This window comes from Burkholderia sp. 9779_493 (assembly GCF_015712215.1).
Taxonomy (GTDB): domain Bacteria; phylum Pseudomonadota; class Gammaproteobacteria; order Burkholderiales; family Burkholderiaceae; genus Burkholderia; species Burkholderia cenocepacia.
Genome location: NZ_JACCQA010000011.1, coordinates 171,675 through 225,055, shown reverse-complemented (window position 1 = coordinate 225,055; position 53,381 = coordinate 171,675). Strand labels below are relative to the sequence as shown.

Sequence of the window (53,381 nt, the reverse complement as noted above, 5' to 3'; positions counted from 1 at the left end):
CGGCCATCTACGTGAAGCTCACGCTCGTCGCGCTGTTCTGGGGCGGCACGTTCATCGCAGGCCGGATCCTCGCCGCGACGATGTCCGCGACCTCGGCGGCCACCGGACGCTTCGCGATCGCCGCGCTGCTGCTGGTCGTGCTGACCTGGCAGGTCGAAGGCGGGCTGCCGACACTCAGCGGACGCCAGATCGTGACGACGTTCGGCCTCGGCGCGACCGGCATCTTCCTGTACAACGTGTGTTTTTTCGCGGCGCTCGCGCGGATGCCGGCCGGGCGCACCGCGCTGTTCGTCGCACTGAATCCGGTCGCCACCGCCGTGCTGCTGTCGGTCGTCGTGCGCGAACGCCTGTCGCTGTCGCGCTGGGCCGGCATCGCGGTCGCGCTGTGCGGCGCGCTGGTCGTGATCAGCCGCGGCGATTGGCTGCGCGTGCTGACCGATCTCGGCAATACGTTCGGCGCCGGCGAACGCTTCATGCTGTGCGCGGTGCTGAGCTGGGCCGCCTACACCGTGATCGGCCGGCGCGCGCTCGACGGGCTGTCGCCGCTCGCGGCCACCACGTACGCGGCGCTCTGGGGCCTCGCGCTGCTGCTCGTCGCGCACCTGTTCGACGCGACGGCGACTGGCGGCACGCCGCTGACGTGGCAGGCCGTCGCATCGATGCTCTATCTCGGCGCCGTCGGCACGGTGATCGCGTTCGTCTGGTATTCGCAGGGCATCCGCCTCCTCGGGCCGGCCCGCGCGGCCGTGTTCACCAACCTGGTGCCGGTGTTCGGCGTGCTGCTGTCGGTCGTGCTGCTCGGCGAGCCGCTGTCGCCGTCGATGCTGGCCGGCGGCGCACTCGTGATCGCGGGCGTCGCACTGACCAATCGCGCGAACCGCTGATGCGTCGGCGTGCGCCGCGTTCGGGGACGGATGCCGAATACCGGATGCAGGCGCCCGCCATGCCGTTGCGTGCTGCATACGTCGGGCCGATACGCCCCCCGATCTTCTCGCAGCCCCGCCAAAAACCGCCTATCGTGAATGAAGCGCCCCCGTTTGCCGCCGTTCGACCGTGCGTCGCCCGCCGCGGCAACGGCCTTGCGTTCCGGCGCCATTCACCGCGGTCGTCGCGCACGCTCGCCCGTGCACGCGATCGCGCCCGCCCACCGACTACCAGGAGGCACACATGAAAGCTGCGCTGCTCGTCAGCTCCGTCCTGCTCGCCATGGCGTCCGCCTCGGCCTCGGCCCAAGGTTCGATCACGAAAGTCGAGAACGGCGCGCTCGTCGCCGCCAACGGCATGACCGTCTACGCATTCGACAAGGACAAGCCCAACGCCGGCACCAGCGCCTGTACAGGCCCATGCGAAACCCTGTGGCCACCCTACAAGGCCAGCGCGACCGACGTACCGGTCGGGCCCTACACGATCGTCAAGCGCGACGACGGCAGCCCGCAATGGGCGTACAAGGGCAAGCCGCTGTACTTCTTCTCGAAGGACATGAAACAGGGCGAGCGCAACGGCGACAACTTCAAGAACGTGTGGCACGTGGTCGCGCCGTAAGCCTTCTTTCGCCGCCTTCCGCGCATTTCGCGAGGACGTAAAAAAGCCCGCCCCCGATCGTCGATCGGGGCGGGCTCCGGCCGCTTCGCACGTCGCACCGGCCGCATGCAGCCGGTGCGCGCGTGGGCTCAGCGGCTCGACGGGAAGCTGAACACCGTCCCCTCGCGCACGCCGGCCGACGGCCAGCGTTGCGTGATCGTCTTGCGCTTCGTGTAGAACCGCACGGCGTCCGGACCATAGGCATGCAGGTCGCCGAACAGCGAACGCTTCCAGCCGCCGAACGAGTGGTATGCGACCGGCACCGGCAGCGGCACGTTGATGCCGACCATGCCGATCTGGATGTTGTCGCCGAAATAGCGCGCAGCCTCGCCGTCGCGCGTGAACAGGCACGTGCCGTTGCCGTACTCGTGCGCATCGATCAGCGCCATCGCCTCGTCGAGCGACTTCAGGCGGATCACGCCGAGCACCGGCCCGAAGATCTCGTGCTGGTAGATCGGCATGCCGGGCTTCACGTTGTCGAACAGGCACGGGCCGAGGTAGTAGCCGCCGTCATGGCCGTCGACCTTCACGCCGCGACCGTCGACGACGAGCGTCGCGCCGGCTGCCACGCCCGCTTCGACGAAACCCGTCACCTTCTCGAAATGCTGCTTCGTGACGAGCGGGCCCATGTCGACGCCCGCGCCGTTGCCCGGGCCGACCTTCATCTTCTCGATCTCGGCCTTCAACCCCGCGACGACCTTGTCGCCCGTTTCGTCGCCGATCGCGACGACGAGCGGAATCGCCATGCAGCGCTCGCCGCACGAGCCGTACGCGGCGCCCATCAGCGCGTTCACCGCATTGCCGATGTCCGCATCCGGCATCACGACCGCGAAGTTCTTCGCGCCGCCGAGCGCCTGCACGCGCTTGCCGTGCGCGCAGCCGGTCGAGTAGATGTATTCGGCGATCGGCGTCGAGCCGACGAAGCTCACGGCCTTCACGCGCGGATCGGTCAGGATCGTGTCGACCGCTTCCTTGTCGCCGTTCACGACGTTCAGCACGCCCGGCGGCAGGCCGGCCTCGAGCGCGAGCTCGGCCATGCGCAGCGTGGACGACGGCGTACGCTCGGACGGCTTCAGCACGAACGTGTTGCCGCAGGCGACGGCCATCGGCCACATCCACAGCGGCACCATCACCGGGAAGTTGAACGGCGTGATGCCGGCCGCGACGCCCAGCGCCTGGAACTCGCTCCACGAATCGATCGCGGGGCCGACGTTCTTGCTGTGCTCGCCTTTCAGCAACTCGGGCACGTAGGTCGCGTATTCGACGTTCTCGATCCCGCGCTGCAGTTCGCCCATCGCATCGGCGAGCACCTTGCCGTGCTCGGCCGTGATCAGCGCGCACAGCTCGTCGGCGTGTTCCTCGAGCAGCGTCTTGAAGCGGCTCATCACGCGGGCACGCTTCAGCGGCGGCGTGTTGCGCCACGCCGGGAACGCGGCCTGCGCGGACGCGATCGCGGCTTCGACGGTCAGCTTGTCGGCGAGCGCGACGCTCTTGTGCGATTCGCCGGTGGCCGGGTCGAACACCGGCTGGACGCGGCTGCCGCCGTCGACGCGCTTGCCGTCGATCAGGTGGCCGACGGTGGAAGTCACATTGCTGTCGTGTTTCATGTTTCGGGCTCTTTCGTGAATTCGGTTATCGCTGCGGGCGAGCGGTGGCTCAGTCCACTTCGTTCAGTGCGTCGGACAGCGCGTTGACCAGGTTGTCGATCTCGCGCTTCTCGGCGATGAACGGCGGCGCGAGCTGGATCGTGTCGCCGCCGTAACGCACGTAGAAGCCCTTCGCCCAGCAGCGCATCGCGATCTCGTACGGGCGCCGTGCCGGCTCGCCCGGCAGCGCGGCGATCGTCAGGCCGGCCGCCAGCCCGTAGTTGCGGATGTCCGCGATGTGGCGCTGGCCCTTCAGCCCGTGCACGGCCGCCTCGAAATGCGGCGCGAGATCGCGCACGCGGGCCACCGCGTCTTCCTTCACCAGCAGGTCGAGCGCCGCGACGCCGGCCGCGCACGCGACCGGATGCGCCGAATACGTGTAGCCGTGCGGGAACTCGAGCATGTACTCGGGGCCGCCCGCGGCCATGAACGTGTCGTAGATTTCCTTCGTCGCGATCACGCCGCCGAGCGGCTGCACGCCGTTCGTCACCTGCTTCGCGAAGTTCATGATGTCCGGCACCACGCCGAATGCGTCGGCGCCCGTCATCGCGCCGGCGCGGCCGAAGCCCGTGATGACCTCGTCGAAGATCAGCAGGATGTCGTGCGCGGTACAGATGTCGCGCAGGCGCTTCAGATAGCCCTTCGGCGGCACGACCACGCCCGCCGAACCGGAGAACGGCTCGACGATCACGGCCGCGATGTTCGACGCGTCGTGCAGCGCGATCAGCTCGAGCAGGCGGTCGGCCAGCTCGGCGCCGTGCTCGGGCATGCCGCGCGAGAACCTGTTCTCGGCCAGTTGCGTATGCGGCAGGAAATCGGCATCGAGGCCCTGACCGAACAGCTTGCGGTTCGGTCCGATCCCGCCGACCGAGATGCCGCCGAAGTTCACGCCGTGATACCCCTTCTCGCGACCGATCAGGCGCGTTTTCGTGCCCTTGCCCTTTGCGCGCCAGTACGCGCGGGCCAGCTTCAGCGACGTGTCGGCCGCTTCCGAGCCCGAACCCGTGAAGAATACGTAGTCAAGGCCGGCCGGCGTCAGCTCCTTGATCTTGTTGGCAAGTTCGAACGATTTCGGATGGCCGAACTGGAAGGCCGGCGCGTAGTCGAGCTGCGCGACCTGGCGGCTCACGGCCTCGACGATTTCCGTGCGGCCGTGACCGAGGCCCGTGCACCAGAGGCCCGACAGGCCGTCGAAGATCTTGCGGCCTTCGGCGTCGGTGTAATACGCGCCCTTGCCGGACACGATCATGCGCGGATCGGCCTTGAACTGACGGTTGGCCGTGAACGGCATCCAGTGCGCATCGAGCCAGGCGGCGTCGGTGCGGAGGTTCGTGTCGTCGTGCTGGGCGGTGGTGATGTCGGTCATGTCGGTCGGCGCGGCGCGCCCCTCCTCCTTGTGATGATGTTGCACATTGTCGGGACGACAATTAGTCTTTTGAATATCGCAATATCAATGTTCACTTGCTCAACTATGCAAGCAAAGAAACCGAAGAGCCGCGCGCTGCTCGGGCAGCTCAGCGACATGGATCTCCGTCTGCTGCGGGTCTTCAAGGGCGTCGTGCAGTGCGGCGGGATGGCGGCGGCCGAACTGGAACTGAATATCGGCATCTCGACGATCAGCCGGCACGTGAAGGATCTGGAAACGCGGCTCGGCCTCGTGCTGTGCCGGCGCGGCCGCGCGGGCTTCACGCTGACGCCCGAGGGGCAGACGGTGTACGAGGAAACGCTGCGGCTGCTCGCGTCGATGGAAGCATTTCGCAGCAGGATCGACGGCATTCACGACCGGATGGGCGGAGAACTGCACATCGCGGTATTCGACAAGACGGCCACCAACGCGAATGCCCGCCTCGGCGACGCGATCCGCCAGTTCGCCGACGAAGCGCCCGACGTCGCGCTGAACCTGCACGTCGCGTCGATCAACGAGGTCGAGCGCGGGATCATCGACGGCAGTTACCAGGTCGGGATCATTCCCGTGCATCGCAACTCGGGCAGCCTCGTGTATTCGGAGCTGTTCGACGAACGGATGCTGCTCTACTGCGGCCGCCAGCATCCGCTGTTCGATGCGCCGCACGGCAAGCTTACGTGGACGACGATCCGCAACCACGCGTTCGCCGGGCTGGGTTTCCATTCGCCGAACATGGAGCTGAGCCATCGCGCGAAGCTCACCCGCAGCGCGACCGCGTCGGACCAGGAATCGATCGCAACGCTGATTCTGTCGGGCCGCTATCTCGGCTTCCTGCCCGATCACTATGCGGAGAGTTTCGAAAACAAGGGGCTGATGCAGCCGATCGCGCCGCACCGGTTCAATTACCGTTGCCGGTTCGTGAGCCTGCTGCGGCGCTCGCCGCGGCCGTCGCGGGCGGCGCTGCTGTTCCAGTCGTGCCTCGACGCCGCGCATGCGGCGGCACGGCCGGCGGCGTAGCGGCGGCTTGCGGTCCGGTCAGGCGGCGTCGCCGCCCGTACGCGGCTGTGCCCGCTTGCGCGCGACGAAATGGGTCGCGACGAGCGCGGCCGCAAAGCCGGACGCCGCGCCGACGCCGAGCGCCCAGCGCGGGCCGAGATGGTTTGCCACCCAGCCGGCCACCGGCGCGCCGATCGGCGTGCCGCCCAACGCGACCGCGAGGCGCAGCGCCATCACGCGGCCGCGCATCGCCGGCTCGGTGGACAGCTGCATCAGGCTGTTGGTCGAGTTCATGAAGGTGATCGCGGCGATGCGCGTCAGCACCAGCGCCGCGGCGAACGACCAGTAGCCGGGCGCCAGCGCGGCGAACATGCAGCCGAGCCCGAACAGCGTCGCGCCGATCCACAGATGACGAAACCGCGGCTGCTCGCGGCGCGCGGCGAGCAGCGCGCCCGAGATCGTGCCGACCGCCATCATCGACGACAGGAACCCGAACCCGCGCGCGTCGACGTGAAACACGCTGGCGGCCATCGTCGAAATGAACAGCTGGAAATTGAGCCCGAACGTGCCGATCAGGAACAGCATCACGAGGATCGCCGTCAGGTCCGGGCGACGCCACACGTAGCGGAACCCGTCGAGCAGGCTGCTGCGCGCGCGATCCGCCCGCACGTTCGCGCGCAGTTCGTCCTCCCGCAGCCGCGACAGCGACGCCAGCACCGCGAAGAAGCTGAGCCCGTTCGCGAGGAACGCCCAGCCGGTGCCGACCGATGCGATCAGGAACCCGGCCGCCGCCGGGCCGACCATCCGCGCGGCATTGAACGACGTCGAATTGAGCGCGACCGCGTTCGCGAGCTCGCGGTCGCCAACCAGTTCCGCGACGAAGGTCTGCCGCACCGGCGCGTCGAACGCCGACGCGCAGCCGAACAGGAACGCGAACACATACACGTGCTCGAGCCGCACGGCGCCGGTGACCGTCAGCACCCCGAGCACGAGCGCCAGCGCGCCCATCAGCGCCTGCGTCGCCATCAGCAGCTTGCGCTGGTCGAAGCGGTCGGCCGCGTAGCCGGTCCACGGCAACAGCAGCAGTTGCGGCCCGAACTGCAGCGCCATCACCGTGCCGACCGCCGAGGCATCGTGATGCGTGAGTTGCGTGAGGACGAGCCAGTCCTGCGCGGTGCGCTGGATCCACGTGCCGATGTTCGACACCAGCGAGCCGATCGCCCACACGCGATAGTTGAAACTGCGAAGCGAGCGAAATACGCCCGCGGCCGGCACGCTCATGGCCGCTCCCGGTCCGGCTCGTTGCCGCCGTGCAGCGCGCCGAAGCGCCGCGCGAGGAACAGGCCGAGCACCAGGATGCCGAGGCCGAGCGCCGCGGCGTCGGCCGTGCGCTTCAGGTCGAAATCGCCGACCCGGCACACGAGCGCATACGCGATGACGAGGTTCACGACGCCCCACACCACGTTCACGGTGGACGACGACAGCCCGCGGCCGGGCGGATTCGCGAACGGCGTCTGGAACGGCTCGCCGCGCAGCCCGCTGACGAGATGCGGCACGACGTTCGCGAGAAACGCACCGCCGAAGAAGTACGACACGAGAGGCAGGAAGTTCATGCGCGGATTGTCCTTGCGGCGAGTGGATCGGAGCGGTTCACGGACGCGCCGGGTCCTGGAATTCGGCGAGCCGCTGCAGCAGCTTCACGGCCGCCGCGAGCTCGGCCTGTTCCGCCACCGACAGTTGCGCGTGCAGCGCGCGGAACAGCCAGTCGTCCTTGGCCGCGCGGTTGGCTTGCAGCACCTTGCGGAAACCGGGCGTGAGCGCGATCAGCGTCTGCCGGCCGTCGCTCGGATCGGGCGCGCCGGCGACCGCGCCGAGCGCCTCGAGCGTCGCGACCGTCACGCGCATCGATTGCGGGCGCACGCTTTCGGCACGCGCAAGCGCCGACACGGTCGCCGGGCCGTCGCGGTCGAGCCGCAGCAACACCGATTTCTGCGAGGACGTGAGGTCGTTCGGATGGGTCTGTTCCCGCAGCCGCCGCATCAGCTTGCCGACCGAGATGCGGAGTTCGCCGGCGAGACCGGCCAGCGGGAGTGGGTCGGGGGGAGACGATGGCGCGTTCATAAATTCAAGATAGCACATCGACAGTCAAACTGTACAGTTTGACTGTATATTTCAGCGTGTAAGCATCGCCCCCGCCGTGCCGGCCTTCGCCGCGGCGCCGCCTCCGTTCGGCCGCGTGATCCGGCTCTGCGATAATGCGGGCTTCTTTCCGTTTCCGCTCCGCCTTCCGCCATGACGCAGCCGTCCGCCCCGATCTCCACCGACCTGCCGCCGATCTCCTGCCTGCCCGGCGACGCGCTGCCGTGGCTGCCGATGAGCGCCGACCTGCCGGGGCTCGCGATCAAGTACCTGCACATCAATGCGGCCGAGGACACGCTGACCGCGCTGCTGAAGATGCCGGCCGGCGGCACGCTGCCGCGCCATCGTCACGACGGCGAGGTGTTCGTCCATACGCTGCAGGGTGCGTGGCGCTACCGCGAATACGACTGGGTCGCGCACGCCGGCTCGACGGTGCTCGAACCGGCCGGCTCGGTGCACACGCCGGAAACCCTCGGCGCGCCGGGCGAGGACGTGATCACGCTGAACGTGATGCGCGGCGATCTCGTGCTGCTCGACGACGACGGCCGCGAAACGGCGCGCGAGAACTGCCGCGTCGCGCTGCTGCGCCAGCGCAAGCATGCGCGTACGGCGCGGGATGCGGCCACGGCGTTCGTCACGCGATAAGACACGCGGCGGCGGCGCGACGCGATTCGCATCGCGCCGGCTCCCGTCACGCCTGAACCGCGCGAGCGCCCTGCGGCACCGGTTTCCGCCGAGCGGCCTGCCCGCCCGTTACCGGAAACGCCGGAAAAACCGCCGAATATCGTCGGCGAGCAAGTCCGGCTCCTCCAGCGCCGCGAAATGGCCGCCGCTCGGCATGTCGGTCCACTGCACCACGTCGAACACGCGTTCGAGCCAACTGCGCGGCGGACGGCTGATCTCCTTCGGAAAGCGCGCGAAGCCGACGGGCGCCGCCACGCGTTGCCCCGGCGCGAAGCGCATCGGCTGCAGCCGGTTTTCCCAATACATCTGCATCGACGAGCCAATGCAGCCGGTGAACCAGTAGAGCGATATGCCCGTCAGCAGCGTGTCGTGCGAAAACCGCCGCCCGACGTCGCCGTCGCAATCGCTCCACGTGCGGAATTTCTCGGCGATCCAGGCGGCCAGCCCGGCCGGCGAATCGTTGAGCGCGACGGCCAGCGTCTGCGGTTTCGTCGCGTGCACGTGCGCGTATCCGCCTTCCATCGCGACCCAGTCGGTGCGCTGCTTCAGGAATGCCTGCTCGTCGTCGGTCAGCGGCGCGGCCGGGTCGATCGCCGGCTCGTAGCTGCCGGGCAGGTAGTTCAGATGGACACCGTCCACCCTGTCTGCATGTCGCGCGCCGAGCGCCACCGACACGGCCGCGCCGATATCGCCGCCCTGCGTGCCGAAGCGTCGATACCCGAGGCCGGCCATCAACCCGGCCCAGCGATCGGCGACCTGAAACGCAGACATGCCGGGTGCCGCCGGCGCCGGCGAGAACAGGAAACCGGGCAGCGAGGGCACGACGACGTCGAATGCGTCGTCAGGATCGCCACCGAATGCCGCCGGATCGCACAGCCGATCGAGCAGCGCATCGAATTCGAACACGGAGCCCGGCCAGCCGTGCGTGATGACGAGCGGATAAGGTGTCGGTCCCGCGCCACGTCGATGGATGAAATGCACGCGCTGCCCGTCCACGTCCGCGACGAACTGCGGCAGCCGGTTCAGCGCACGCTCGAGCGCACGCCAGTCGAAGCCCCCGGCCCAGTACGCGACCAGCTCGCGCAGCCATGCGCCGTCCACTCCCTGCTGCCAGGGCTCGGCGGGGGTCAGCGTCGGCGGGCGCGCGTCGCGCAGGCGCCGGCGCAGATCATCGAGCGCTTGATCAGGTATCGCAATGTCGAACGGTACGGCGTGCATCGTGTCTCCTCGCGAAGCATGTCGACGAGATTCTGCGCGCTTTTTCCGACTCGCGCCGGCGGCGGGCGGCCACGCTCGTCAGCCCGTTTCCCGCTCGTCGGCCCGCGCGTCGCGCCGCAGCGCCTGCGGCGGCACGCCGAACCCGCGCACGAACGCCTCGCGCATGTGCCGGCGGTCGCGAAAACCGTTCTCCTGCGCGATCACGTCGAGCGGATGGCGGCTCTGTTCAATCATCAGCCGCGCCGCTTCGAGCCGCAGCCGCTCGATCGCCTTCGCCGGCGACTGTCCGGTTTCGAGCGTAAATATGCGGCTGAACTGGCGCGGGCTCAGGTGCACGGCCTCGGCCAGATCCTCGACGGTCAGCGCGCGGCCGAGGTTTTGCCGCGCGTAGTTGAGCGCGTTCTGGATCCGGTCGGATTTCGGCGCGAGATCGAGCATTTCCGAATGCTGCGACTGGCCGCCGGCCCGGCGCTGGTGCATCACCAGCTTGTGCGCGACCGACCGCGCGGCATCGGCGCCGAGATCCTTTTCCACCATGGCGAGCGCGAGATCGAGCCCGGCCGTCATCCCGGCCGACGTCCAGATCGGGCCGTCGACGATATAGATCCGGTCGTCCTCGACGCGAATCTCCGGGTAATGCCGCTGCATGTCGCGGCCGAACGCCCAGTGCGTGGTCGCGCGACGCTGCGCGAGCAGCCCGGCCTCGGCCAGCACGAACGCTCCCGTGCAGATGCCGGCGATCCGCCGCGCACGCGTACTCGCGCGGCGCAGATAGGCGACGACGCCGGCCGGCGCCGGCGCGGCGAGCGGATCGTTGACGCCCGCGACGATCCACGTGTCGACGCCGATCCGCCCGCGCAGCGCGCGCGTGGCGACCGGCAGCCCGAGCGACGAGCGCACGTCGCCGCCGTCGACCGAATAGTTGTCCATCGCGTAGAACGGCTTCTCCAGACCCATGTTCGCGTACTCGAACACCGACTGCGCGGCGAGCGCCATGATCTGGAAGCCGTCGCTGATCAAAAAGCCGATTCGGTGCATGTGCGTCCCCCGGTCCCGTGTCGATCGCTGCGATGTCCGGAATCATACCCATCTACGTCATTTGTGTCGAAGCGCTTCGAGGCCAGAATGCTTTCACGCCATCCGGCCATCCTCACCGAAACGGAGTACATCATGACGCAAGCCCATCGCGGTACCGCCCTCATTACCGGCGCGTCGTCGGGCATCGGCGCCGTCTACGCGGACCGCCTCGCGCGCCGCGGCTACGACCTGATCCTGGTCGCGCGCAGCCGCGAGCGCCTGAGCGCCCTCGCCGAGCGCATCACGAACGACACGCAGCGCAGCGTCGAGATCGTCGACGCGGACCTCAACGACCGCGCGGCGCTCGCCGCCGTCGAAGCCAAGCTGAAACAGGACGCGAGCATCACGCTGCTGGTGAACAACGCGGGCATCGGCACGCATGCGCCGCTGCTCGACAGCGACGTCGACGCGATGACGCGGATGATCGACCTGAACGTGACCGCGCTCACGCGCCTGACCTATGCGGCGGTGCCCGGCTTCGTCGCACGCGGGCGCGGCGCGGTGATCAACATTTCGTCGATCGTCGCGATTTCGCCGGAAACGCTGAACGGCGTGTACGGCGGCAGCAAGGCGTTCGTGCTCGCGTTCAGCCAGTCGCTGCATCACGAGCTCGCCGGCAAGGGCGTGCAGGTGCAGGCCGTGCTGCCCGGCGCGACGGCCACCGATTTCTGGCAGACGGGCGGCCTGCCGCTCGAGCACCTGCCGAAGGAAATCGTGATGACCGCGCACGACATGGTCGATGCGGCGCTGGTCGGGTTCGAGCGCGGCGAACTCGTGACGATCCCGTCGCTGCACGCGGGCGACGAATGGGACGCATACGAGGCCGCGCGCCGCACGATGGCGCCGCACCTGTCGGCCGATACGCCCGCGCCGCGCTACACCGCGGCGCGCTGATTGCCGGCGGGACCCGCGTCGCGCGGTGCGGCACGCACGCCCAGCAGCATCGCGACCGCGCACGCGGCCAGCAATCCGGCGATCATCAGCATCGCCGAATCCATGCTGCCGGTGCGCGTGCGGATCACGCCGACGATCCACGGCGTGATCATCCCGCTCGATACGCCGATGCTGCTGATCAGCGCAATGCCGCCTGCCGCACCGGCACCCGCGAAATACGCGGACGGCACGGCCCAGAACACTGGATGCGCGGCGAAGATCAGCATCGCCGCGATCGACAGCAGCGCCATCATCGCGACGATGCTCGGCAGATGCAGCGTCAGCAACGCGAGCGCCACCGCACCGCCGAACGCGCATGCGGCGAAATGCCGGCGGCGTTCGCGCTTGCGGTCCGAGCGCCGCGCGATCGCGATTAGCCCGGCCGCGCCGATCGCGTTCGGCACGATCGACAGCAGGCTGATGTGAACCACGTCGTGAATGCCGAATTCGCGAATCATCAGCGGCATCCAGAACAGCAGCATCAGCAGCGCGGTCGTCAGCGAGAAATAGATGAACGCGAACAGATAGATGCGCGGCTCGGCCAGCACCTGCCGCAGCGACGAAGCCGCGTGCGCGGGTGCCTCCGCGCGATCGGCAGCGAGGTCGGCCGCGAGCCGCCGCCGGTCGTCGTCGGACAGCCAGCGCGCGTGTTCGGGGCGGTCGCACAGCCAGAACCATGCCATCACGCCGAGCACGAGCGCCGGCGCGCCTTCGATCGCGAACATCCATTGCCAGCCGTGCAGACCGAGCACGCCGGACATCCCGCGCATCAGCCAGCCCGACAGCAGTCCACCGACCATCCCGGCCACCGCGACGCCCGCATAGAAGATCGACAGCACCGACGCGCGACGGCGCGCGGGATACCAGTACGTCAGGTAGAACACGACGCCCGGGAAAAAGCCGGCCTCGAAAAGCCCGAGCAGGAAGCGCAGCACGTAGAACTGTCTTGCGCTGTCGACGGTGATCATCGCGACCGACACCGCGCCCCACAGGAACATGATCCGCGCGAACGTGCGTCTTGCGCCGAAGCGGCGCAGCAACGCGTTGCTCGGCACCTCGAACAGCACGTAGCCGACGAAGAACAGCACCGCGCCGAGGCTGTACATCGCGTCGGTGAGGCCGAGATCCTGCCGCATCTGCAATTGCGCGAAGCCGATGTTGCTGCGATCGAGGATCGACACGATGTAGCAGACGAACAGGAACGGCACGATGCGCATGCCGATGCGGCGGTACAGCGCGTCGTGGTCCGACGCGCGAGGGCCGGACGCTGCGGCATGCGCGGCGTCTGCCGGGAGAGGGGCTGACATCGATCGTCTCCTCCACGGAAGTCAACAGGGAGCGGGCAGGACGTGCAACGCCGGTCGCCGCCGCCCGCCGACGGCGACCGGCCGAAGCCGACGTTCAGCCGCGCCGCGCGCCCTCGCCCTTCACGCCGAGCATCAGCGCCACGCCGCTCGCCACCAGCAGCGCGGCCAGCAGGTACACGGCGAGATCCATGCTGCCGGTGCGCGTGCGGATCATCCCGATCACCCACGGACTGACGATGCCGCTCGTGATCCCGATGCTGCTGATCAACGCGATCCCGGCCGCGGCGGCATTGCCGGACAGGTAGCGGGTCGGCACGGCCCAGAAGATCGGCAGCGCGGCGAAGATCAGCGTGGCCGCGATCGACAGGCACGCGAGCATCGCCGCGAAGCTGTGCAGGTGCAGCGTCAGCGCCGCGAGCGCGAGGCCGCCGCCGATCGTGCAGCACGCGAAGTGCTTGCGGCGTTCGCCGGTGCGGTCCGAGCGGCGCGCGATCAGCACAAGCCCGACCGCGCCCACCGCATTCGGCACGACCGTGTAGAGGCTCACGGCGACGACGTCGGTCACGCCGAAGTCGCGGATCATCAGCGGCATCCAGAAGTTGAGCGTCAGCGACGCGCAGGTCAGCGAGAAATAGATGAACGCGAACAGATACACGCGCGGATTCGCGAGCGCGGTCATCACGCTGCGGCCGTCGTGCGCATTGCCGTGTGCGCGGCCTTCGGCGCACAGCGCGGCGACGCGCGCCTTTTCGTCGGACGTGAGCCACGGCGCGTCCTGCGGCCGGTCGACGAGCAACGTGAACGCAACGAACGCGAGCAGGATCGCCGGCGCCCCTTCGATCGCGAACATCCATTGCCAGCCGTGCAGCCCGAGCACGCCGCTCATGTCGCGCATGATCCAGCCGGACAACAAGCCGCCGAGCACACCGGCCACCGCGACGCCCGCGAAGAACACCGAGATCGCCGCCGCACGCCGGTTCGCGGGGAACCAGTAGGTCAGGTACAGCACGATGCCGGGGAAGAAGCCGGCCTCGAACACGCCGAGCAGGAAGCGCAGCACGTAGAAATGCGACGGCTGCGACACGAACATCATCCCGGTCGACGCGAGGCCCCACAGCAGCATGATCCGCGTGAACGTGCGGCGCGCGCCGAAGCGCGCGAGCAGCATGTTGCTCGGCACTTCGCAGAACACGTAGCCGACGTAGAACACCGCGGCGCCGAGGCCGTACATCGCATCGCTGAAGCCGAGATCGTGCTTCATCTGCAGCTGCGCGAAGCCGATGTTGATGCGGTCGAGAAACGACACGACGTAGCAGAGGAACAGGAACGGGACGATCCGCCACGCGATCTTGCGGAACAGCAACGCGTCGCTGAAGGCGGATGCGGAAGTCGGCGCCGACGCGCTCGCGTGCGCGAGCGTCGCTTCGGCGGGAAGCGATTGGGGCATGTCTCTCTCCAAACGGGCCGCGCGATGTCGAGCGCGCGGCAGTCTCCGAGGGCGTGCATGCGCCCTGCTTTCTTGTGAGACCGGATACGGTTGCCGGCACCGCGGCGCGATGCCGCCGCGACTGCCGCAACCTTCAGGGAAACGGCGAGGCGATCATGTGAGCGCCGCCCCGCCGCCGTGTGCCGCTCAGTCCTGCAGCGCGGCCCACATGTCCTTGTCGCGCTGCGCGGTCCAGATGCGCGGATGCGCGATGCCGCTCGCCTCGTCGAACGCACGCGACACGTCGAACGGCAGACAGTGCTCGTAGATGAACACGTGGCCGAACTTCGGGTCCATCGCTTCGCGCGTGAGCGCCATCGCCGCCTTCAGGTCGAGATTGCGCTCGACGGCCTTGCGGCCCTGCGCGAGCAGCGTCGTGACGAAATCCTTCGTGTAGTCGAGGCCCTTGTTCACTTCCGCCGGATTCAGCAGCGCGGGGCCGCGGCCCGGCACGAGCTTCTCGGCGCCGAGCGCGCGCAGCGCCTCGAGCGTGGCCGGCCACTGTTCGAGCTGCGCGTCGCCGCAATAGCACGCGGCGTCGTATTCGACGAGGTCGCCCGAGAACAGCACCTTCTGCGACGGCAGCCACACGATCGTGTCGCCCTTCGTGTGGCCCGAGCCGACGTGCATGATCTTCACTTCGAGCTTGCCGAGGAACAGCGTGATCTCGTGCTCGAACACGAGCGTCGGCCAGGTCAGGCCCGGCACCGTCTCGACGCCGGCGAACAGGCGCGGGAAGCGCTCGATCTCCGACTTCATGTCGGCCTCGCCGCGCTCGACGATCATCTCGTACGTGCCGCGGCTCGCGATCACGTGCTGCGCGCCTTCGTCGAAATACGCGGACGCGCCGAGCACGCGCACCGCGTGGTAGTGCGACAGCACCACGTGCTTGATCGGCTTGTCGGTGACGCTGCGGATCTTCGCGATCAGGTCCTGCGCCATCGCGGGCGTCGCGGTCGTGTCGACGATCAGCACGCTGTCGTCGCCGATGATCACGCCCGAGTTCGGGTCGCCTTCGGCTGTGTACGCGTAGGCGTTCTCGGACAGCTTCGTCCAGGTGACTTTCTTCTCTTCCAGATCGGCTTGGGAGGCGAATGCTTTGGCCATTGTGCGTTCCGTGGCTGCGAGCCATGTGTTGAGGGGTGTCAGCGGATCATCTGCTCGCGCCGAATATTTGTCAATGGCAAACGTGCTTGTTATTGTCTAATACGGGTAAACCTGCGGGCTGGCGCGAGAAATGGCGTCGGATACCATGCGGGGTTTCGTCAACGGAAGAATCATCGCGTGCAGAACCACGAAGTCAGCGCGGACGATGCGCCGCCCAAGGCGCAGCGCGGCATCCAGAGTGTCGAGGTCGGCGGCCGGCTGCTCGACGCGCTCGCGCGCCGGCGCAAGCCGCTCGGGCTGTCGGAGCTGGCCGCGGCGGCCGATCTCTCCACTGCTCAGGCGCACACCTATCTCGTGAGCCTGACGCGACTCGCGCTCGTGAAACGCGACGCGCTCACCGGCAACTACGAGCCGGGCCCGCTGTCGCTGCGGCTCGGGTTGATGTCGATCGAGCGCCAGCCGGCCTACCGTGCGACGCTGCCGCACGCGGTGCGGCTCGCGGAAACGGTCGGCCTGAGCGTCGCGCTGTCCGTGCCGGGCGTGCTCGGCCCGACGATCGTGCGCATCGAGCACGGCGGCTATCCGTTGCACGTGAACCTGCACGTCGGTTCGGTGATGTCGCTCGACACGACGGCGACCGGCCGCGTGTTCCGCGCGTTCGGCGACGCCGCGCAACTCGACGCGATGGCGGCCAGCCAGGCCGGCGCGGGCGATACGCTGGCAGGCGCCGAAGGCGCGCCGGTCGCGCCGGACGCCGATGCGCAACCCGCCGAACTCGACGCGATCCGCATGCGCGGCATCGAACGCAGCATCGACCGGCCGAGCCCCGGCGTCAGCGGGATGTGCGTGCCCGTCCTCGATGCGCACGGGCGGCTCCAGCTCGCGTTGACGGTGATCGGTTCGACGGGATCGATCGATGTCGACTGGGACGGCCCGATCGCCGTGGCCTTGCGCGACGCGGCGCGGCAGGCGACCGCGTCGCTCGGCGCCGCAGGTGCGGACCCGGCACCGGCGTCCGCGCCCGCGCCGGCCGCCGCGCGCGTACCGCCCGCGCTGGCCGACGACGCAAAAGCGCAGCGCGGGATCAATGCGCTCGACAGCACCGGCGAGTTGCTGCTCGCGCTGGTGTCGGCGGGCCGCGCGCTGCCGCTGCGCGATCTCGCGACGGCGGCCGGCATGCCGGCCGCGAAGGCGTTTCCGCATCTGGTCAGCCTGCAGAAGATCGGCCTGCTGAGCCGCGACGACGCCGGCTGCTTCGACGGCGGCCCGCTCGCGCAGGCGCTCGGCCTGATCGCGATGCAGCGAGTGTCGCCGACCCGCGATGCGGAAGCCGAGATCGTCGCGCTCGCCGGCGCGACCGACATGAGCGTGGCCGCCGCGACGCTCGGGCCGCTCGGGCCGACCGTGATCCGGCTCGAAGAATCGGCGCGGCCGCAGCACGTGAGCCTGCAAGTCGGCACCGTGATGTCGCTCGTCAATACGGCGATCGGCCGGATTTTCGCGTCCGGCATGTCCGACGACGTGCTGGCCGACCTGCTCGCCAACGAGCCGGTGCGCCTCGCCGGCGCGCACGCCGCGCCGGACGATGCGGCCTTCCGCGCCCGGCTCGCCGCGATCCGCGCGGACGAACTCGATTTCGCGTTCGACGCGCCGGTGCCCGGCATCGGGACGATCGCCGCGCCCGTATTCGATCACACCGGCAGCATCCGGCTCGTGATCGCGATCATCGGCTCGTCGCGCGGCTTCCCGCGCGGGCCGGACAGCGCGCTGGCGCAAGCGCTGCGGGCCGCGACGCGGCGGCTGTCGTGGCGCTTCGGGTGGATCGGCCGGTAAGCGCACTTTTTTTCCTACGCCCGACTTCGTTCTTTCTCCACGCAAGGCCGTGCCGGCACGGCCTCGTCACGCCTGCCCGGAATGCCCGGGTGGCCGACATTCATGTTGCGCAGCAGCAACACAAATTGTCAGTAATTCTCATATAACGAAATCGCATTTCACAAGACGGTGCCGCTTCGCTATGATTAGGGTTATCCCTAACTCGCCACCTATATGGGGCTTCGTCATGCAAACGTCTAATGTCTCCGATCGTTCCACCCAATCCACTGGCTGGCTCGCACGTGTTGGCGAGCTGCTGGCAGAGGCCTGGGCGCTCCACCTCGAGAACTGCGAAGTCATCGCTGAAGCACACGCGCGTCTGCCGCGCTGAGCGAACGGCCGGCCGGCTGACGCGTTTGCGCTGACGCACGCCGACCGCGGCGGTCGCGCGGCGTACCCGACGGGCGCGCCGGGCATGCAGAAAGAGGCCGGGATTCGTCCTTCCCGGCCGGATACGCGCACCGCATCGGCAGCGTTTCAAGGTCGTCTCGAGGCCGTGTTTCAGGCCGAGACCGGCGCCGATTCGGGTCGGCGCGGACCGTCGTCAGCCGGTTGCGGCCCGGACGGGATGCCATTCTTCGCGACTTGCGCGCGCTTGCGCCGGGCCATGCCGGACGGAAGATCCATCCGTTTTTGTGCCCCCGGGGCCGTCTGCCCGGCACGCCCTCCTCTAAGCCGTTCGCCGGCTTTCCTCCGCGCCTGCGTCCGATCGCACCCGCCGTCGCTGCAGCGACGGCCGTGCGCCGATCTCCGCTCCCTCACACCTGAATCGAAGGCACGTCCTTCATGCACCGCAGCGCGAACATCGAGCGGCTGTGGCGGATGCTCGAAATCCGGTACAGCTTTTCGCGCAGGAAGCGCTCGTAGCCGGCCGTGCCGTCCACCGCGACCTTGATCCAGTAGTCGTACTCGCCCGACACCAGATACGCCTCGAGCACCTCCGGCAGCGCCGCCAGTTCGGCGCCGAAGCGCGCCAGCGCGTCGTCTTCATGGCGATCGAGCGTGACTTCGAGGATCACGATGTCCGCGTAGCCGAGCTTGCGCTGGTTGACCAGCGCGACATAGCCGTCGATGTAGCCGTCGAGTTCGAGTTGCCGCGTGCGGTTCCAGCAGGCGGTGGTCGACATGCCGATCTGTTCGGCCAGTTCGGCGTTCGACAGGCGCGCATTTTTCTGCAATGCCCCCAGGATCTTGCGGTCCTGATTGTCGAGCGTTTTCGGCGTGCGTTCGCGGGTAGCCATGATGAGAAGAATCTTCTACTGAAAATCGGCATTCTATCTGAACGGGATTCCGGTTTCAGGCGCGTTTTGCTGGAAAACAGGAAGCCTTTTAACCGGGCCGCTTGATACATTTTCTCCATGCCTGCTGCCCGGCACACTCCCCGCGACAACCCCTCGCAGCGGGACGCACGGCCGCAATCACGAGTTGCGGTGCCGGCCGGCAGGCATGCGATTCCCCGCCGCCCGCACGCCTATCCGACCGCGTGCGGGGCCGGTGCCTGCTTCCCCGTTCCTGCCCGTCCGTCATGTCGTTCAAGCTTTATCTGTCGTTCCTCGCCGCTTCCGTCGTCCTCATCTACGCGCCCGGCCCCGTCAACCTGCTCACGATGAACCAGGCGCTGCGCACCGGCTGGCGCCGCGCGCTGCCGTGCGTCTGGGGCGGCACGCTCGCCGTGCTGCTGCAACTCGCGCTGACCGCGCTGTGCCTCAATTCGCTGGTCCACCTCGACGAACACGCGCTGACCGTGCTGCGCTGGGCCGGTGCCGCGTATCTCGTCTGGCTCGGCGGCAAGCAATGGCTGAGCCGCGCGCCGGCCGGCGCAGCCGCGGCACCGGCCGACGTCGACGCGGGAACGGCGATCGCCGCGCCGGACGCCGACTCCGGACGCGCGCTGTTCTGGCGCGGCGTCGCGACTTCCGGGCTGAATCCGAAGACGCTGCTGTTCTTTCCGTCGTTCTTTCCGCAGTTCATCAGCCCGACTGCCGACTGGAGCCTGAACCTTCAATACCTGCTGCTCGCCGCGACGTTCGCGCTGCTGTTCGCGGGCGGCGTCGCGTCGATGGCGCTGTTCTCGCACCGGCTGAGCCGCGCGCTGCAGCGGCCGGCGCGGATGCGGGCCATGAACCGCGTGACGGGCGGGCTGCTCGTCGGGATGGGCGCGATCATGGTCGGCTGGAACTGAACGGCCGGCGTGCCGGCTCCGTGGCGGCGACCATCGGGCCCCGCGAAAAAGCAGCCGAACGCCGAATGCTTTAGGGTAGCGGCTGGTTCGTTGGACATGCCCTGCCGGGCGACTGAATGAAGCACGTCACTACCCGCCTGCGGCGCCTGTTCGCGCCGATCGGCCTGCACTGGTATCTCGCCCTCCTGCTCGCGCTCGATGCACTCATGGTGCTGCGCCCCGTCGTCGAACACGCGCGGCTCGGCCTGCATCGCGCCTGGCTCGCCGATGCGCTGAACCTCGTCGACAACATGGGGCTCGTCGTGCTGCCGCAGGTGGTCGTCGCGGCCGGCCTCGCGACGATGGCCATCGGCATCGTGCTGCGCGCCCGCGTCGCGTGGGTGCTGTCGATCCTGCTGCTGGTCGCGGCGGCCGCCATCAGCGTGCTCGGCGGCTATCGCAGCCACGCGGTGTTCGTCTATACGGCCGTGCTGGTCGTCGCGCTGCTGTACTACTGGCGGCACTTCGACCGCGCGAGCATCGCCGCCAGCAGCCTGTTCGCGTTGCTGAGCATCGTGTCGCTGCTGATCTACGCGACCTTCGGCGTGCTCTATCTCGGCGACGAATTCACGCCGCCCGTCCACGATCTCGCCACCGCCGTCTATTTCTCCATCGTATCGATGTCGACCGTCGGCTACGGCGACATCGTCCCGCACGCGCCGACCGCACGCCTGTTCACCGCGTCGGTGATCGTGCTCGGCATCACGGTGTTCGCGACGTCGATCAGCGCGGTCGTCGGCCCGGTGATCGGCGGCAATCTGAAACGGATCGTCAAGGGAGGCATTTCGAACGTGATCCGCAAGCATCATTTCCTGATCGTCGGCGCGACGCCCGTCGCGCATGCGGTGCACGACGGGCTGCGCAAGCGCGGCTACGCGGTGACCGTCGTCGTGCCGGCCGGCGTCGAGCACAACTATCCGGCCGCGACCGACCTGATCGTCGGCGATGCGACCGACCATGCGGTGCTGGAGAGCGCCGGCGCGGCGACCGCCCGCGCGGTGCTCGCGCTGCGTTCGGACGACGCCGAAAACGCATTCATCATCCTCGCGATTCGCGAGATCGCACCGTCGGTGCGCACGGTCGCGCTCGTGAACCAGCAGCGCAACCTCGAACGGCTGCGGCTGTTGAAGCCCGACATGGTGTTCTCGCCGCAGCAGCTCGCGGGCGAACTGCTCGCCAGCACGCTCAACGACGAACCGGTCGACAAGTCGGTGATCTCGCACCTGCTGTTCGGCACGACGGATGCCGCATGAGATCGTGAGCCGATGACCGCGTGACCGGAGCCGGCCGCCGCATGGCCGGTACAATCGCGCGATGTCCGAATTGCTCACTTACGGCGGCCTGTTCGCCGTGTCGATGGTCGCCGCGACCCTGTTTCCGCTCCAGTCCGAAGCCGTGCTCGCCGGCCTGCTGCTCGCCGGGCGCGAACCCGCGTGGGCGCTGGTGCTGGTCGCGAGCGTCGGCAACGTCGCCGGCTCGGCGATCAACTGGGCGCTCGGCCGCGGCATCGAGCATTTTCGCGAGCGCCGCTGGTTTCCGGTCAAACCGTCCGCGCTCGCGCGCGCCGAGCGCTGGTATGCGCGCTACGGCCGCTGGTCGCTGCTGCTGAGCTGGGCGCCGGTGATCGGCGATCCGCTGACGATGATCGCCGGCGTGCTGCGCGAGCCGCTGCCGACCTTTCTCGTCATCGTGACGATCGCGAAAGTCGGCCGCTATCTGGCCGTCGCGTGGCTCGTCACGCACTGACCTCCGCTCGCCCTGCGCGGGCGTGCCGGCCGCCATCGACGACGTCCCGCTAAAGATTCCGCCGAAGTTGCCGTATTAAGTGGACGACTAGCGGTGACGCGTGCGTTCCGCCCCCTCTCCCTCCCCACTCAGGATGTTGCATGAGATCGACCCAATTGGGCCGGGTGAGCGTCGGCGCGCGTCTGGCCGCGCTCGCGTGCGCGCTCGTCGCCTTGCTGTTTACCGTGTTTGCGTGGACGCTCGCCCATTTCGCCGGCCAGCAGCTCGCCGATGAAGCGCATCAGCGGATCGCCGACAAGGAGCAGTCGATCCGCGCGATGGTCGACCTGTTCGACCAGGCATTGAGCGCCGAAGCCAACCGCTCGATGTCGCTGTTCGCGAGTTTCCTGCCGGCCGATTTCACGCTCGACCCGGCGCGCACCGTCGATATCGGCGGCGTGGCCGCGCCGACGCTTCTCGCGGGCGGCCAGCCGCTCGACCTCGATTACTCGATTCCCGACCAGTTCCTGAAGAAAAGCGGCGCGATCGCGACGATCTTCGCGCGCGACGGCGACGATTTCGTGCGCATCACGACGTCGCTGAAGAAGCAGGACGGCGCGCGCGCCGTCGGCACGAAGCTCGACCGCGCCGGCCCCGCGTATGCGCCGCTCGTCGCCGGGCGCAGCTACACGGGCCTCGCGAAGCTGTTCGGCCGGCCGTACATCACGCAGTACAAACCGGTGACCGATGCGGGCGGCCGCGTGATCGGCGCGCTGTTCGTCGGCCTCGACATCGGCGTCGAGCTCAAGCTCGTCGAAGACGGCATCCGCGCACTGAAGATCGGCGACAACGGCTACTACTTCGTGCTCGATGCATCGCAAGGCCCGTCGCGCGGCACCTTCGTCGTGCATCCCGATGCGGCCGGCCAGCGGGCCGACGACGCGCGTGCGCCCTACGCGCAGATGCTGGCGGCCGGCGAAGGCCGGCTCGCGTACACGTCGACCGATCCCGCCGCGCACGACGGCGGGCCGAGCGCGAAATTCGTGTCGTTCACGACGATTCCGCAGTGGCAATGGCTCGTCGGCGGCGTTGCGCTCGACGACGAGCTGCTTGCCACCATGCGCGCCACCCGCAACCGCTTCCTGATGATCGGCGCCGTGCTCGTCGCGGCGTTCGCGACGCTGTTCGTCATCGTCGTGCGACGCGTGGTGAGCCGGCCGCTGGAAGCCGCCGCGCGCGCGTCCGAACGCTATGCGGCGGGCGACCTCAGCGTGCGCATCCGCGACGGCGCGGGCGGCGCGCCCGGCGGCACGGGCAACGACGAGATCGGCCGGCTCGTGCAGGCGGTCGACGGGATCGGCGACGGCCTCGCGCGGATCGTCGCGCAAGTGCGCAACAGCGCCGCCGACATCGCGCACGGCACGGTCGGCATCGCGGCCGGCAGCGGCGACATCGCCGCGCGGATCGCGACGCAGGCCAGCAGCGTCGAACAGACGGCCGCCAGCATGGAGCAGATCACCGCCGCCGTGCAGCAGAGTGCCGAGCACGCGGCGCAAGCCAACGCGCTGGTCGCGGACGCGTCGGCCGCCGCGACGAACGGCGACGCCGCGGTGCAGCGCGTGGTCGCGACGATGGACGACATCGGCCGCGCGACGCGCCGGATCGCCGAGATCACCGGCGCGATCGAAGGCATCGCGTTCCAGACCAACATCCTCGCGCTGAACGCGGCCGTCGAAGCCGCCCGCGCGGGCGAACACGGCAAGGGCTTCGCGGTGGTCGCGGCCGAGGTGCGCGCGCTCGCGCAACGCAGCGCGGCCGCGGTCAAGGAGATCGACGCACTGAGCACCGAATCGTCGACGACCGTCGAACAGGGTTACCGGATCGCGGACGCCGCGCGCGGCACGATGCGCGACATCGTCGCGCGGGTTGACCAGGTGCGCACGCTGATCGGCGAGATCAGCGCCGCGTCGCGCGAGCAATCGACCGGCATCGAGCAGGTGAACCTGGCCGTCACGCAGATCGGCGACGCGACGCAGCAGAATGCGCGGCTGATCTCGGATGCCGAGCGCGCGGCCGTCGCGCTGCGCGACCAGGCCGCGCAACTGTCGGACGCGGTCAGCGTGTTCCGGCTCGAACGCGACGCGTGACCGACGGCGGGCGATCGGCCGCGGCCGGGCCTCGACTACTTCTTGTCGCCGGCCAGGTCGATCGCCTTGTCCGAGCCGACCGCGTGGCGCAACTGGAACTTCTGGATCTTGCCGGTCGACGTCTTCGGCAGTTCGCCGAAGCGCACGGCCTTCGGCACCTTGAAGCCCGCGAGCAGTTGCCGGCAGTGCGCGACGATCTCCGCCTCGGTCGCGCTCGCGCCTTCGCGCAGTTCGACGAACGCGCACGGCACCTCGCCCCACTTCGGGTCGGGCATCGCGACGACGGCCGCCACGGCCACCGCCGGATGCCGGTACAGCGCGTCCTCGACCTCGATGCTCGAGATGTTCTCGCCGCCCGAGATGATGATGTCCTTCTTGCGATCCTTGATCCGGATATAGCCGTCCGGCATCAGCACCGCGAGATCGCCGGTATGGAACCAGCCGCCGTGGAACGCCTCGTCGGTCGCCTTCGGGTTCTTCAGGTAGCCCTTCATGCAGATGTTGCCGCGGAACATGATCTCGCCGAGCGTCTCGCCGTCGGCCGGCACCGGCGTCATCGTGTCCGGGTCGAGCACCGTCGCGCCCGCTTCGAGGTGGTAGCGCACGCCCTGGCGCGCATTCAGCCGCGCGCGCTCCTCGTCGGACACTGCGTCCCAGTGCGATTGCTTCGCGCAGACGGTCGCCGGGCCGTAGACCTCGGTCAGCCCGTACACGTGCAGCAGGTCGAAGCCGATCTCCTTCATCTTCGCGATCACGGCCGGCGCGGGCGCCGCGCCCGCGACCATCGCGTGCACCGTATGGTCGATCCCCGCGCGGAACTCGGCCGGCGCGTTCGCGATCGCGCTCTGCACGATCGGCGCGCCGCAGTAGTGCGTGATGCGCTCGCGGCGAATCAGGTCGAACACGGTCTTCGCATCGAACTTGCGCAGGCACACGTTCACGCCCGCGCGCGCCGCGACGGCCCACGGGAAACACCAGCCGTTGCAGTGGAACATCGGCAGCGTCCACAGATACACCGCGTGCTTCGGCATGTCCCATTCGAGGATGTTGCTGATCGCCGCGAGGTACGCGCCGCGATGGTGGTAGACGACGCCCTTCGGGTCGCCGGTCGTCCCCGACGTGTAGTTCAGCGCGATCGCCTCCCATTCGTCGGCGGGCGGCGTCCACGCGTAGTCGGGGTCGCCGCCGGCGACGAACGTCTCGTAGTCGGTCGCGCCCGCGAAACGGTCGGGGTCGGCCGGCAGCGCGTCGGCCACGCTGACGATCTTCAGGCCCGGCACCTCGAGCGCCGCGCGCTGCGCGACCTCCGCGTATTCGGTGTCGACGATCAGCACCTTCGCCTCGCCGTGACGCAGCATGAACAGCACCGACGACACGTCGAGCCGCGTGTTGATCGTGTTGAGCACCGCGCCGGCCATCGGCACGCCGAAGTGCGCCTCGACCATCGCCGGGATGTTCGGCAGCAGCGCCGCGACCGTGTCGCCGCGCCCGACGCCGGCCTGCGCGAGCGCGCTCGCCAGCTGCTTCGCGCGCGTGCAGGTCTCGCCCCACGTGCGCCGCACGTCGCCGTGCACGATCGCGAGGCGCTCGCCGTAGACTTCCGCCGCCCGGATCAGGAAATCGATCGGCGTGAGCGGCACGTAATTGGCATCGCGGCGGCCGAGCCCGGCCTCGAACATCTGCGTCATGATCCTGTCTCCCGTGTTCTGTCGACCGGAGCGCACGCACCCCGGATCGTTTTGATGTGGTTCAATTGCCGACAGCCTAACGGGCGCTATTGTGAGCCGTCTGTCATCGAAACGACAGAGTGCCGCTCGAGCGCTGCGCGTTATCCCTATCCTCGCAAACCCGCACCCATGCACGACCATCCCGACGCGGCCGCCGCCCCGGCCGACCCGCCTCCCGCACCGGGCCCGCTGCCGCCGCTGGCGACACTGTTCGGCCAATGCGCGTGGTTCCGCACGCTGGCGCCCGAGCACCAGGCGCTCGTGCTGGCCCAGTCGCACGTCGAACAGTGCGAAGCCGGCGACGTGATCGCGCACCGGCTCGCGCCTTCCGCATACTGGATCGGCGTCCATCAGGGGCTGCTGAAGCTCGCGATCTTCAACGTGTCGGGGCGCGGCTGCACGTTCTCCGGCGTGCCGTCGGGCGGCTGGTTCGGCGAAGGCAGCGTGATCAAGCGGGAGCTGCGCAAGTACGAGGTCGTCGCGATCCAGCGCTCGACCGTGCTGTTCGTGCCGGTCGACACGTTCCATGCGCTGCTCGACACGAGCCTGCCGTTCACGCGGTTCGTGATTCATCAGTTGAACAACCGGATGGGCGAATTCATCGCGTCGATCCAGAACAGCCGGCTGCTCGACGTCGACGCGCGCGTCGCGCAGGCGCTCGCGCAGCTCTTCAACCCCGCGCTGTACCCGGATACCGGCCCGTCGTTGTCGATCTCGCAGGAGGAACTCGGGATGCTCGTCGGCGTGTCGCGTCAGCGGATCAACCAGGCGCTGCAGCAACTCGAGAAGCTCGGCGCGTTGCGGCTCGCGTACAACCAGATCGACGTCGTCGATCTCGATGCGCTCGCCCGCTTCGGCATGGAGCAGCTTTGAGCGCCGCCCGATGCGCGAAACCGTCGCGATCGCGGCGGCGCATTCCGTCTGCGGAATCGGCCGACGGCCCGCGCGCCTCAACCTGACGATTCCGCCAGTTTCACGACAGTAACCCGTGCCGGGCCGACGCCTATCATTCGGGTTCCCTTCACCGCCGCCCGATCACCGCCTGCCCCGCCGCCTCCATGTGGATCGTCAATCTCGCGCTCAGGCGCCCCTACACGTTCATCGTGATGGCCATCATGATCGTGCTGGCCACCCCGCTTGCGCTGATGCGCACACCGGTCGACGTGCTGCCCGCGATCAACATCCCGGTGATCAGCGTGATCTGGAATTACAACGGCTTCTCCGCGACGGAGATGACGAACCGCATCACGTCCGTGCATGAACGGGTGCTGACGACGACCGTCAACAACATCCAGCACGTCGAATCGACGTCGCTGCCCGGCATCGCGGTCGTGAAGGTGTTCCTGCAACCGGGCGCGAACGTGCAGACGGCGATCGCGCAGACGGTCTCGTCCGCGCAGGCGATCGTGCGGCAGATGCCGCAGGGCGCGACGCCGCCGCTCGTGATCACCTATTCCGCGTCGAGCATTCCGGTGATCCAGCTCGGGCTGTCGAGCAAGACGCTCAGCGAACAGTCGCTTGCCGACATCGCGCTCAACTTCCTGCGCCCGCAACTGATCACCGTGCCGGGCGCGCAGATCCCGTTCCCGTACGGCGGGCGCACCCGCGTGGTCGCGATCGACCTCGATCCGCAGGCGTTGCTCGCGAAGGGCCTCACGCCGGCCGACATCGTCAACGCGGTCAACGCGCAGAATCTCGTGCTGCCGACCGGCACCGCGAAGATGGGCCAGACCGAATACCGGATCGACACGAACGCGTCCGCCGATACCGTCGCCGACATCAACGACCTGCCGGTCCAGACCGTCAACGGCGCGACGACCTACCTGCGCGAGGTGGCGTCGGTCCGCGACGGCTTCGCGCCGCAGACCAACGTCGTGCGCCAGAACGGCCAGCGCGGCGTGCTCATCTCGATCCTGAAAAGCGGCGACGCGTCGACGCTCAAGGTCGTGTCGGACCTGAAGGCGCTGCTGCCGAAGGTGATCCCGACGCTGCCCGAGGGGCTCACGATCACACCGCTGTTCGACCAGTCGGTGTTCGTCAACGCGGCCGTCCAGGGCGTGATCCACGAGGCGCTGATCGCCGCCGTGCTGACCGCGATGATGATTCTGCTGTTCCTCGGCAACTGGCGCAGCACGCTGATCATCGCGATCTCGATTCCGCTGTCGATCTTCACGTCGCTGATCGCGCTGTCCGCGCTCGGCGAGACCATCAACATCATGACGCTCGGCGGGCTCGCGCTCGCGGTCGGCATTCTCGTCGACGACGCGACCGTCACGATCGAGAACATCGAGCGGCACCTCCATCTCGGTACGAACCTGCACGACGCGATCCTCGAAGGCGCGGGCGAGATCGCGGTGCCCGCGCTCGTGTCGACGCTGTGCATCTGCATCGTGTTCGTGCCGATGTTCTTCCTGACGGGCGTCGCGCGCTTCCTGTTCGTGCCGCTCGCGGAAGCCGTGGTGTTCGCGATGCTCGCGTCGTACGTGCTGTCGCGCACGCTGGTGCCGACGCTCGCGATGCTGCTGTTCCGCCCGCAGCAGGCGCACACCGGTGCCGACCATTCGGCGTCGCGCTTCGCCCGCATCCATCACGCTTTCAACCGCGCGTTCGAGCGGCTGCGCGCGTGGTACATCGTGCTGCTCAGCATCCTGCTCGTGCGCCGCCGCTTCTACGCGCTGTGCTTCCTCGGCTTCTGCGTGCTGTCGACCGGCCTCGTGTTCATGCTCGGCCGCGATTTCTTCCCGAACGCCGATTCCGGCAACATCCGGCTGCACATGCGCGCACCGACCGGCTACCGGATCGAGGAAACCGCGCGCCTCGCCGACCAGGTCGAGCGCGTGATCCGCGAAACCGTGCCGCCCGACGAGCTCGGTGCGATCGTCGACAACCTCGGCCTCCCGGTGAGCGGCATCAACCTGTCGTACAGCAACGCGGGCACGATCGGCACGCTCGACGGCGAGCTGCTGATCGCGCTGAAGCCCGGCCACCGCGCGACCGGGCACTACGTACAGACGCTGCGCACGCTGCTGCCGCAGCGCTTCCCGGGCGTCGAGTTCTTCTTCCAGCCGTCGGACATCATCACGCAGATCCTCAACTTCGGGCAGCCGGCCGCGATCGACGTGCAGGTGCTCGGCAACGATCTCGCGAGTAACATGACCATTGCGAGCAGCCTGATGAAAAAGATCAGGCAAATCCCCGGCGCCGTCGACGTGCACGTGCTGCAACGCAACGACGAGCCGACCCTGCTGGCCGACATGGACCGTACGCGCATGCAGCAGCTCAATCTCTCCGCGCAGAACGTCGCGCAGAACATGCTGATCTCGCTGTCGGGGAGTTCGCAGACGACGCCGTCGTTCTGGATCAACCCGCGCACCGGCGTCCAGTACCCGCTGCAGATCCAGACCCCGCAATACAACCTGTCGTCGGTCGACGACCTGCTCGGCACGCCGATCTCCGCCAGCGGCCGCGCCGGCGCGCCGCTGCAACTGCTCGGCAACCTGGTGCAGGTCCGCAGTACCGTGAACCCGGCCGTGATCACGCACTACAACATCCGCCCGGCGATCGACGTGTACGTGAGCGTCGAGGGCCGCGACCTCGGCGCGGTCGCGGGCGAGATCGACCGCATCGTGTCCGACGCGCGCGCGACGCTGCCGCGCGGCACCGCCCTCGCGATGCGCGGCCAGATCGAGACGATGCGCACGTCGTATCTCGGCCTCGGCGCGGGCGTCGCGATGGCGATCGTGCTCGTCTACCTGCTGATCGTCGTCAATTTCCAGTCGTGGCTCGACCCGCTGATCATCATCAGCGCGATGCCGGCCGCGCTCGCCGGCATCGCGTGGATGCTGTTCGTCACCGGCACGCACCTGAGCGTGCCCGCGCTGACCGGCGCGATCATGACGGTCGGCGTCGCGACCGCGAACAGCATCCTGGTCGTGTCGTTCGCGCGGCAACGGCTCGCGGCCGGCGCGCCGCCGCTCACGGCCGCGCTGGAGGCCGGCGCGACCCGGATCCGGCCGGTGCTGATGACGGCGCTCGCGATGATCATCGGGATGGTGCCGATGGCGCTCGGTCTCGGCGAAGGCGCCGAGCAGAACGCGCCGCTCGGCCGCGCGGTGATCGGCGGGCTGCTGTTCGCGACCGTTTCGACCTTGCTGTTCGTGCCGCTCGTGTTCGGCGGCGTGCATTCACGGCTGGCCCGTCGGCGCGCGCGCCAGGCCGGACACTGACTTTCGCCCCACTACCCGGTTGAATTGGTTGAATTCATGGAAGAGAAACATCACAGCGCCGTCGGCATCCAGGTGGACGAACACGGCATGCACCTGCCGACGCGCGCGTCGGTGTCGCGACGCGGATGGGTCGTCCTGATCGTGATCGGCGTACTGCTGGCCGCCGGCGCCGCGCGCACGCTGATCGTCAACGGGCTGAACCGCAACCGGCTCGACGCGGTCGCCGAGCAGAACACGCGCCAGTACGTGAACGTCGTGCATCCGGTCGACGCGGCCACCGGCGGCAAGCTGACGCTGCCCGGCACGCTGCGCGGCTTCGTCGAGGCGCCGATCCATGCGCGCGCCAGCGGCTACGTGCTGCGCTGGCAGGCCGATATCGGCGCGCACGTGAAACAGGGGCAAACGCTCGCCGAGCTCGATACGCCGGAGCTGAACCAGGAACTGGCGCAGGCCACCGCGCAACGCCAGCAGGCGCAAGCCGCGCTCGCGCTCGCGAAGACGTCGTTCGACCGCGCGCAGCAGTTGCGCCAGCGCGATGCGGTGTCGCAACAGGAACTCGACGACCGGCGAGGCGCGTTCAACCAGGGCACCGCGAACCTCGCGGCGGCCGATGCGAACATGCGCCGCCTCACCGAACTGAAGGGGTTCCAGCGGATCGTCGCGCCGATCGACGGGATCGTCACGCAGCGCAACGTCGACGTCGGCGATCTCGTCAATTCCGGCAACGCGGGCCGCGCGCTGTTCACGGTCGTGCAGGCCGACCGGCTGCGCCTGTACGTGCAGGTGCCGCAGGCGTATGCGCAGCAGGTGAAGGTCGGCCAGCACGTGAGCGTCGCGCAGGCCGAGCTGCCGGGGCGGACGTTCGACGGCACGATCACGCGCACGTCCGAGGCGATCGACGTCGCGACGCGCTCGCTGCAGATCGAGATCACACTGCCGAACCCGGACGGGCGGCTGCTGCCCGGCGCGTACGTGCAGGCGACGCTGCCGATGACGCCGGTCGGCCGCCTGCAGGTGCCGGCCAATACGCTGCTGTTCCGCGCCGAAGGCCCGACGGTCGCTGCCGTCGATGCGAACGGCCAGGTCCACCTGAAGCAGGTGACGGTCGTGCGCACGATCGGCCAGACGCTCGAAGTCGACGGGCCGATCACGCCGAACGACCGCCTCGTCGCGAACCCGAGCGACGCGCTCGCGAACGGCGACCGGGTCGTCGTGCAGGCGCCGGCCGCGCAGCCGGCCTCCGCGGTCGCGGGAGCGAAATCGTGATCGCGATGCGCACGCGCGTGCGGCCCGTGGCGCTCGCCGCCATCGTTACGGCCGCCGCCGTCGCCGGCTGCACGGTCGGCCCGGATTACCGGCGCCCGCCCGTCGATACACCGGCCGCGTGGCGGCTCGATCCGGCCGACCAATACTGGCAGCCGGCCGCGCCGGCCCGCGCGCCGCTCGATCCGGTCTGGTGGACCGCGTTCGGCGACGCGCAGCTCGACGCGCTGGAAGCCGACGCGCTGCGCAACAACCAGAACCTGAAGGCGGTGGCCGCGCGCTACGACCAGGCGAAGGCGACGCTCGCGTCGGTCGCGTCCGCGCAGTATCCGGCCGTCGGCCTGAACGCGAGCGGCCAGCGCTTCAAGATCTCCGCCGACCGGCCGCAGACCAACTACGCGACGCGCAGCATGTCGACCGTGCAGAACGAGATCCAGGTCGGCGCGGCGGTCAGCTACGAACTCGACCTGTTCGGCCGCGTGCGGCGCAACGTCGAAGCCGCGCAGGCCAGCTCCGAGCAGGCGCGCGACGATTTCGCGAATGCGCGCCTCGTGCTGAGCGCCGATCTCGCGTCGAGCTATTTCGCGTTGCGCGAACTCGACACCGAGATCGACGTCGTCAAGCGTTCGATCGATCTGCAGCAGAAGGCGCTGGATTACGTGAGCGCGCGCCACGACCTCGGCGCGGTATCGGGGCTCGATCTGCTGCAGCAGCGCGCGCAGCTCGACGCGACGCGCACGCAGGCGCAACTGCTGATCCAGCAGCGTGCGCAGGTTGAAACCGCGATCGCGACGCTGGTCGGCGCGCCCGCCCCCGAATTCTCGCTGCCGCCGCGCGTGGTGCCGATCAACGCGCCCACGCTGCCGACCGGCATGCCGAGCGACCTGCTGCAACGGCGCCCCGACGTCGCGTCGGCCGAGCGCGCGATGGCCGCCGCGAACGCGCAGATCGGCGTCGCGCGCGCCGCGTATTTCCCGCGCATCACGCTGTCGCCGGACCTCGGCTGGGACGCGACCCGCTTCGCGGGCCTGTTCACCGTGCCGGCGCTGCTGTGGTCGGTCGGCGGGTCGCTCAGCCAGCCGCTGTTCGAAGGCGGCAAGCTGAAGGCCGGCGTCGATTTCGCGCAGGCCGGCTACGTCGCCGCGCAGGCCAGCTACCGGCAGACCGTGCTCACCGCGTTCCAGGAGGTGCAAAATGCGGTGACCGGCCTGTCGGTGCTCGCGCAGGCCGCGCAGCAGGCCTCCGCGGCCGTCGACGACGCACGCAAGCTCGTGTCGCTCGCGCAGGATCGCTACGCGGGCGGCCTGACGCCGTTCATCGACGTGCTGACGGCCCAGCAACAGTTGCTGACGAGCGAGCGCCAGGCCGTGCAGATCCAGGGCCAGCGCGCGGCGCTCGTCGTGTTTCTCGCGAAGGCGCTCGGCGGCGGCTGGGACGGTGGCACCGAGAGTGGCCCGGCGCCGTCCGACGTCGCGTCGGCGGCCCCGCAGCGCGGCGCGGGTGTCGGCCCTTGACCCGCCCTTAACCGGTTACGCGGAAAACCAACATGAAAGTGCTGATCGTCGAAGACGAACCGAAAGTCGTCGAATACCTGAAGAGCGGCCTGACCGAGGAAGGCTGGGTCGTCGACACCGCGCTCGACGGCGAGGACGGTGCGTGGAAAGCCGTCGAATTCGACTACGACGTGGTCGTGCTCGACGTGATGCTGCCGAAGCTCGACGGCTTCGGCGTGCTGCGTGCGTTGCGCGCGCAGAAGCAGACGCCCGTCATCATGCTGACCGCGCGCGATCGCGTCGACGACCGCGTGCGCGGCTTGCGCGGCGGCGCCGACGACTACCTGACCAAGCCGTTCTCGTTCCTCGAGCTGATCGAACGGCTGCGCGCGCTGACGCGCCGCGCCCGCGTGCAGGAATCGACGCTGATCTCGATCGGCGACCTGCGCGTCGACCTGATCGGCCGCCGCGCGACCCGCGACGGCACGCGGCTCGACCTCACCGCGCAGGAATTCCAGCTGCTCGGCGTGCTCGCGCGGCGCAGCGGCGAGGTGCTGTCGAAGACGACCATCGCCGAACTCGTGTGGGACGTGAACTTCGACAGCAATGCGAACGTCGTCGAAACGGCGATCAAGCGCCTGCGCGCGAAGCTCGACGGCCCGTTCGCGGACAAGCTGCTGCACACGATCCGCGGGATGGGCTACGTGCTCGAAGCGCGCGAGGACGGCGACGCGGAGCGGCGCGCATGAAACGCTCGATCATCCTGCGGCTTTCGGCGATGTTCGGCATCGTGTCGCTGCTCGTGTTCACGCTGGTCGGCTGCGGGCTGTTCGTGATGATGGAGCGCCAGCTGTTCGCCGAGTTGCGCGCGACGATCGACACGCGCGCCAAGGTCGCCCAGATGATCGTGTCGCACGCGACCACGGCCGCGCGCGGCCGCCTGATGCAGGAAAAGCTCGCCGATCTCGAGCCGCCCGACGGCTCGACGCACTACCAGGTGATCAGCGACAACCCCGCGTTCCGCTTCGGCAGCCCCGTCGACGGCGTGCCGCTCGACCCGCCGTTCGGCGCGTTCCAGCGCTACCAGCTCAACGACAGCAGCTACGCGGTGATGACGAAAACCATCACGCTGGCCGGCGCCGGCGAGCGGCCGACGCTACAACTGGTGGTCGCGACGTCGTGCGAACGGACGCAGCGGATGCTGCGCCGCTTCGGCTGGACGCTGGCCGCGCTGATCGCGACGGCCACCGTCATCACGCTGCTGCTGAGCCGCGCGGTCGCGCGCTTCGGGCTCGCGCCGCTCGACCGGCTCTCGCAGGACGCGGCGAGCGTGAGCGCGACGAACCGCCGCCAGCGGCTGCACACCGACGCGCTGCCGACCGAGCTGCGCGATCTCGCAACGTCGTTCAACGGCGCGCTCGAACGGATCCAGCAAACCTACGCGCGGCTCGAAGCGTTCAACGCGGACGTCGCGCACGAGCTGCGCACGCCGATCAGCATCCTGATCGGCCAGACCCAGGTCGCGCTGACGAGCCGCGACCGGTCGGTCGACCGGATGCGCCAGACACTGCAGTCGAACCTCGAGGAATTCGAGCGGCTGCGCGTGATCATCAACGACATGCTGTTCCTGTCGCGCAGCGACCGCGGCGAACGCGCGACCGACCTGAAGGACGTATCGCTCGCCGACGAGGTGCGGCGCATGCTCGACTTCCTCGAAATCCCGCTCGACGAGGCGCGGTTGCGCGCCGAACTGCACGGCGATGCGCGCGCGGCCGTCGATCCGTCGCTGTTCCGCCGCGCGATGACGAACCTGCTGATCAACGCGATCCAGCATTCGGCGCCCGGCGCGACGCTGAACGTGACGATCACGCGCCGCGACGCGCTCGTCGAAATGGCCGTGTCGAACCCCGGCGAGCCGATCGACCCGGTGCTGCGCTCGCATGTGTTCGAGCGCTTCTACCGGCTCGAGGAAGCGCGCGCGAACAGCAAGGAAAACCACGGGCTCGGGCTGTCGATCGTCAAGGCCGTGGCCGAGATGCACGGCGGCGGCGTGTTCGTCGCGTGCTCGGGCGGCGTCAACACGTTCGGCTTCTCGGTATCGACGCAACCCTGCTCGGGCGGGCCGCTGCGGCCGGCCGATGTCGCCGGCGCGGTGGATTCGGCCGATTCGGCCAATCCGTCTGGTCCGCGCGACGCGCGGGCGGCGCACGCGCCGCGCGCGCTGCACTGACGGCGATCGCGCGCCGCCGAGGGCAGTTTTCTTCAATACGGGCCGACGCGGCGCCCGTAGTCTCGATACGACTTTCGACATGTCGCATGGAGACACCTGATGAGCATGCTGGTTTCGATGGCCGCGTTCGCGCTCGCCTCGTCGATCACCCCCGGTCCCGTCAACATCGTCGCGCTCAGCGCGGGCGCCCGCCACGGCCTCGGCGCGAGCCTGCGCTACGCGGCCGGCGCGACGCTCGGCTTCGTCGCGCTGTTCCTGCTGATCGGCCTCGGCCTGCACGCGGCGCTCGCGCGCTGGCCCGTGCTGACGACGGCCACGCAGTGGTCGGGAATCGCGTTCCTGCTGTACATGGCGCTGCGGCTCGCGCTCGACGACGGCCGGCTGTCGGCCGATCCGCACGGGGCCGGCCCGTCGGCGGCGTCCGGCGCGGCGATGCAGTGGCTCAATCCGAAGGCATGGCTCGCGTGCGTGGCCGCGATGGGCGCATATGCGGCCGATGGCGACCGCGCGCAGGTCTGGCAGTTCGCCGCGCTGTATCTGGTGATCTGCTTCGCGTCGATCGCATGCTGGGGCTATGCGGGCGCGTCGTTGCGGCACCGGCTCGCGAACGCACGGCGCATGCGCGTGTTCAACCGGCTGATGGCGCTGCTGCTCGCGGGCAGCGCGCTGTTCCTGCTGGACGTGTAGCGGCTTCGCCGGTCAGCGCATCGCGCTGCGATACTGTCCGGGCGTCGCGGCCGCGATCCGCCGGAATGCGCGCTGGAAATGCGCCTGGTCCGCAAAGCCGGCGTCGAGCGCGACTTCGGCGATCGGCCGGCCGCGGCGCAACTCGGTGCGGCCGTACTGCACGCGCCGATCGATCAGGAACGCATGGGGCGTCATCCCGTAACGCGCATTGAACGCGCGGATCAGGTACGACGGCGACAGGTCGGCCGCCGCGCAGATCGCATCGAGCGTGACGGACTCGCGGCAATGGGCGGCGATGTAGTCGGCCGCGCGGGCGAGTTTCGCGTTGTCGTCTCCCGGCCGCCGGTCGGGCAGCTCACGGTCGAGCGCGCCGTGCAGCGCCGTGAAGAATTCGACCGCCGCACTTTCCTTGCCGAGCGCATCGATGCCGGGCGACACGAGCGTGCGATAGAAGCCGCCAAATTGCGCGAACAGGTCGCCGCGGTCGGTCCACTTCGGCGAAAACCCGTGGAAATCGCGGTTCGGATCGTGCCCCAGCGAGTGTTGCAGCCGCGCGAGCCACGGCACGTCGACATAGACCATCCGGTATGCCCACGCATCGGGGCCGTAGGGATTGCAGGCGTGTACCTGCTCCGGATCGATGATCACGAGCACGCCGCGGCCGACGTGCGCGTTCGTCGCACCGTTTACGTACGTGCTCGTGCCGCCGACGATCGCGCCCACCGACAGCGTGTCGTGCGTGTGCTTCGCATAGCAGATCGCACGCCCGTCGTCGACCGTGCGCGCCTCGATGAACGGCAGCGCGGTATCGCGCCAGAACGGCGACGGTACGGTGGATCGGTTGGCGGTACGGTTCACGCGGCGGGCTCCGGTTCGGACGAATGCTCACCGTACAAGACTGTGCGGCGCCGCGCAACCGCACCGCCCGGCTTCGATGTTCGGTTGAATCGTGCCCACGACGATGATCGTGGGCACGATCCTGCCCGTCGCCGGCGCCCGACACGATGTCGCGCTTGGGCCGGGACATCGCGCCCTGTACCCGCCTACAGGCGTTTCCGCCTGCTCGGGCGCCGACGTCGAGACGGTCGGATCAGGCCGGCACGTAGATCTTCGGATCCCACCAGTAGTAGCCGAACAGTTCCTGGTTCTGCCCGCCGACGAGCTTGTAAAGCGCGAAGCAAACGCCGAAATATTCGGTGCCGCTTTTCCTGACCGACGAGTCGAAAGTCGCGAACGTGAGTTGCTTCTTCAGCGGCGGGAGGCCATTGCGGCTCCCCGAATCCGGGTTGGGCTCCACCGCGCCATTGCGGACGACGGTGTTGCAGACGAACGGGTTGAATACCTCGTCGCCTTGATAGCGCGGGATGTTGTAGATGATCACGGCATCGTCGGAGTTGTCGTAGATCGACACGCCGGTGAACTGGACGCGGTCACCCGGATATGCGGTGATTTCCAGGTCGGCCGTACCCTGCCCCTTGACGCCACGCGCGCCGGTGCAAATCAGGAACTGGCCATTGTGGGCGATGCCCGTCGGCTTGTTCGGATCCTGGCTCGGATTCGGATACGTTTTCTTGACCCATTCCGTATCGATCACCGCGATGATGTTGATGTCCTGTGCGCTCGATGCAAGAGTGACTTCGGTAGCCATGGCTGATCTCCATTCATTAAGCGTTATGAATTTAAATCCGACGACGCGTCATTGGCGCGTCAAGGACAATATCGTCCTCTTCGGCAATCGAAATCAATTACAGTCGATTACGCGGCGACGAACGTTTTAATTCAGACCCAACAACCCGATTCCAGACCGAAAAAATCCATAAAAATCAATTACAGTCGATTACACCGCGACATCGACCCCACCTCGTCCGCGAAAAGCAACTTTCATTAAAATAAATCCCCCATCAAACCTGACAGGTACTAAAACCAATATAAATGGCCAATACTGAAAAAGCGCATCGCCGATGCGCCACGCGCACCGCACGGGCAATTGGCCCACCACGGAGGCATTCCAATGAAAGTCGATCCGAACAGTATCAATCTGGAAAAAGCCGCTCAGTCCATTCAAATTCTTGCAGTTATCGACACGAATTACATAAAGAGAAGTCACCCCAATCCGAGCCTGAACGCGCAGAATCCGACCAGCATCCCCAGCACTGCGTTGTTCATGCTCAACGGCCACGCGCCCGGCGTGAGCAGTTCGGAGGGAAACGGTAATCTGGGCCTGAAATTGAATGTCGGCGACAAGGTATCCCTGATGGGGACGTCGCTGGCCGACAATTCCGGAGACGCTGCGCTGATTTACCACGTCCAGCAATACTCGGGCGCTCAGGTGTTCGCTCCGTTTACCGCGGTGACCATCGAACAGGCTGGCGCGGCGAGCGCTGCCGAAACGCCGGACCTCATCGCGACCTCGGCGCAATCCCAGGTCTTCCAGGCATTCGAATCCGTCGCAAAATCCGCCGGATCCGAGTACCTCGCCACGTCTTTTGCGCTTTATACGCGGAGCCAGAACAGGAAATCCTTGTTCGGCTACTTCTTCTGGGTCTGGCAAGCCGCCGCTGCTTGACGCGAGCGCCGCCGACAACTCGCTCCGAAGCGATACGAGAGCGATTCAAGTCGGCAGATCTTGCGCGGCGCCCCGGACGGTGCCGCGCCTTTTCCGCGACAAAACCAAAATGGAGCACCCGTATGACAGCCGATCTTGGAAGCCTCACGCTCGACCCGAGCGCGCAGCAAATCGACATCCTTGCGGTAATCGACACGGAATACATCAAGTGGAGATACCCGCATCCGAGCAGGCAGCCCGAATTACCGATCGCCGTCGATCACCGCGCCGTGCGCCTGCTGTATACCGGTGCGCGGGGCGGGTCGATCGGAAACGGCCCGGCCGACCCTGTTCTGACGCTGTATCCGGGCGACACGGTTTCACTGAGGGCAGTCTCCCTCTATGGGAACGTGGATGACTCGGTGCTGATTTATCAGGTTTCGCACCTGTTCGGCCAGCAGGTATTCAACCCGTTTTCGCAGGACTTCCTCGACGTGAACGCCGTGCAATTGAATCCTGAAACGCGCGACGGCCTGCCGCCGGTGACGAAGCCGCAGACTTTCGTCAGCATTGGCTCCAAGGCAAGAGAGAGCGGGATAGAAACGCTTGGCGCGTGCTTCGGGCTCTATGCGCTGGAAAGAAGCACCCAGGAACTGGTCGGATACTACTGGTGGGACTGGTTCGTCACGTGCTCCTGATATTCGCCTTCCGGCGTTGACGGCTCACCCGTTCCGCGGGCAATAGTCACGAAATGGGCTGGCGGCATGCACGGCATCCGCCAGCATCGGCAGTGGCGCCGACTCTTTCCGGCCGACATTCGACCTGCTGCCATCGCGGCCGGCGAATACGTCGTCGGTCGGGTACCGCGCGGGTGAAGCACGCGCGGTACCCGATCTCACGCGTGGTTGCCCCGAGCCGGCACGGATCTCTCGCGACCGAGATCCACGCCGGCACTTCACGACTTCCGTCCCCGGCATTCCTGCATGACCGCCGCCGACGCGCTCGCGAGATGGCCTATTGACCGGAATTTGCCTAAGCTTTGAATTCCGTCCGCCGCGGCACGCGCGGCGCTTCCCGTTCACTCTTCCCCCGCCACGCTCATGCAGATCGATCTGAAAGGCAAGACCGCGGTCGTCACCGCTTCCACCGCCGGCATCGGGCTCGCGATCGCCGAAGGGCTCGCGCGCGCCGGTGCGCGCGTCGTCGTCAACGGCCGCAGCGACACGTCGGTGCAATCCGCGCTCGAGAAACTGCGCGACACCGTGCCCGGCGCAAGCTTCGACGGCGTCGCCGCCGACCTGTCCGATGCGGCCGGCGTCGCGCGTGTCACGCAGCACACGCCGGATGCCGACATTCTCGTCAACAACGCGGGCATCTACGGCCTGAAGCAGTTCTTCGACATCGACGATGCCGAATGGGAACATTATTTCCAGATCAACGTGATGTCCGGCGTGCGGCTCGCGCGGCATTACCTGAAAGGGATGATCGAACGCAATGCCGGGCGCATCGTGTTCATTTCGTCGGAATCGGGCCTGAACATTCCCGTCGACATGATTCATTACGGGTTCACGAAAACCGCGCAGTTGTCGATCGCGCGCGGCCTCGCAAAACTCGCGGCCGGCACCAACGTGACCGTCAATTCGGTGCTGCCGGGGCCGACGATGTCGGAAGGCGTGCGCGCGATGCTGAAGGCGCAGGCCGACGAAACGGGCCGCAGCATCGACGACGTCGCGGTGGATTTCGTGCGCACCGAGCGCGCGACGTCGATCATCCAGCGGCCGGCGCTGCCCGAGGAAATCGCGAACCTGGTCGTGTACGTGTGTTCGCCGCTCGCCTCGGCCACGACGGGCGCCGCGCTGCGCGCCGACGGCGGCGTGCTCGATACGATCGCGTGACGCGTGCGTGACACGCTCGCGCGGCGCAGGCGGCCGCGCTAGCGCGATGCGGCCTTGCCCGACTGGAGCGTGCCCTTGCGGTCGGCGTCCATGCACGAATCGAAGCCGTACTGCGTGACGACGCCGGCCTTGTCGAACACGACGAAGTACGACCGGTGATCGTTGCCGTGCTCGATGAAATAGTTGTAGCAGACACCGCTGCCGTTGCGGACCATCCAGACGCTGCGCGGGTTGCCGGCGGCGCGGACGACATCGGCGCGCGTCGCGCCGTGCCTCGACGCGGCCCGTGCCAGCGGCGTGCGCGAATACGAAAACGGCAGCCACGAGTCGAACCACGCACACCCATGCAACATCAGGCAGCTGGCGGCCAGGGACAGCGTCGCTGCGGGACGGGACATCGAAATCAATCGCATGCTCGGGGAATCTGCTGCGCCATGCCGGCGTGATCGAAAGCCCCATGCTACTCGACCTTTGGGTCCGGATCGAAAAGAAATGTAGAGATCGTTATCCGGATCCCTGCGATCGCAGGCGTCCTCGCCCGCCGAATCGTCAGCGATCGTTGCAGCCGTCACCCGCGTGCGTGTGCATCCGCGTCGTCGCACCGCTGCGTCGAGCCGACGCCACGGCATGCGCGCTCAAGCGATCCATTCGGCCCACAGCATCGTGAGCACCGTCATCAGCGCCGGGCCGACGAACAGCCCGATCAGGCCGAACGTCTCGGCGCCGCCGAGGATGCCGAACAGCACGAGCAGGAACGGCAGCCGTGTCGAACCGCCGATCAGCACCGGCCGCACGAAATGCTCGGCGACGAACACGACGATGAACCCGAGCGCCGCGACCACGACGGCCCACATGGTCGCCCCCTGCACGAACAGCCAGAGCGCCGCGCCGCAGAACACGACCGGCGCGCAGAACGGCAGCATCGCGGCGACCGCCGTGACGAGCCCGAGCAGCGCCGCATGCGGCACGCCCGCGAGCGCATACGCGACGCCGAGCAGCGCGCCCTCGCCGAGCCCGACGACGACGAGCCCCGTCACCGTGCCGTACACGGCCGCGACCATCCGCTCGATCAGTTCCGCGCCGTTGCGCCCGAACGCGCGCCGCGCGCCCTGCAGCAACGCACCCGACAGCTTGTGGCCCGCGCGCAGGATCACGAACAGCGTGACGAGCATGAAACCGAATTCGAGCAGCACGTGCGCGAGCTTCGTGCCGAATTGCCGGCCGAACGCGATGAATTTCTCGCTGTTGACGCCGTGCATCGCGGTGGCCGCATGCAGCGGATGGCCGAGATTGGCCTGCCACCATTCGGTGATCTGCGCCGCGCCGTACGGCAACCGGCTGACCACGTCCGGCAACGGAATGCCGTTGTCCTGGACCGTGTGCAGCCACTCGCGCAGGTCATGCGCCTGCGCGATCGCCTGGGTCGTCGCGACCGCCACCGGCAGCACGACGAGCAGCGAAATCGCCGCCGTGATGACGGTCGCGATCAGCGTCGGCCGGTCGCGGAACAGCCGGTGCGATTCGAAGCGCTTCAGCAGCGGCCACATCGCGATGGCGATCACGCAGGCCCACGCGATGGCGGGAATGAAGTCGCGGATCACCCACAGCGCGAGCACCAGCAGCGCCGCATACAACGCGACGCGGGCGATCTGTTGCGCGCGCGGCCGCGCGGCGGAATCGTGAGACGACGGCACATGTGCGCCCATGGCACCTCTGTCGAAAAGAAAAAATGGCGGTTCGCGCAGGCCATCGGCCTGGACGAACCGCCATTCTATCCATCGGCGCCCGACCGGCGCCGCGCGCGATGCGCGGAGCGCCGCGGCGCGGCGTCGACGTGCCCCCGCTTACGCCACCTTGTCCGCGACCCGGTAGCGTTCGAGCCAGTGCGCGTACGGCGCGGGCAGCGTCCACGACGGACGCTCGACGCCGAGCTGCTTGGCCGCGTAGTACGGCCAGTGCGGATCGGCCAGGTGCGCGCGGCCGACCATCACGAGATCGAGTTGCTGTTCCGCCACCACGCGGTTCGCCAGTTGCGGCGTGTCGATCCCCCACGCGGACGACACCGGCAGCCCGGCCTCGCGGCGCACGCGCTCGGCGATCGGCGCGAGGAACGCCGGGCCCCACGGAATCTGCGCGGTGGGCGTCGAGAAGCCGACCGACACGCTCAGCATGTCGAGCCCTTCCCGCTTCATCCGCTGCGTGAGCGCGATCGACTCGGCGAGCGTCTCTTCGTCGCGGCCGTCGTATTCGATCACGCCGAGGCGCGCGGTCAGCGGCAGATGCTCGGGCCAGACCTTGCGAACGGCGGCCAGCGTGTCGACGAGGAAACGGCCGCGGTTTTCGGCCGAACCGCCGTATTCGTCGGTGCGCTGGTTCGAATGCACCGAGAAGAAGCTCTGGCCGAGATAGCCGTGCGCGAAGTGCAGTTCCAGCCATTCGAAACCGAGGTCGCGTGCGCGCTGCGCCGACGCGACGAAGTCGGCCTGCACGCGGGCGATGTCGTCGTGCGTCATTTCACGCGGCACCTTCGGCAGATGCGCGCCGAACGGCACGGCCGACGGCGCGATGGTCTGCCAGCCGCGCGGATCGCCGTCGGCGATATGGTCGTCGCCTTCCCACGGGCGGTTCGCGCTCGCCTTGCGGCCCGCGTGCGCGATCTGGATGCCCGGCACCGCGCCGGCCGCCTTGATCGCCGCGACCGACGGCGCGAACGCCTCGGCCTGCACGTCGTTCCACAACCCGGCGCAGCCCGGCGTGATGCGGCCTTCCGGCGACACGGCGGTCGCCTCCGCGATCACGAGGCCCGCGCCGCCGCGCGCGATGCCGGCCAGATGCACGTGATGCCAGTCGTTGACGACGCCGTCTTCGGCGACGTACTGGCACATCGGCGGCACCGCGATGCGGTTGCGCAGCGTGACATCCTTGAGTTTGAACGGTTCGAACAGGGCAGACATCCACGACTCCTTTGCTTGGTTCTGCAAAACGGCTGGGAATGCGCCGCGCGGTGCGCACGACGCAACGATGCGGGCCGTCGGCGGGCCGGCAGCGCCCGGCGACGGCAAGGACGCGGCGCCGGCCCGGCCGGCGCCATGCGGTTAGCGATGGCCGAGCTTCGCGAGCAGCGCCTCGGCCGCGGGCGCCGACGATGCGGGGTTCTGCCCGGTGATCAGCAGCCCGTCGGTGACGACATGCGGCGCCCAGTCGGCGCTGCGCTCGAATTCGGCGCCGTTGGTCTTCAGCATGTCCTCGACGAGGAACGGCACGACTTCGGTCAGCTCGACGGCCGCCTCCTCGCTGTTGGTGAATCCCGTCGCGCGCTTGCCGCGCACGACCGATTCGCCGGTCTGCGGGTTCTTCACGTGGCGCAGCACGCCCGGCGCATGGCAGACCGCCGCGACCGGCTTGCCGGCCGCGAGCGCACGCTCGATCAGACCGATCGAATGCAGATCCTCGGCGAGATCCCACAGCGGGCCATGGCCACCCGGGTAGAACAGCGCGTCGTAGTCGTCCGCCGATACCTCGGCCAGCTTGCGCGTCGACGCGAGTTCGGCCTTGGCCGCCGCATCGGCGTCGAAGCGGCGCGTCGCGTCGGTCTGCGCGGTCGGATCGCTGCTTTTCGGGTCGAGCGGCGGCTGGCCGCCCTTCGGCGACGCCAGCGTCAACTCGACGCCCGCGTCCTTGAACGTGTAGTACGGCGCGGCCAGTTCCTCGAGCCAGAAGCCGGTCTTCTTGCCGGTGTCGCCGAGCGTGTCGTGCGAGGTCAGGACAACCAGGATCTTCATGATCGGACACTCCTTCGAAAATGAACGGGGGAACGGGGCCGCACGTCGGCGCGCCACGCCTGTCGGTTAGTCCGCCGGCGCGCGGCAACGTGCGATTCATTCATCCGCATGCGATATACGCCTATTAGACCAGTCGTCTAGAAGCGGCCGAAATAAAACGACGGCGTCCCCTGCTTGAGCCCGCCGGAGACGTCGCCGCACGCTTGAGGACGGATGATAGCGCTGGATTAGACCGGTCGTCTAGAAGAATGCGCGTTCGCCCCTGCCGTCGTCATGGCCTTTGGGACGGGGGCGCAGTCCGGTCGCGCCCGCCGTTGCCTCGCCGCCGTCGCCGGGCGGGCTACCCGCGCACCGGTCCGTCCGTGTCGCCCGCCTCGATGGCCGGCGCCTCGAGCCGGTGGTCGTGCACACCGTCGTCCAGCAGCCGCAGCATCAGTTCCGCGAGCGCGCGCCCCGATGCATGCCCGGTCGGCTGGACGACCGCCGTGACGCGATACGGATGCGCGAGATCGGGCGGCACGCCGTCGTAGACGATCAGCGACATGTCCGCGCCCAGGCGCAGTCCGCCGTCGACCAACGCGCGAAACGCGCCGCCGCCCGCGATGTTGTTGTCGACCAGCAGCGCCGTCGGCGGCTCGGCCCGCGCGAGCAACGCCCGCGCCGCCTGCAGCCCGCCGTCGTGCGTGAACGCGCACTCGACGAGCAGCGCCGGATCCGCGTCGATCCCGGCTTCGCGCAAGGCCGACAGATAACCGGCGCGCCGCTGCGCGGCGAAATTCAGCGCCAGCGGCGCGCTGATCATCGCGATGCGCCGATGCCCGAAGCCGATCAGCCGGCGCACCGCGTCGCGCGCGCCCGCCTCGTTGTCGAAGTCGAACCACGCATACGGGCCGGCCGTCTGCGTGCGGCCGTACGCGACATACGGAAACGCGCTCCCTTGCAGGTACGCGATACGCGGATCGTCGACCCGCGTGCGCGCGACGATCAGCCCGTCGACGAGCTTGCCGTCGACGATCCGCCGATAGGTGTCCAGCTCCGCGTTCGGCCGCGCGGACGCGATGATGAAATCGAGATTGCGCTCGGCGAGCCGCTCGGTGATGCCCGCGACGACTTCGCCGAACCGCGGATCGCCGAGATCGCCCGCGCCGAACGGATAGACGATCCCGATCATGTCGGCCCGCCCGGTCGCGAGCCGGCGCGCGGTCGGATCGGCCACGTAGCCCATTTCCCGCGCGGCCTTCGCCACGCGCTCGCGCGTCGCCTCGCTGACGTCGTCGTAACCGTTCAATGCGCGGCTGACCGTCGTCCGCGACAGACCGAGCGCGTCCGACAGCGCCTTCAGATTCACCTTCACCGTCATTCCTCGCATGCGTCGATCCGCCCGGCTGCCCGAAGCCCGGGACGCGCCGACCGGGTAATTATTTCCAATTGGTAACGATTACCGTCAAATAAATATCTTTTGCGTTCCAAACCGGTTTGAAATAGCATCCAAACCGGTTTGGACATCGATGCCCACTCAGCCGTTCACTTTCACCTTCCCAGGAAACGACGACGAGATGACATACTTTCCCCTTTTCCGTCCGGTCGCGGCCAAACGTCTGCTGCTCGCTGGCGGCGCACTCGCCGCCCTCGCGTCCGTCGCGCACGCGCAGTCCGGCGGCACGGGCGCGCCCGTGCCCACGCCCCATACCCAGCAAGCCTACGATCCCGAGGGCAACTTCACGATGCGCTGGACGCGGGCGGACATCCGCCAGATCGTCGCGCAATCGCACACTGCCGGCGCCGACAGGAACTCGCTGCCGCAGGCGCTGACGATGCCGGACATCCCGCAGGATTTCCCGCTGATCAATTCGAACGTGTGGGTGTGGGACACGTGGCCGCTGGCCGACCTGCAAGCGAACCAGCTCAGCTACAAGGGCTGGGAGGTGATCTTCTCGCTCACCGCCGATCCGCACGCGGGCTACACGTTCGACGACCGTCACGTCCACGCCCGCATCGGCTTCTTCTATCGCCGCGCAGGCATCCCCGCGTCGCAGCGCCCCGCGAACGGCGGCTGGACCTGGGGCGGCCATCTGTTCCCGGACGGCGCGAGCGCCCGGGTGTTCGGCACCGCGCCGATGACCAACAACGCCGAATGGTCGGGTTCCGCGCGCCTCACGAACGGCAGCAACGTCAGCCTCTACTACACCGCGACGTCGTTCAACCGCTCGGCGCCCGGCGGCGCCGACATCACGCCGCCGCAGGCGATCATCACGCGCGCCGACGGCCACATCCACGCCGACGACAAGCACGTGTGGTTCACCGGCTTCGACGATCACAAGGCGCTGCTGGAACCGGACGGCCACTACTACCAGACCGGCCAGCAGAACACCTACTTCTCGTTCCGCGATCCGTTCGTGTTCACCGACCCCGCGCATCCGGGCAAGACCTACATGGTGTTCGAAGGCAACACCGGCGGCCCGCGCGGCGCACGCACCTGCACCGATGCCGATCTCGGCTACGCGCCGAACGATCCGAACCGTGAAGATCTCAACGCGGTGATGAATTCGGGCGCAGTGTATCAAAAGGCCAATGTCGGCCTCGCGGTCGCGACCAACCCGCAGTTGACCGAATGGAAGTTCCTGCCGCCGATCCTGTCGGCGAACTGCGTCGACGACCAGACCGAGCGTCCGCAGATCTATCTGAAGGACGGCAAGTACTACCTGTTCACGATCAGCCACCGCACGACGATGGCGGCCGGCGTCGACGGCCCGGACGGCGTGTACGGCTTCGTCGGCAACGGCATCCGCAGCGACTTCCTGCCGCTGAACGGCGGCAGCGGCCTCGTGCTCGGCAACCCGACCGACTTCTCCGCGCCGGCCGGCGCACCGTATGCGCAGGACCCGAACCAGAATCCGCGCGAATTCCAGTCGTATTCGCACTACGTGATGCCGGGCGGGCTCGTCGAGTCGTTCATCGATGCGATCGGCCCGCGCCGCGGCGGCACGCTCGCGCCGACGGTGAAGGTGAACATCAACGGCACGTCGACGGCGGTCGACCGCGCGTATGGGCGCGCCGGCCTCGGCGGCTACGGCGACATCCCGGCGAACCTGCCGGCGACGGGGGCCGGTCACAACTGACGGCAACGGCCAGCGTATTCAGGCCAGACCACGATAACGATCGTCAATCAAGGCACGAGGTTCGGGAGGCGCGTATCGCGCGTGTCGCGTGTGCGCCTCCTCTTTTTCTTCCGCCGTTTCTTTTGACCTTTGCGCATGTCGTCGGTACAGGCGGCAGGTGCACTCCATACCCGCTTCGCCCGACGAAGCGCCCGGCCCCGCATGAAATCGACGTTTTTCCGCTGTTCCGTCCGGCTCGTTCGCCTGCTGTTCGCCTGCCTGGCCTGCACGCAGGTCGTCGCCGCCCCGTGCCACGCGCCGCCCGAAACCGGCACGCCGCAATGGCGGCCCGCCCTCCACTACACGCCGCAGCGCAACTGGATGAACGATCCGAACGGGCTCGTCTACGAGAACGGCCGCTATCACCTGTTCTATCAGTACAACCCGCTCGGCAACGACTGGGGCAACATGTCGTGGGGGCACGCGACCAGCACCGATCTCGTCCACTGGCGCGAGCAGCCGGTCGCGATGCGCGCGAGCGCCACCGAGGAAATCTTCTCGGGCTCGATCGTCGCCGACACCCTGAACACGTCCGGCCTCGGCACGCCGGGTCACACGCCGCTCGTCGCGCTTTACACGAGCGTCTACAAGCCCGGCTCGGGTCACGCGCCCGGCATCCAGGCGCAGTCGCTCGCGTACAGCCTCGATCATGGCACGACCTGGCAGCCGTATGCGCACAACCCGGTGCTGACGCTCGATCCCGAATCGAAGGAATTTCGTGACCCGAAAGTGTCGTGGTATGCGGCGGGCGGCTACTGGCTGATGACGACGGTCGTCGCCGATGCGCAGGTCGTGAAGCTCTATCGTTCCGACGACCTGATCCACTGGTCGTTCCTGAGCGACTTCACGCTGCCGGACGTGCCGCATGCGGGCGCGCTGTGGGAAATGCCGGACCTCATACCGCTGCCGCTCGACGGCGATCCGAAGCGAATCAAGTGGGTGATGATCGTCAACGTGAATCCGTGGTCGATCGCGGGCGGTTCCGGCGCCATGTATTTCGTCGGCGATTTCGACGGCCGCACGTTTACGCCCGACCGCGTCGCGCCGGCGGGCTCCGATCCCGCGCAGTTCCGCTGGGTCGACCATGGCGCCGACTTCTATGCGGCCGGCACGTTCTCCGGCGCACCGGGGGCCCGGCCGGTCGCGATCGCATGGATGAGCAACTGGGATTACGCGGCCAAGGTACCGACCACGCCATGGCGTGGCGCAACCACGCTGCCGCGCGAACTGTCGCTGAAGGCGATCGACGGCGAGCCGACCCTCATCGTCGCGCCCGCCGCCGCGTTCGACGCATGGGCCGACGGCCGGCCGGCCGTGCATGAAGGCGACCTGACGGTCGACTCCGCTACCCGACCGCTATCGGCCGCCACACGCGGTGTCGTCCAGCGCATCACGGTGACGATCTCGCCGCAGCGTGCCGCACGCGCGGGCCTGATCGTCCGGCGCTCGGCCGACGGCTCGATCGGCACCCGGATCGTGTACGACACCGCGAAGCGCACGCTGACGCTCGACCGCGCGCGATCCGGCGAAGCGAATTTCGCCGGCACGTTCAGCCGCGAGCACATCGTCGATCTGCCGCTCGAACGCGGGCAACTGCGGCTCGAGATCGTCGTCGATCGCGGGTCGGTCGAAGTATTCGCGAACGGCGGCCGCGTCGCACTGACGGACCTGATCTTTCCGCCGCGCGATGCGGATCGCGTGGCCGTGTTCGCCGAGCAAGGCCGCGCGACGTTCGCGGGGCTGACGGTGACGCAGTTGCAAACCGGCGACGACTCGCGCGGCGCCTGCACTGCCCGATAGCCACGGGTGCGGGGCCGATCGCCCGGCATCGCAACGCCGGTGACGGCCCCGCCCGTGTCGCCCGTCAGAGCAACCCCATCCCGCCCGACGCGATGATCTCCGCGCCGACGATGAACGCGGATTCCGGCGCGCTCAGGTGCAGCACCGTCGACGCGATTTCGTCCGGCGTGCCGAACCGGCCGATCGGCACGAGGCCCTTGATCTTGTCGGCCGTCGCGTCGAGCGTCGCCGCATCGAGGCCGAGCTTGCCGTACAGCGGCGTCTGCACGGGCCCCGGGCTCACCACGTTCACGCGCACGCCGTGCGGCAGCAGTTCCGTCGACAGCGTCTTCGCGAACGAATTGACGGCCGCCTTGCTCGCCGCGTACACCGACGAGCCGGGCATCCCGATATGCGCGTTGATCGAGCCGTTGATCACGATCGATGCGCCGCGATTCAGCAGCGGCACGAGCGACTGGATCTGGAAATACGCGCCCTTCACGTTGGTGTTGAACACGAGATCCCACATCGCTTCGTCGCTGTCGGCGAACGGCGCGAGTTTCGCGACGCCCGCGTTGACGAATACGGCGTCGAGCCGCACGCCGGCGGTGGCGAGCGCGTCGGCCAGCGCGCGCGCCGACGCGACGCTGCCGGCTTCGTTGCGAATCGCGAGCGCGCCTTCGCCGAGCGTTTGACGGGCGGCTTCCAGCGTTTCGGCGTCGCGCCCGGTGATGACGACCCGCGCGCCTTCGGCCGCGAATCCCTTGGCGGCCGCCAGGCCGATGCCGCTGTTGCCGCCCGTGACGAGGACCGTCTTTCCTTCGAAGCGTTGCATGATGTTCTCCTGTGAACCGGTGAGTTGACCGTGAACACAGGATGCGCGCGGCGCGCGGCGTTGCCGTACGACGGGCGCGACGGACATGTTCGAAAACGTCGAACATGTTGGCCCGAGCGTGCTCAGCCGACCACGTCGATCCCGTCGAGCAGCCGCTGCGCGAGTCGCGGCTCGCGCAGTTGCTCCAGCCACCATTGCAGCGCGCGGCCATCGCGGTCGCCGTGCCACGCGACGTACAGCCGGTTCGGCTCGCGCGGGTCGGCCGTCGGCTTCTCGACCAGTTCGCCGCGCGCGAGCAGCGACGCGACGCACCGGCGCGGCACCCAGCCGACGCCGAGCGCATCGCGCTGCGCGAGGATCTTCGCGCGCATCGACGGCACCGCGAGCACCGCCTGCCCGCCGAGCAGGCCATACGCGCGACCGGCCCGCCGCGACGAATCGGCGACGACGACCGCGCGGTGCGCGCCGATCGCATCGCGCGTCAGCACCCCGCTCGCGGACCCCAGCGGGTGGCGCGGCGACACCGCGAACACCCACTCCATCGCGCCGAGTTCGAACCACTTGAAGCCCGGAATCGCCGGCGGCTCGTTGGTCGCGCCGACGACCAGGTCCGCGCGGCCGTCGCGCAACGCTTCCCAGGTGCCGCCGAGCACCTCGTGCGTGAAGCGCAGCGACACGCCGGAATCGAGCGCATCGAATGCGCGGACGACCGGCAGAAGCGTATCGAACTCCAGCACCTCGTCGCTGACGATCCACAGCCGGTCCTCCCAGCCGCTCGCGACCTGCCGCACGCGCTGCGTCAGCCGGGCGACGTCGAGCGCCAGCCGCGCGGCCTCGTCGGCCAGCAATTGCCCGGCCGGCGTGAGCTGCAGCCGGTAGCCGCGCCGGTCGAACAGCAGCGCGTCGAAGCGCGTTTCGAGCTGGCGCGCCGCGTGCGACACCGTCGACGGCGCCTTGCCGAGCCGTGCGGCGGCGCGCGACAGGCTGCCGGTGGCGCGGATCGCGTCGAGCAGCGCCAGTTCGTCTTCGGACAGCATGAGGTCGCTCCACGGTGACGGTGACGGTGTCGTCGATCGTAAGGCAGCGGCGGGCGGCGGTCCAATCCGGCGAGGGCGGCTGCGGCGGCGAGCCGTCGAACCGCCGCTAGCGCGCCGGACTTCCGGTATGCTGATCCACGCGAAATCACACGAATCGAGGTAACCACTGCGATGGACATCGCGATCCGCATCGAAGGCCGTCACGACCTGACGGGGCAAATCTTCCGGCAACTGCGCACCGCGATCGTCGACGGGCGTCTCGAAGGCGGCGCGCGGCTACCGTCGACGCGCGACCTCGCGAAACAGCTCGGCGTGTCGCGCAAGACGACGCTCGACGCGTTCGAGCGACTGGTGGCCGAGGGCTTCCTGAATACCCGCGCCGGCGACGGCACGTTCGTCGCCGACGGCCTGGCGCGCGTGCCGCACGCCGCCGCGATGTCGGCGCCGTCGATCGTCGACGACGTGCCGCGCATCGACGCGGTCGATGCGCGCGCGCTGTGGAACGCGCTGCCCGACGCGCTCGCGATGCCCACGCCGCAAGACTCGCCCGGCTTCGACTTTCGCGGCGGCGTGACCGACAAGACGTTGTTCCCGTTCGACGCATGGCGGCGCTGCCTGCATCACGCACTGCGCCAGCAGGCGCGCGGCCCCGGCCAGTATCACGATCCGGCCGGCGACCCGCAGTTGCGCGGTGCGATCGCGCGCTACGTCGCCTTCAGCCGCGCGGTCGCCTGCAGCTGGGACGACGTGCTCGTCACGCAAGGCGCGCAACAGGCGCTCGACCTGCTCGCGCGCGTGGTCGTGCGGCCGGGCGACGTCGTCGCGGTCGAGGATCCCGGCTATCCGCCCGCGCGCGCCGCGTTCGCGTCGCTCGGCGCGACGGTGATCGGCGTGCCGGTCGACGCGCAGGGCCTCGTCACGGACCGGCTGCCCGACGACGCGCGGCTCGTCTACGTGACGCCGTCGCACCAGTTCCCGCTCGGCATGCCGATGACGCTCGAGCGCCGCGTCGCGCTGCTCGAATGGGCGCAGCGCCGCCGCGCGGTGATTATCGAGGACGACTACGACGGCGAATTCCGCTTCGAAGGCCGGCCGGTCGAATCGCTGAAGAGCCTCGACCGCACGGGCCTCGTCGCGTACGTCGGCACGTTTTCGAAGACGATCTTTCCCGAGCTGCGGATCGGCTACGCGATTCCGCCGCGCGCGCTGCGCGGCGCGCTGGCCAAGGCGAAGCAGATCGTCGACTGGCACACCTGCACGCTCACGCAGGCGGCGCTCGCCCGCTTCATGCACGAAGGCGATTTCGCGCGGCACCTGAAACGCGTGCAGAAGCACTACGACGCGCGCCGCAAGATGCTGATCGCACACTTGCGCGGCGCGCTCGCGCCGTGGTTCGACGCGATCGTGCCGACCGCCGGCATCCATCTCGCCGCGCACCTGAAGCCGGGGCTCGACGAAGCGGCGCTGGTCCGCGCGGCGCGAGCGCAGGACGTCGGCCTGTACGGGATCTCGGCGTTCCACGTGGGCGTGCCGGTGCGCCCCGGGCTGCTGTTCGGCTATGGCGGGATCGACGCGCTGCGCATCGACACCGCGCTCGCGAAGCTGGCCGCGCTGCTGGATGCCGGCATCGCGGGCGGGTCACCACTGGTTACCTGAATTTCGATGGAATTGGCTATTCAAGCAGGCCAGTGCACGTCCTAAAGTAGGTCCTGTCGCGCCACCCTGGCGCAACCCGACCGAAAAGGACCTGCCATGCAACCGCGCCTGAACTTCTATGCCGCCAGCCCGAATGCCATCAAGGTGATGCGCAATGCCGAGGAATTCCTCGCGAAAAGCTCGATCGAGAAGCCGCTCGCCGAACTCGTCCGCCTGCGCGCGTCGCAGATCAACGGCTGCGCGTTCTGCGTCGACATGCACACGACCGACGCGCGCAAGGGCGGCGAAACCGATCGCCGTCTCGCGACCGTCGTCACGTGGCGCGAAACGCCGTTCTTCACCGAGCGCGAACGCGCGGCGCTGGAATGGACCGAGGCGCTGACGCTGGTGGCCAGCAATCATGTGCCCGACGCCGTCTGGGAAGCCGTGAAGCCGCATTTCACCGACGAGGAACTGTTCGACCTGTCGATGCTGATCGCGACGATCAACTCGTGGAACCGCTTCGCGATCGCATTCCGCAAGATGCCCGAGTAAGGAGCCGACGATGATCCGCTCTCCGCGCCCTCGCGTGGCGCTGTACGCCGGGCTCGCGCTCGCCGCGGCACTGCCGGCCGGCGCCCACGCGCACGACGCCGGCGACAGCGTGCACGCGATCATGCAGCAGGCGGTGCCCGAAGCGCCGGCCAAGCGCGTCGTCGTCGCGACCGTCGACTATGCGCCCGGCCAGGCCTCCGACGCGCACAAGCATCTCGGCTCGGTGTTCGCCGTCGTGTCGAAAGGCGAAGTGCTGTCGCAGGTGAACGGCGGCCCGCTGCGCCGCTATCGCGCCGGTGAAGGCTGGTACGAGCCGCCCGGCTCGCGCCATCAGGTGTCGCGCAACGCGAGCGCGACCGAACCCGCGCAGCTCGTCGTGTTCGGGCTGACGGGCGAGCATCAGCCGCTGAAGTCGCCGATCGATCAGTGATCCGACACGACGCATCGTGCATCGGCTCGCGACGTAAACGGAAAAACCGGCCCGAAGGCCGGTTTTTTCATACCGCATGCCGTGAGCGGCGCTTGCGCGCCGCGCGACATCAGAAGCGGTGGATCATGCCGACGCCGACAGCGATCTGGTTCTGCTTCGAACCTGCCGCCACGCCGTCGCCGATTTGCGTCGTCGCTGCCTGGATGGTGCCAGCCTTGCTCAGCGTATTGCCGGACGCGTGCTGGTAAGCCTCGAGTGCGTACAGGCCCGTGCGCTTCGACAGGCTGTAGTACTGCGACAGCGTGACCTGATGGTACTTGGCCGCGCTCGTGATGCCGTTCGACTGCGTCGCCGCCGTGTACGAGTAGCCCACTGCGAAGTCCCACTGAGCCGCTGCCTTCCAGTGCAGCACGGCGCCAGCCGTGTTGAAGATCGCACTGTTGTGGAACACCGAGCCGATCCCCGGCGTGTACTTGACGTTCGTGTACGACGCCGACACGTCCCACGCCGGCGTGAACTGGTAGCCGGCCGTCACGCCGATGCGCTGCTGCGACTGCGCC

General features: G+C 68.4%; 47 protein-coding genes (1 of these 47 only partly in view). 25 read left to right on the top strand and 22 right to left on the bottom strand.

The features are described from left to right. Positions 1-884: DMT family transporter (locus H0X95_RS14095; protein WP_230878205.1), on the top strand; the 884-nt coding region annotated here is incomplete at its 5' end. 283 nt (positions 885-1,167) lie between these two features. Beyond that, positions 1,168-1,542 carry a COG4315 family predicted lipoprotein gene (locus H0X95_RS14090; RefSeq protein ID WP_006479101.1) on the top strand — a complete coding sequence of 125 codons (375 nt, stop codon included), beginning with the start codon at positions 1,168-1,170 and terminating at the stop codon, positions 1,540-1,542. Between the two features lie 128 nt (positions 1,543-1,670). Here the strand turns inward: H0X95_RS14090 and H0X95_RS14085 are convergent, their stop codons facing one another. Then, positions 1,671-3,188: a CoA-acylating methylmalonate-semialdehyde dehydrogenase gene (locus H0X95_RS14085; protein ID WP_034202380.1), complete on the bottom strand. Its 1,518-nt coding sequence runs from the start codon at positions 3,186-3,188 to the stop codon at positions 1,671-1,673. Positions 3,189-3,237: 49 nt separating this feature from the next. Then, positions 3,238-4,593 carry an aspartate aminotransferase family protein gene (locus tag H0X95_RS14080; RefSeq protein ID WP_012493315.1) on the bottom strand — a complete coding sequence of 452 codons (1,356 nt, stop codon included), beginning with the start codon at positions 4,591-4,593 and terminating at the stop codon, positions 3,238-3,240. A 105-nt stretch (positions 4,594-4,698) separates the two neighbouring features. On the opposite strand from H0X95_RS14080, the gene H0X95_RS14075 reads away from it, so the two are divergent. Next, entirely contained in the window at positions 4,699-5,649 is a 951-nt protein-coding gene (locus tag H0X95_RS14075) for a LysR family transcriptional regulator (protein ID WP_006494919.1), read from the top strand. A gap of 18 nt (positions 5,650-5,667) precedes the next feature. Here H0X95_RS14075 and H0X95_RS14070 read toward each other — a convergent pair whose 3' ends face one another. From H0X95_RS14070 to H0X95_RS14060, 3 genes are read right to left on the bottom strand one after another with little or no spacing between them, the layout of a single operon-like run. Next, positions 5,668-6,909 (bottom strand): MFS transporter, encoded by a 1,242-nt coding sequence (locus tag H0X95_RS14070; RefSeq protein ID WP_196446090.1) that lies wholly within the window; start codon positions 6,907-6,909, stop codon positions 5,668-5,670. Next, the gene (locus H0X95_RS14065; RefSeq protein ID WP_006482655.1) at positions 6,906-7,241 is read right to left on the bottom strand and encodes a hypothetical protein; all 336 of its coding nucleotides are present in this window, start codon (positions 7,239-7,241) and stop codon (positions 6,906-6,908) included. Before H0X95_RS14065 ends, H0X95_RS14070 begins: the two co-directional genes overlap by 4 nt. 37 nt (positions 7,242-7,278) lie before the next feature. Next, entirely contained in the window at positions 7,279-7,767 is a 489-nt protein-coding gene (locus H0X95_RS14060) for a MarR family winged helix-turn-helix transcriptional regulator (protein WP_006482659.1), read from the bottom strand. Positions 7,768-7,920: 153 nt separating this feature from the next. On the opposite strand from H0X95_RS14060, the gene H0X95_RS14055 reads away from it, so the two are divergent. Further along, on the top strand, positions 7,921-8,412 hold the full coding sequence (locus H0X95_RS14055) for a 2,4'-dihydroxyacetophenone dioxygenase family protein (protein WP_080322737.1): 492 nt from the start codon (positions 7,921-7,923) through the stop codon (positions 8,410-8,412). A 108-nt stretch (positions 8,413-8,520) separates the two neighbouring features. Here the strand turns inward: H0X95_RS14055 and H0X95_RS14050 are convergent, their stop codons facing one another. Further along, entirely contained in the window at positions 8,521-9,669 is a 1,149-nt protein-coding gene (locus H0X95_RS14050) for an epoxide hydrolase family protein (protein WP_059723394.1), read from the bottom strand. Between the two features lie 78 nt (positions 9,670-9,747). Next, on the bottom strand, positions 9,748-10,707 hold the full coding sequence (locus tag H0X95_RS14045; protein ID WP_080322736.1) for a GlxA family transcriptional regulator: 960 nt from the start codon (positions 10,705-10,707) through the stop codon (positions 9,748-9,750). Between the two features lie 132 nt (positions 10,708-10,839). Here H0X95_RS14045 and H0X95_RS14040 point away from each other — a divergent pair, with 132 nt between their 5' ends. Then, the gene (locus H0X95_RS14040; protein WP_034203351.1) at positions 10,840-11,640 is read left to right on the top strand and encodes an SDR family NAD(P)-dependent oxidoreductase; all 801 of its coding nucleotides are present in this window, start codon (positions 10,840-10,842) and stop codon (positions 11,638-11,640) included. Here the strand turns inward: H0X95_RS14040 and H0X95_RS14035 are convergent. The 3 genes from H0X95_RS14035 to H0X95_RS14025 form a co-directional block, all read right to left on the bottom strand. After that, entirely contained in the window at positions 11,622-12,986 is a 1,365-nt protein-coding gene (locus H0X95_RS14035; RefSeq protein WP_080322735.1) for an MFS transporter, read from the bottom strand. The genes H0X95_RS14040 and H0X95_RS14035 overlap by 19 nt on opposite strands. 94 nt (positions 12,987-13,080) lie before the next feature. Then, a complete protein-coding gene (locus H0X95_RS14030) occupies positions 13,081-14,433 on the bottom strand; it encodes an MFS transporter (RefSeq protein ID WP_006482652.1) in 1,353 nt (450 codons plus the stop codon). Between the two features lie 186 nt (positions 14,434-14,619). Continuing rightward, positions 14,620-15,579 (bottom strand): MBL fold metallo-hydrolase, encoded by a 960-nt coding sequence (locus H0X95_RS14025; protein WP_059723389.1) that lies wholly within the window; start codon positions 15,577-15,579, stop codon positions 14,620-14,622. Between the two features lie 177 nt (positions 15,580-15,756). Here H0X95_RS14025 and H0X95_RS14020 point away from each other — a divergent pair, with 177 nt between their 5' ends. Next, positions 15,757-17,412 carry an IclR family transcriptional regulator gene (locus tag H0X95_RS14020; RefSeq protein ID WP_048985520.1) on the top strand — a complete coding sequence of 552 codons (1,656 nt, stop codon included), beginning with the start codon at positions 15,757-15,759 and terminating at the stop codon, positions 17,410-17,412. 797 nt (positions 17,413-18,209) lie between these two features. Here the strand turns inward: H0X95_RS14020 and H0X95_RS14015 are convergent. Beyond that, a complete protein-coding gene (locus H0X95_RS14015) occupies positions 18,210-18,692 on the bottom strand; it encodes an Lrp/AsnC family transcriptional regulator (RefSeq protein WP_006479115.1) in 483 nt (160 codons plus the stop codon). A 284-nt stretch (positions 18,693-18,976) separates the two neighbouring features. On the opposite strand from H0X95_RS14015, the gene H0X95_RS14010 reads away from it, so the two are divergent. The 4 genes from H0X95_RS14010 (at position 18,977) to H0X95_RS13995 (ending at position 23,544) form a co-directional block, all read left to right on the top strand. After that, on the top strand, positions 18,977-19,633 hold the full coding sequence (locus H0X95_RS14010) for a LysE family translocator (protein ID WP_006481932.1): 657 nt from the start codon (positions 18,977-18,979) through the stop codon (positions 19,631-19,633). Between the two features lie 116 nt (positions 19,634-19,749). Then, the gene (gene kch / locus H0X95_RS14005) at positions 19,750-20,925 is read left to right on the top strand and encodes a voltage-gated potassium channel protein (protein ID WP_006481934.1); all 1,176 of its coding nucleotides are present in this window, start codon (positions 19,750-19,752) and stop codon (positions 20,923-20,925) included. Positions 20,926-20,986: 61 nt separating this feature from the next. Then, on the top strand, positions 20,987-21,418 hold the full coding sequence (locus tag H0X95_RS14000; protein WP_048985523.1) for a YqaA family protein: 432 nt from the start codon (positions 20,987-20,989) through the stop codon (positions 21,416-21,418). A 140-nt stretch (positions 21,419-21,558) separates the two neighbouring features. Next, positions 21,559-23,544 carry a methyl-accepting chemotaxis protein gene (locus H0X95_RS13995; protein ID WP_080322734.1) on the top strand — a complete coding sequence of 662 codons (1,986 nt, stop codon included), beginning with the start codon at positions 21,559-21,561 and terminating at the stop codon, positions 23,542-23,544. Between the two features lie 35 nt (positions 23,545-23,579). On the opposite strand, the gene H0X95_RS13990 is transcribed toward H0X95_RS13995, so the two are convergent. Further along, entirely contained in the window at positions 23,580-25,232 is a 1,653-nt protein-coding gene (locus H0X95_RS13990) for an acyl-CoA synthetase (protein WP_034202390.1), read from the bottom strand. A 168-nt stretch (positions 25,233-25,400) separates the two neighbouring features. Here H0X95_RS13990 and H0X95_RS13985 point away from each other — a divergent pair, with 168 nt between their 5' ends. The 7 genes from H0X95_RS13985 to H0X95_RS13955 all read left to right on the top strand — a co-directional run bounded on the left by H0X95_RS13985 (position 25,401) and on the right by H0X95_RS13955 (position 35,170). After that, the gene (locus tag H0X95_RS13985) at positions 25,401-26,144 is read left to right on the top strand and encodes a Crp/Fnr family transcriptional regulator (RefSeq protein WP_006481933.1); all 744 of its coding nucleotides are present in this window, start codon (positions 25,401-25,403) and stop codon (positions 26,142-26,144) included. Between the two features lie 185 nt (positions 26,145-26,329). Beyond that, positions 26,330-29,497 carry an efflux RND transporter permease subunit gene (locus H0X95_RS13980; RefSeq protein ID WP_196446089.1) on the top strand — a complete coding sequence of 1,056 codons (3,168 nt, stop codon included), beginning with the start codon at positions 26,330-26,332 and terminating at the stop codon, positions 29,495-29,497. A gap of 36 nt (positions 29,498-29,533) precedes the next feature. After that, positions 29,534-30,763 (top strand): efflux RND transporter periplasmic adaptor subunit, encoded by a 1,230-nt coding sequence (locus tag H0X95_RS13975; protein ID WP_196446088.1) that lies wholly within the window; start codon positions 29,534-29,536, stop codon positions 30,761-30,763. Between the two features lie 5 nt (positions 30,764-30,768). Continuing rightward, positions 30,769-32,274, top strand: a complete 1,506-nt coding sequence (locus tag H0X95_RS13970; protein WP_080403590.1) for an efflux transporter outer membrane subunit — start codon at positions 30,769-30,771, stop codon at positions 32,272-32,274. A 32-nt stretch (positions 32,275-32,306) separates the two neighbouring features. Next, positions 32,307-33,002 (top strand): heavy metal response regulator transcription factor, encoded by a 696-nt coding sequence (locus H0X95_RS13965; protein WP_006485649.1) that lies wholly within the window; start codon positions 32,307-32,309, stop codon positions 33,000-33,002. Beyond that, positions 32,999-34,483, top strand: a complete 1,485-nt coding sequence (locus tag H0X95_RS13960) for a heavy metal sensor histidine kinase (RefSeq protein ID WP_196446087.1) — start codon at positions 32,999-33,001, stop codon at positions 34,481-34,483. Before H0X95_RS13965 ends, H0X95_RS13960 begins: the two co-directional genes overlap by 4 nt. Before the next feature lie 99 nt (positions 34,484-34,582). Beyond that, entirely contained in the window at positions 34,583-35,170 is a 588-nt protein-coding gene (locus H0X95_RS13955; protein WP_196446086.1) for a LysE family translocator, read from the top strand. Between the two features lie 12 nt (positions 35,171-35,182). Here the strand turns inward: H0X95_RS13955 and H0X95_RS13950 are convergent, their stop codons facing one another. Together H0X95_RS13950 and H0X95_RS13945 are read right to left on the bottom strand one after the other, a co-directional pair. Beyond that, positions 35,183-36,028: a helix-turn-helix domain-containing protein gene (locus H0X95_RS13950; protein WP_006485655.1), complete on the bottom strand. Its 846-nt coding sequence runs from the start codon at positions 36,026-36,028 to the stop codon at positions 35,183-35,185. 232 nt (positions 36,029-36,260) lie between these two features. Continuing rightward, on the bottom strand, positions 36,261-36,818 hold the full coding sequence (locus tag H0X95_RS13945; protein ID WP_006485654.1) for an inclusion body family protein: 558 nt from the start codon (positions 36,816-36,818) through the stop codon (positions 36,261-36,263). A gap of 363 nt (positions 36,819-37,181) precedes the next feature. On the opposite strand from H0X95_RS13945, the gene H0X95_RS13940 reads away from it, so the two are divergent. The 3 genes from H0X95_RS13940 (at position 37,182) to H0X95_RS13930 (ending at position 39,610) form a co-directional block, all read left to right on the top strand. Continuing rightward, the gene (locus H0X95_RS13940) at positions 37,182-37,736 is read left to right on the top strand and encodes an AidA/PixA family protein (protein WP_006485650.1); all 555 of its coding nucleotides are present in this window, start codon (positions 37,182-37,184) and stop codon (positions 37,734-37,736) included. Positions 37,737-37,858: 122 nt separating this feature from the next. After that, positions 37,859-38,413, top strand: a complete 555-nt coding sequence (locus H0X95_RS13935; protein ID WP_077189155.1) for an inclusion body family protein — start codon at positions 37,859-37,861, stop codon at positions 38,411-38,413. A 402-nt stretch (positions 38,414-38,815) separates the two neighbouring features. Then, positions 38,816-39,610, top strand: a complete 795-nt coding sequence (locus H0X95_RS13930) for an SDR family NAD(P)-dependent oxidoreductase (protein WP_006485656.1) — start codon at positions 38,816-38,818, stop codon at positions 39,608-39,610. A gap of 38 nt (positions 39,611-39,648) precedes the next feature. Here H0X95_RS13930 and H0X95_RS13925 read toward each other — a convergent pair whose 3' ends face one another. The 5 genes from H0X95_RS13925 to H0X95_RS13905 all read right to left on the bottom strand — a co-directional run bounded on the left by H0X95_RS13925 (position 39,649) and on the right by H0X95_RS13905 (position 44,761). Next, positions 39,649-40,023, bottom strand: a complete 375-nt coding sequence (locus H0X95_RS13925; RefSeq protein ID WP_048985535.1) for a hypothetical protein — start codon at positions 40,021-40,023, stop codon at positions 39,649-39,651. 222 nt (positions 40,024-40,245) lie between these two features. Next, positions 40,246-41,316, bottom strand: a complete 1,071-nt coding sequence (locus H0X95_RS13920) for an AI-2E family transporter (protein ID WP_006485660.1) — start codon at positions 41,314-41,316, stop codon at positions 40,246-40,248. 138 nt (positions 41,317-41,454) lie between these two features. Next, positions 41,455-42,564, bottom strand: coding sequence for an NADH:flavin oxidoreductase/NADH oxidase (locus H0X95_RS13915; protein WP_006485651.1), 1,110 nt, complete (start codon positions 42,562-42,564; stop codon positions 41,455-41,457). A 141-nt stretch (positions 42,565-42,705) separates the two neighbouring features. Next, positions 42,706-43,392 (bottom strand): type 1 glutamine amidotransferase domain-containing protein, encoded by a 687-nt coding sequence (locus H0X95_RS13910; protein ID WP_006481723.1) that lies wholly within the window; start codon positions 43,390-43,392, stop codon positions 42,706-42,708. 340 nt (positions 43,393-43,732) lie between these two features. Next, on the bottom strand, positions 43,733-44,761 hold the full coding sequence (locus H0X95_RS13905; protein ID WP_059723364.1) for a substrate-binding domain-containing protein: 1,029 nt from the start codon (positions 44,759-44,761) through the stop codon (positions 43,733-43,735). A 187-nt stretch (positions 44,762-44,948) separates the two neighbouring features. Here H0X95_RS13905 and H0X95_RS13900 point away from each other — a divergent pair, with 187 nt between their 5' ends. After that, positions 44,949-46,511, top strand: coding sequence for a glycoside hydrolase family 68 protein (locus H0X95_RS13900; RefSeq protein ID WP_060212381.1), 1,563 nt, complete (start codon positions 44,949-44,951; stop codon positions 46,509-46,511). 201 nt (positions 46,512-46,712) lie between these two features. Beyond that, positions 46,713-48,350 carry a glycoside hydrolase family 32 protein gene (locus H0X95_RS13895; RefSeq protein ID WP_196446085.1) on the top strand — a complete coding sequence of 546 codons (1,638 nt, stop codon included), beginning with the start codon at positions 46,713-46,715 and terminating at the stop codon, positions 48,348-48,350. A 64-nt stretch (positions 48,351-48,414) separates the two neighbouring features. Here H0X95_RS13895 and H0X95_RS13890 read toward each other — a convergent pair whose 3' ends face one another. Both H0X95_RS13890 and H0X95_RS13885 read right to left on the bottom strand, forming a co-directional pair. Next, a complete protein-coding gene (locus H0X95_RS13890; RefSeq protein WP_048985538.1) occupies positions 48,415-49,164 on the bottom strand; it encodes an SDR family oxidoreductase in 750 nt (249 codons plus the stop codon). Positions 49,165-49,286: 122 nt separating this feature from the next. Continuing rightward, positions 49,287-50,201, bottom strand: a complete 915-nt coding sequence (locus tag H0X95_RS13885; protein WP_196446084.1) for a LysR family transcriptional regulator — start codon at positions 50,199-50,201, stop codon at positions 49,287-49,289. A 171-nt stretch (positions 50,202-50,372) separates the two neighbouring features. Between H0X95_RS13885 and pdxR the strand changes: the two genes are divergently transcribed. The 3 genes from pdxR (at position 50,373) to H0X95_RS13870 (ending at position 52,821) form a co-directional block, all read left to right on the top strand. Further along, a complete protein-coding gene (pdxR, locus tag H0X95_RS13880; protein WP_006485811.1) occupies positions 50,373-51,857 on the top strand; it encodes a MocR-like pyridoxine biosynthesis transcription factor PdxR in 1,485 nt (494 codons plus the stop codon). Positions 51,858-51,953: 96 nt separating this feature from the next. After that, positions 51,954-52,391, top strand: coding sequence for a carboxymuconolactone decarboxylase family protein (locus H0X95_RS13875; protein ID WP_006479143.1), 438 nt, complete (start codon positions 51,954-51,956; stop codon positions 52,389-52,391). A gap of 10 nt (positions 52,392-52,401) precedes the next feature. Continuing rightward, positions 52,402-52,821: a cupin domain-containing protein gene (locus tag H0X95_RS13870; protein ID WP_048985543.1), complete on the top strand. Its 420-nt coding sequence runs from the start codon at positions 52,402-52,404 to the stop codon at positions 52,819-52,821. A gap of 109 nt (positions 52,822-52,930) precedes the next feature. On the opposite strand, the gene H0X95_RS13865 is transcribed toward H0X95_RS13870, so the two are convergent. Next, positions 52,931-53,381, bottom strand: the 3' portion of a protein-coding gene (locus H0X95_RS13865) for a porin (protein WP_006494947.1). 749 nt of this gene lie beyond the right edge of the window; 451 of the gene's 1,200 nt are visible here — the last part of the coding sequence; the start codon falls outside the window, past its right edge; the stop codon is at positions 52,931-52,933.

Coding starts and splice junctions, on each gene's coding strand:
- H0X95_RS14090 (WP_006479101.1), top strand. CDS start 1,168: ATGAAAGCTGCGCTGCTCGTCAGCTCCGTCCTGCTCGCCATGGCGTCC.
- H0X95_RS14085 (WP_034202380.1), bottom strand. CDS start 3,188: ATGAAACACGACAGCAATGTGACTTCCACCGTCGGCCACCTGATCGAC.
- H0X95_RS14080 (WP_012493315.1), bottom strand. CDS start 4,593: ATGACCGACATCACCACCGCCCAGCACGACGACACGAACCTCCGCACC.
- H0X95_RS14075 (WP_006494919.1), top strand. CDS start 4,699: ATGCAAGCAAAGAAACCGAAGAGCCGCGCGCTGCTCGGGCAGCTCAGC.
- H0X95_RS14070 (WP_196446090.1), bottom strand. CDS start 6,909: ATGAGCGTGCCGGCCGCGGGCGTATTTCGCTCGCTTCGCAGTTTCAAC.
- H0X95_RS14065 (WP_006482655.1), bottom strand. CDS start 7,241: ATGAACTTCCTGCCTCTCGTGTCGTACTTCTTCGGCGGTGCGTTTCTC.
- H0X95_RS14060 (WP_006482659.1), bottom strand. CDS start 7,767: ATGTGCTATCTTGAATTTATGAACGCGCCATCGTCTCCCCCCGACCCA.
- H0X95_RS14055 (WP_080322737.1), top strand. CDS start 7,921: ATGACGCAGCCGTCCGCCCCGATCTCCACCGACCTGCCGCCGATCTCC.
- H0X95_RS14050 (WP_059723394.1), bottom strand. CDS start 9,669: ATGCACGCCGTACCGTTCGACATTGCGATACCTGATCAAGCGCTCGAT.
- H0X95_RS14045 (WP_080322736.1), bottom strand. CDS start 10,707: ATGCACCGAATCGGCTTTTTGATCAGCGACGGCTTCCAGATCATGGCG.
- H0X95_RS14040 (WP_034203351.1), top strand. CDS start 10,840: ATGACGCAAGCCCATCGCGGTACCGCCCTCATTACCGGCGCGTCGTCG.
- H0X95_RS14035 (WP_080322735.1), bottom strand. CDS start 12,986: ATGTCAGCCCCTCTCCCGGCAGACGCCGCGCATGCCGCAGCGTCCGGC.
- H0X95_RS14030 (WP_006482652.1), bottom strand. CDS start 14,433: ATGCCCCAATCGCTTCCCGCCGAAGCGACGCTCGCGCACGCGAGCGCG.
- H0X95_RS14025 (WP_059723389.1), bottom strand. CDS start 15,579: ATGGCCAAAGCATTCGCCTCCCAAGCCGATCTGGAAGAGAAGAAAGTC.
- H0X95_RS14015 (WP_006479115.1), bottom strand. CDS start 18,692: ATGGCTACCCGCGAACGCACGCCGAAAACGCTCGACAATCAGGACCGC.
- H0X95_RS14010 (WP_006481932.1), top strand. CDS start 18,977: ATGTCGTTCAAGCTTTATCTGTCGTTCCTCGCCGCTTCCGTCGTCCTC.
- kch (WP_006481934.1), top strand. CDS start 19,750: ATGAAGCACGTCACTACCCGCCTGCGGCGCCTGTTCGCGCCGATCGGC.
- H0X95_RS14000 (WP_048985523.1), top strand. CDS start 20,987: ATGTCCGAATTGCTCACTTACGGCGGCCTGTTCGCCGTGTCGATGGTC.
- H0X95_RS13995 (WP_080322734.1), top strand. CDS start 21,559: ATGAGATCGACCCAATTGGGCCGGGTGAGCGTCGGCGCGCGTCTGGCC.
- H0X95_RS13990 (WP_034202390.1), bottom strand. CDS start 25,232: ATGACGCAGATGTTCGAGGCCGGGCTCGGCCGCCGCGATGCCAATTAC.
- H0X95_RS13985 (WP_006481933.1), top strand. CDS start 25,401: ATGCACGACCATCCCGACGCGGCCGCCGCCCCGGCCGACCCGCCTCCC.
- H0X95_RS13980 (WP_196446089.1), top strand. CDS start 26,330: ATGTGGATCGTCAATCTCGCGCTCAGGCGCCCCTACACGTTCATCGTG.
- H0X95_RS13975 (WP_196446088.1), top strand. CDS start 29,534: ATGGAAGAGAAACATCACAGCGCCGTCGGCATCCAGGTGGACGAACAC.
- H0X95_RS13970 (WP_080403590.1), top strand. CDS start 30,769: ATGCGCACGCGCGTGCGGCCCGTGGCGCTCGCCGCCATCGTTACGGCC.
- H0X95_RS13965 (WP_006485649.1), top strand. CDS start 32,307: ATGAAAGTGCTGATCGTCGAAGACGAACCGAAAGTCGTCGAATACCTG.
- H0X95_RS13960 (WP_196446087.1), top strand. CDS start 32,999: ATGAAACGCTCGATCATCCTGCGGCTTTCGGCGATGTTCGGCATCGTG.
- H0X95_RS13955 (WP_196446086.1), top strand. CDS start 34,583: ATGAGCATGCTGGTTTCGATGGCCGCGTTCGCGCTCGCCTCGTCGATC.
- H0X95_RS13945 (WP_006485654.1), bottom strand. CDS start 36,818: ATGGCTACCGAAGTCACTCTTGCATCGAGCGCACAGGACATCAACATC.
- H0X95_RS13940 (WP_006485650.1), top strand. CDS start 37,182: ATGAAAGTCGATCCGAACAGTATCAATCTGGAAAAAGCCGCTCAGTCC.
- H0X95_RS13935 (WP_077189155.1), top strand. CDS start 37,859: ATGACAGCCGATCTTGGAAGCCTCACGCTCGACCCGAGCGCGCAGCAA.
- H0X95_RS13930 (WP_006485656.1), top strand. CDS start 38,816: ATGCAGATCGATCTGAAAGGCAAGACCGCGGTCGTCACCGCTTCCACC.
- H0X95_RS13925 (WP_048985535.1), bottom strand. CDS start 40,023: ATGCGATTGATTTCGATGTCCCGTCCCGCAGCGACGCTGTCCCTGGCC.
- H0X95_RS13920 (WP_006485660.1), bottom strand. CDS start 41,316: ATGGGCGCACATGTGCCGTCGTCTCACGATTCCGCCGCGCGGCCGCGC.
- H0X95_RS13915 (WP_006485651.1), bottom strand. CDS start 42,564: ATGTCTGCCCTGTTCGAACCGTTCAAACTCAAGGATGTCACGCTGCGC.
- H0X95_RS13910 (WP_006481723.1), bottom strand. CDS start 43,392: ATGAAGATCCTGGTTGTCCTGACCTCGCACGACACGCTCGGCGACACC.
- H0X95_RS13905 (WP_059723364.1), bottom strand. CDS start 44,761: ATGCGAGGAATGACGGTGAAGGTGAATCTGAAGGCGCTGTCGGACGCG.
- H0X95_RS13900 (WP_060212381.1), top strand. CDS start 44,949: ATGACATACTTTCCCCTTTTCCGTCCGGTCGCGGCCAAACGTCTGCTG.
- H0X95_RS13895 (WP_196446085.1), top strand. CDS start 46,713: ATGAAATCGACGTTTTTCCGCTGTTCCGTCCGGCTCGTTCGCCTGCTG.
- H0X95_RS13890 (WP_048985538.1), bottom strand. CDS start 49,164: ATGCAACGCTTCGAAGGAAAGACGGTCCTCGTCACGGGCGGCAACAGC.
- H0X95_RS13885 (WP_196446084.1), bottom strand. CDS start 50,201: ATGCTGTCCGAAGACGAACTGGCGCTGCTCGACGCGATCCGCGCCACC.
- pdxR (WP_006485811.1), top strand. CDS start 50,373: ATGGACATCGCGATCCGCATCGAAGGCCGTCACGACCTGACGGGGCAA.
- H0X95_RS13875 (WP_006479143.1), top strand. CDS start 51,954: ATGCAACCGCGCCTGAACTTCTATGCCGCCAGCCCGAATGCCATCAAG.
- H0X95_RS13870 (WP_048985543.1), top strand. CDS start 52,402: ATGATCCGCTCTCCGCGCCCTCGCGTGGCGCTGTACGCCGGGCTCGCG.